The organism is Priestia megaterium, assembly GCF_009497655.1.
In the GTDB taxonomy this organism is placed as follows: Bacteria; Bacillota; Bacilli; order Bacillales; family Bacillaceae_H; genus Priestia; species Priestia zanthoxyli.
This window is the reverse complement of record NZ_CP023317.1, coordinates 2,028,703-2,086,373: the sequence shown is the minus strand read 5'-3', so window position 1 is coordinate 2,086,373 and position 57,671 is coordinate 2,028,703. Positions and strand designations below refer to the sequence as shown.

Genomic DNA, 57,671 nt, shown 5'->3' with positions numbered 1-57,671 from the left:
TTGCCTCAGGTGAAATAGGATTGCCGTGGCAGCTAAATGCGCTGATTGTAAGTCCGCGGTCTTTTATCTGCTTCATATATGCTTCTCTTTTCCCCTCATCTTCAAGCAGCTCATCTAGCGGACAATGGCTGTTTCCCGGATAGCCTCCCGTTCCGATTTCAACAGCATGAAGACCTGCTGATTTTACTTTATCTAACATCTCTTCAAAAGAAAGATCCGCAAATAAGACCGTGAATACTCCAAGTTTCATTTTAATTTCCCCCTGTGCGATATATTTCATCAATAATAGCTGAGACTTGAAGCGCTTCTTGTGGCTTTACTACTAATTCAGCATTTCCTTTACACGCTTCAACGAAATTTTTAGCCTGACTTAAGCTGTAATCATCTTCTCCATCTATCCAAGGTGACGTACTGTTCATGAGCATACCGTTTTTGGACGTGTATAGTTCAAACGGAAACACGCTTAAACCGCCCTCTACCCCTGATATGCTTACGTGCTCTTCATCATCTTCGATATTAGCAGCCCAAGAAGTTTCTAAAAGAAGCGACGCTCCATTTTCAAATTTAATATAGGCCGTTACATGATCATCCACACCGAATGTTTCATGATCAAATGCTCCCCATTGATTTAATTGGTTAGGCGTTTTACTCAGGTCATTATATGTACTTCCCAGTACTTCAGTATGCTTTGGGTTTCCCATTAGCCAAAGCGTTAAATCAAGCAAATGGCAACCGTAATCAATTAAGCTGCCTCCTCCTTGAAGATCTTTGTTCGTAAATACTCCCCAACCGGGAACCTTACGGCGACGCATTGCTCTGACACGTGCAACTAATGGACGCCCTACCTCTGTCATCATTTTTTTCGCAGCCTGCGCTTCTTTCATGAATCGGTAGTGATACGCAATCGCTAACTGCTTACCTGATTCTCTAGCAGCAGCAAGCATTTCTTCACCTTGCTCTTTAGACATCGCCATCGGCTTTTCACATAGAACGTGAACGCCTGCTTTTAGCGCTTCTACTGCAAACTCGGCGTGAAATTTATTAGGTGTACAAATACATACAGCATCCACTTCTTTAAACATATCTTTGTAATCAACAAATACGTGAGGGATATTATGTTCATTGGCTACCTCTGTGGCTCTTTCACTATTAATATCGCTAAGCCCCCAAATCACACATTCATCACCCAGTTGTTTGAATGCCGGGATATGCCTGCTTACAGCAATCCCTCCTGCTCCGATTATGCCAATTCTCACGTTTTTCACCTCTTACACGCGCGTAATTTGTTTCGTTTGACTTGATTTTAAAGCTGCTAAAATAACAGCAAGTGATTTTAATCCTTCTTCACCAGGAACCGGAGATTCTTTATCTTCTGCAACTGCATCTACAAATTGTTCAATGACGTGAGAATTACTTTGTCCGCCTTCATCGTTCGACTGGATTTTTCCTAATTCATAGTTCACCACTTCACCCGTTGCATATTGTGCAACTAATGAATACGTCGGATCGTCCTCTAAACGAAGAATCCCTTTCTCGCCGTAAACAATCGTGGAGTTATCTTCTTTTCCATTGTAAGCCCAGCTTGCCGCAAGCGTCCCGATAATCCCGCTTTCCGTTTTTAATACGCACACAGCATTGTCGTCTACATTTGCAAAGTCTTTTGCATTGCTTTCAACGAATGCACCGACTTCTACAATTTCTTCATTTAATATGTAGCGGAGCATATCGGTTTTATGAACGCCTAAATCCCCCATAGCACCAATAAACGCTTCGTCTTTTTTGAAGAACCAGCTTTCTTTTCCGTCCACGCTCCAGCCTTCAGGACCACCGTGGCCAAAAGCCGTACGGAAACTATAAATTTTACCGATTTCCCCTTTTTCAATAAGTTCACGAGCTTTTTGATGAGAAGCTACAAAGCGCTGATTATGTCCGATCATTAGTTTTTTACCGTTTGTTTTTGCTGCTTCAATCATCGCTTTTGCTTCTTCTTCTGATGTTGCCATCGGCTTTTCACACAGAACATGAACTCCGCTGTTTAACGCTGCAACCGAAATAGGCGCATGAAGATAATTGGGCGTACATACGCTCACTGCTTCCACTGTACCGCTTGCTAAAAGTTCTTCATAGTTTGCGTACGCTTTTACACCGTACTGCTGTGCTACGCTGTTTGCACGTTCTGTGTTTATATCGCAAACGGCTACTAATTCTACTTGTTCATTCATCTTATATTCTGGTAAGTGACGGTGTTGCGCAATGCTTCCGCACCCAATAACGCCAATTTTTACTTTTGCCATCTTTCCTATCCCCTTTGCTTAAGCATTATTAATTAGTTTTTAACTGCGATTGATTCAAGCGGTTGCGCATTGCCGTAAACAGGACGTTTTCTCTCTGCCGGTTTCGCCCATTTAATAGCATTCATAATGACACGCTGAATGTCTTTGTTATGGTATGTTGGATATGTTTCATGTCCAGGTCTGAAATAAAATACTTTTCCGTTTCCGCGTTTGTACGTGCAGCCGCTTCTGAAAATTTCTCCGCCTTCAAACCAGCTCGTGAAAATCAGTTCATCAGGTGCTGGAATATCAAAGTGCTCTCCGTACATTTCTTCACGCTCAAGCTCGATAAATTCACCAATACCTTCCACAATCGGATGGCTCGGTTCTACTACCCACAAGCGCTCTTTTTCATCTGCTTCACGCCATTTTAAGTCGCAGCTTGTGCCCATTAACGTTTTAAAGATCTTGGAAAAGTGACCTGAGTGTAAGACAATAAGCCCCATACCGTCTAGCACGCGCTGCTTTACTTTCTCAACGATGTCATCTTTTACTTCGTCATGCGCTAAGTGACCCCACCATACTAAAACATCCGTTTGATTTAATACTTCTTCAGTCAACCCGTGTTCTACTTCGTCTAATGTTGCTGTGTGCGTACGAAATCCTCCTTCTTCTAAGAAAGAAGCGATGGCACCGTGAATGCCTTCAGAGTAAATTTCTCTTACAACCGGATTTTTCTGTTCATGACGATTTTCGTTCCATACTGTAACATTAATCATTTTCATATCCCCTTTTTTTGTGAATGCTAACTTATATCCCCTTTTTTTATCAATGCTAAACTTTGGTTAACCGGTTAACTTACTGTGGTTCACTCGCGCTTAGCAGTCGAATCTCGAATAACAAGTTCAACCGATAATTTTACATGCTGCAGCGTGCTGAAACGGTGTTCGATTGCTTGAATAACAGACGTCGCGGCGACGACTCCTTTGTTAAATACATCTTGACGAATGGTTGTTAGACTTGGAGATGCATAGCTGCTAAACGTGATGTCGTCAAACCCTACGATTGAATAGTCCTGCGGAATTCTTTTCCCCTTTTCTTGCAGTGCTTTCATAATTCCAAGCGCCAGCGTATCAGAGGATGCAAAAACCGCCCGAATATCCTTATGATCTTGCAGCAGCTTGTTTCCTAAATTGTAACCGTTATCAAATGAGCTTTCGTTCACTTCAAAAACAAACGTCTTTGATGGTGTAATGCCCGCTTCTTTTAATGCTTTCTCGTAGCCTATATACCTCTTTTTATCCACTGGACTATTGACGAGGTGATGAGCAACAAAGGCAATTTCTTTATGCCCCAAACTCACTAAATGTGTTGTAGCGAGATATCCTCCATACTCATCGTCTACCGAAATATGATGATAATCACGTTCGCACTTTTCATATGTATCTACTAACACAATCGGATTCGATAACGCTTTCATTTTTTCATATAATCGATGCGGGAAGGCTCCTAAAAACAGAAGACCATCAATATTTCTCGTTCGAATCCATTTTAAGCAATCAGCTGGGCTACTCACTCCAGATATGACTAGATCGTAACCATGCTTACGGATTACATATTCAATTCCACTAATCATTTCACTGTAATAATGGTTATCTTTAAATATAGTAGAAAGTGAATCATCTGTAAGCGGGAACATCACGCCAATCATATTTGACTTTTGTTTCGAAAGACTAACGGCGGTTAAATTTGGTTCGTAGTTTAATTCTTTTACCGCTGTTAAAATTCGCTCTTTTGTTTCATCGGATACTTTGTTAATTCCGTTTAAGACGTAAGATACTGAAGCTGCAGACACCCCTGCATGCTTTGCTACATCACGAATCGTTATCTTTTCTCCCATAAAATCTCTCCAGTTAAACGGTTAACTATTTACTCGTTCATTATAATTCACTCCTTTATTATCAGTCAACGTATTTTTCAAATTATCTGTTAACTATTATAATATCTTCCTAGATTGGTATGTTTTAAGCAGTGACAAGATGTATTGACACCTGTTAATCTTTGAAACGTACATATAAAGTTCGGTGCACAGCACGCACCGATCCGTGATAAAAGGGGCGTTCAAAAGGATTTCAGGAGGTACTTACTTTATGTTTAAGAAACTAGCAATTATTGGAGCACTAGCCGTTCCTATGTTCGGCATGAGTCACGGGGCAAATGCCGCTGAAACAACCCATCGCGTAAAAGCCGGAGAGACTCTTTACAAGATTGGCGCTGAATACGGCGTTACGGTTAAACAGTTAAAAGAAGCGAATCACAAATCTACCGACTCTATTAATGCAAATGAAACATTAACAATCCCTAACTCTATTAGCGAAAGCGATAAAGAATTGTTAGCTCGCCTTGTACAAGCTGAAGCAAAAGGTGAACCTTACGCTGGCAAAGTGGCTGTAGCAACAGTCGTTTTAAACCGCGTGGATAGCGATTCTTTCCCAAACTCTATTCATGATGTCATTTATCAAGGTACACAGTTTACACCTGTACAAAACGGTGAAATTAATAAAGCAGCGGATGCTGAAGCAAAAAAAGCTGTAAATGAAGCACTAGCGTTTAGAGGTCAAGGAAAAGGCTCGTTATTCTTCTTTAACCCAGATAAAACAAGCGATCAATGGCTTCGTCAAAAACAGGTTACGATTACAATCGGAAATCACGTTTTTGCAAAATAAACAAAAAAAAGCACTCAGATGAGTGCTTTTTTTAATATGCAACAAGTAAGCTTAACAGAACAGCTATAATAATAATAGGTAATACGTATTTAACTAGAAAGAACCATGCGTTGAATAATTTAGCGCCTTTTGTACTTCCTGAAATAAACTCTTCATACACGGCTTCTTTTTTCATTTTAAATGTCACAAAAATCGCAATGGCTAAACTTCCAAGAGGCAGCATTAAATTGCTCACAAAAAAGTCAGCTACGTCAAATATACTTCTGCCAAAAAGTGAGACATGTTTTAGTACACCAAACGAAAGCGCTGATGGGATACCTACTACAAACACAAGAATCCCTGCTAAAGAAGCATAGCGAGTTCGTTTTGTCTGATCGTCTTTGGTTAAAGCAGCTACGATAATTTCCAGCAGTGAAAAAGCAGACGTAAGCGTAGCAAATAGAAATAAAATTAAAAACAGTGCTAAAAAGACGGTGCCAAACGGCATTTTCTCAAATACTGTTGGCAAGACCACAAACAAAAGTCCAGGTCCTTCGGTTGGCTTTAATCCGAATGAAAAAACAGCTGGAAAAATAGCCAAGCCTGCAAGCAGCGAAACAAACAAGTTCAAAATAGCAATGGTGCCCGCTGAACGCGTCAAGCTTACTTTTTTCCCTAAATAAGAGCTATATGTCACCATGCAGGATAATCCTACGCAAAGCGAGAAAAACGACTGACCGAGCGCATAGAGAACAGATGACCCTGTAATGGCTGAAAAATCCGGTTTTAAAAAGAACTTTACTCCGTCCATAGCTCCGTCTAATGTTAAAGAGCGAACCACAATGATAATAAAACAGATAAATAACAACGGCATCATGTATTTATTAGCACGCTCTATGCCTTTTTGTACGCCTTTTGAAATAACAAACACTGTAATTAATAAAAACAGCGCCTGTGCACCTAATACCACATAAGGTTGGCTAATGACGGCATTGAACAACGGACCGTACTCTTTTCCGCTTAGCATACCGGTTACGCTCATAATCGTATATAAAATCACCCAGCCGCCAACGACGCTGTAAAAGGAAAGCAAAACGACACAGCTGAGTACTCCCAGCCTGCCAATCCATACCCAAGCGGACTTTGGAGCAATTGCTTTATAAGCACTAATCGCTTCTTTTCCCGTATGTCTTCCAATGATAAATTCTGCCAACAGAAGCGGCAATCCAATAAAAATTGTAAATAAAATAAACAACGCAAAAAATGCTCCACCGCCACTGGTTCCGGTTACGTATGGAAATTTCCATATCGCTCCTAGACCAATTGCTGCCCCAGCAGATGCTAAAATAAAACCGAGGCGTGAAGACCACTGATTTCCTTTACTCATATAATGTTACTCTCTCCTCTTCTAAACTCAAAACTCACCTGATTAGTACTGTACCATAAATGCAGAAGAAAATCATTCCCGTTTTACTTTTTTCTATAAAACGATATCTATATAGAATAGAAAAAATGAAGAAGCAGCTGCCTCTTCATTTTGAGTTTGATGTTTCTATTCAAAAATTATTCTCTGTACGATGATTCGTCTCCACGGTAGGCTTCTTGATTTGATATTTCTTCAATATGCATATGCCCTTCTCTCTCTAAACGAAGAACCGTACGCTCTGCATCTTCATAACTCTCGCACGTCACTTGTTTATATTCCATATCGTCTTTATCTGTGTAAGCCACTAAATATGTTTCCATTTTAACTCCTCCTATATAAACTATATGTAACGTATGTTGCCTTTTTCGTTTATTTCTAAACATATAGGCTCCAAACATAAAGCCTAGCATACTATAATAGCGGAACTTCAATTTAAAAAGTTGAATTTTTCATTATGCACCGATGCAACATGGAGGTTACGCTTATGACATTTATTTTATCATTCGTACCAATTGTTGTTCCTTTTGGTATTTTAATTAGCTTAATTGCTTTTACAGCTGCTTTTTTACAATCAAAAGAGCATCATAAAAAGCTCTAGCTTACAAAAGCTAGAGCTTCTTTTTAAAAACGTCTATAGCGTTTAATCAGTCCCACAATAATAGCAATTGCTAATAAAACAATCGAGATGATAACAGTAATGACAATTGGCTGATTTCCACTTTGTTTCACCGCAATGGCAATATAAGCCCAAATAAAAACAAGCGGATAAACAGCGTCTCGGTTTTTTAATGTAAACATAATGCCCAGCGCAGCCCCTACCAGCAGCATAATAATCGTCCATGCTAATTCATTTAGGCCAAGCAAGTGCTGTATTCCATTTGCTTGAAATACGACAAATACATTAACAATAGTCGCAACAGAAATCCATCCAAGATAAAGCGAAATCGGCAGACGCATAAACCATGTCGTCATCCGAGAATGCTGAATAATGGAATATACAATCATTAATGTGCCTAAAATAAAGAGCATAACTAAAAGGGATAACTTATAGTAATCGTTTTGGAAAATAAAGATCCACGCACTATTTAACAAACAGTTTAGAAAAAACCAAATGCCGATACGTGCATATATTTCCTTTTGATCTTCTCTTGCAAAAAATTGGCGTATAACCCAAATGGTTAATAACAAATAAATAACGCCCCAGATAGCAAAGGCATAACCGGCTGGTGTAAACAACGTAGGAACTTGCGCAGAAGCCTCTGCCGTTGTTTTGCCTCCTATTGGAATCGCATTTGCTAAATAATTCACAAGAAGTGTAATAGCCAAGCCTACTGTATTTAATACAGCATACAAACGAAATTTTGCCATTTTGTTCTCTCCTTTCTTCTATTTATATGGGAATGTTTCGGAGACGAAAACGGCTCTTCCCTTCATTAATACCTCTTCTTCCCTAAAAATATGCATTTTTAAACAAAAATGATTAAAAATAGCTTCAAGAAGCTACCTCTTTAAGAGATAAAAACCGTTAGGGAACAATTTTCCGTAACGCTTTCTATTTTTCAGAATATATGGTAAGTTAAACATAGACTAATAGGAAGTCCACTAGGGGTGCCGACCGGCTGAGACAAGTTTTCTTGATCCCTTTGAACCTGATCTGGCTCATACCAGCGTAGGAAAGTGGCAATGTTCAGTTTTGTACTGTCATTTGCCACTCCGTTTATAAACGGAGTGTTTTTTATTTCCTTTATGTGCTTGTTTGTGACTTCCTCATATTAAAGGAGGATTTTGATGTCATTTTCATCTCAATTAAGACAAGAAGCAAACTATATTTACGAAGCCATTTTTAACCACCCTTTTATTAAAGGAATTGCTGAAGGAGACGTGCCAAAAGAGGCGCTTATTCACTACGTTTCTCAAGACTACGAATACTTAACAGCATTTGTCCGCATTTACGGCGCTGCTTTAACAAAATGCCGCACGCGTACCGAAATGGAAGCCTTTAATGCCGGCATTTCTACGGTATTACATAGTGAAGTACACCCTCATAATAATTTTTGTGAAGTAGCAGGCGTACGCTATGAAGACCTCCACACTGAGGCTCTTTCACCAACGGCCAGCCACTACATTAACCATATGACAAGCGTTGCGCATACAGGCAGCTTAGCGGAAATCATTGCCGTGCTTCTTCCATGTCCGTGGACGTACGTTGAAATTGGCCAGCGCATTACAGAACAAGTAAATCCATCTCCTTCTCATCCTTTTTATGAATGGATTCAGTTTTATAATAATGAAGAAATGAATGGCACAACACAATGGTTTTGTAACAAGCTTGATGAACTCGCCGAACAAGCGACTGAAGAAGAACGTAATCGTATGAAAGATCACTTTATCAAAAGCTGTGAGCTGGAGTATTTATTTTGGGAAATGGCGTATACACAAGAAAAATGGCCGCTTTCTCAGCTTTCACTTTCAAAATAACGAAAAAGCCTCCTATCAGGAGGCTTTTTATTTCAATAATTTTTTAATCATTTTCAAGTTTTGTTTCTCTGAAGGATAGCGGAATGACAAATCAAACTTGGTTGTTTGAGACAGCATGCTTTTAAAATGAGAAAATGTCTGAAAGCTGTCTTTTCCATGATATTGGCCCGTACCGCTTTCTCCAACTCCGCCAAAGGGTAAATATGGCGTAGCGATATGCATAAGCGTATCATTTATACAGCCTCCTCCAAATGAAAGACGCTCCGTTATGACATTTTGTACATTTGCACTTTCCGTAAACAAGTAAAGAGCTAACGGCTTAGCTTTTTCTTGAACTTTATGAATAACTTCGTCTAGCGTTTCGTATTCAATCATAGGAAGAATAGGCCCAAAAATTTCTTCTTGCATAACGTCTGATGTCCAGCTTACTTCACTTAACACCGTAGGTTCTATTGTGAGCGTACTTTTATTATACCCGCCTCCAACTATAGCGTTTCCGTCTTTTAAAAACTCAACTAGCCGAATAAAATGGCGCTCACTGACAATACGGCCGTAGCGCTCACTTTCAAGCGGATTACTACCGTAAAATTGATAAATCGCTTCGCGAAGTTTCTCCACTAGCTGCGCTTTTACCTTTTTATGCACGAGCAAATAATCGGGAGCAACGCACGTTTGGCCTGCATTCATTCCTTTGCCAAACATAATTCGCTTCGCTGCAAGATCTAGGTTTGCATCTTCATGTACAATGCACGGACTTTTTCCTCCTAGCTCCAGCGTGACGGGAATAAGCTGCTTTCCTGCTTCTTGCATAATAATTTTCCCTACATTTACACTTCCCGTAAAGAAAATATAATCGAGGGGCTGTTTTAAAAGCATGCTCGTCGTGTCTACAGCGCCTTCAATCACCGTCACAAATGCGGGATCAAAAGCCTCAGCTAGTAATTCTTGTATAACCCGAGATACGCTAGGCGTTAATTCAGAAGGCTTTATAATCGCCGTGTTTCCAGCGGCAATCGCTCCTACTAAAGGAGACAGCGCTAATTGAAACGGATAATTCCACGGAGCAATAATTAACGCGACTCCATACGGTTCAGGCACAATTTTCCCTTTAGAGCCCACGTGTGTTAAAGCGGTTTTTACTTTTTTAGGCTTCATCCATTTTGCTAAATGCTTAAGCGTAAACCGAATTTCCTCTAGTAAAATCCCAATTTCCGACGTGTACGCCTCTACTTCAGATTTATTCAAGTCTTGTTTTAAAGCATCTATAATTCTCTGCTCGTTTTGTTTTACTGCGTCTCTGAGCTTATTCAGCGCTTGAATGCGGCTGCTGATGCTCTTTGTCTTTTGTGCATAGAAATACTGCTTTTGTGTAGAGACAATATGTTCAATGACCGTTTCATCTGTGATATAGAATTGCTCGTGGTTCATCTCTTTCATCTCCCTATAAACATTCAGCTTCAACTGTAGCAAGCAAGCTTTTTAATAGCTCAACTGCCTTGTTTAAAGCCAATGAATAATATCTCTGCGTTCCTTTTTGCTCAATTTGCACAAGCTTTTGATCACGTAAAATTTTTAAATGATGAGAAATTGCCGGTCGTGATAAAGTAGACTCGTTTGCAATTTCATTAACGGTTAAAGGCTCTTTTTCCGCGAGCAGCAAAATAATATCTTGTCTTGCTGAATCACTTAGAGCCTGAAAAATAGGAATGCTGGCACGAAATAACTCCACTGCTTTTTCACTCATAAATATTCTCCTTTATTTAATTTCTTGTGTTCTGCGGACAACGGATGAAAGCCACTTTCTTGGTACAAAGCGCGGGATGAAGGTGGCGAGACGAAACTGTACTCCTGGTACGATAACCGTCTGCCCTTTCATAAATTTTTTATAGCCCGCTTTAGCAACTGCTTCTACATCCATTGCACCGCTTTGAAAAAGCTTGGAATTGCTCAGCTGAGCCCGGTCGCTAAAACCCGTTTTAGTTGGACCCGGGCATAGAGCACTTACCGTTACATTGGTACCTCTTAATTCATTTTCAAGGGCCTCTGTGAAAGATAATACGTACGCTTTTGTTGCGTAATACACTGTCATAAGCGGACCCGGCATAAATGCAGCAACGGACGCAATGTTTAAAATTTTCCCGTGATTTCTTTTGACCATATCGGGTAAAAATAATTTTGTTAAATGAGTTAATGCTCGGATATTTAAGTCAATCATGTTTAACTCTTCATCTAAAGCTGTTTCAATAAATTTACCGTATAGTCCAAAACCTGCATTGTTCACTAAATAATCAACGTGCATTTCTTTATTTTTAAGTTCTTCATACAGTGACTGTATCTCTTCTTCTCTTGATAAATCCTTTACAACCGTTATTACGTCAATATTATAAGTAGATTTTAAATTCTCTCTAATCGCTGTTAGTTTATCAGCACTTCTGGCAACTAAAATTAAAGAATGGCCATCCTTTGCGAATTGATAAGCTAACTCTTTACCTATTCCTCCGGACGCACCGGTGATGAGCGCATAATGCTGTGACATAGTGTTCACTCCTTATGTTTATATGTTCAAGAACTTAAACATTTAAACTTATCTTATAGGATTCATTTTTTCCCGTCAACTGTTTTCTATACTCTCCTTTTCTTTTATGTTTTCCATTTTTGCCATTTGCGCATTTCTGTACATTTTTTTACAAAATATGCGTTTTCTTTACATAGAAGGCTAATGTCGTCTAGTTTTGACAACCTTTGTCACCTAGCAGGAAAACAAGTGAAGATATGGTGAATACAACATACAACAAATAATCCATTACATAGTTGGATGAAAATAGATAAGGGAGGAAATGAAAAATGATGGAGACGTATACAATTAAAAAAGTAAGTGATCAATTAGAGGTAGAAAAGAAAACGTTAAAACAATGGGAAAAATTATTGGGCAGCTATTTAACAATTGAACGAGTAGATGGGGCCCGTGTCTATACAGAGGAACAAATTGAATTATTTAATGATATTAAACAGCTGTTTGATGAACAATGTACGTTAGATGAAGTCAAAGAATATGTTCAGCTGCTAATAAAGGAACAAGAAGAGCAGGAGCATTTAGTGATGGAATCAGAGGCAGCGGTTTCAAAAGAAGAAGAACCAGCAAAGTTGAAAACTGCTAAAAAAGAAAACGTCATTGATTTTCAAGAACACTCCAATAAACAAATGAAGCAAGAAAAGAAAAAAGCTGCTGAAAAGCAGGAAAGCATTTCAGAGAATAAGCAAGAGAAGACCCCTCCTATACCTGAAGCACGATTAGCTACTGAAGAAGAAAAGCAGGCTATTTCTGCTTCTATTGAAGAACCAAAACCAAACGACCTTGTCGTGAATGAAAAAGAGCTGCTTCAAGGGGAACTAGTAGAAGCTGTTCGCCGCTATGAAGATGTGTTTGAAGTACTTGATACGTTTAAAGCTGATTTGTTAAAAGAAATGCGAGAAGGAATGCGAAATGAAGTTCGGGAAGAAATTGTCGGAGAAGTAAAAAAAGAGCTTGAAAAAAGTGCTACTCAAACTGTAGAAATGGTGGAGTCGGTCGGGGCATATATCTCTGAGTCTTCAGAACGCAGCGCAAGAGATGTAGAAAATATGTCTAAAAAAATTATCCGTTCTAACGAAAAATCGTTTGATGAAGTCACTTCTTTGATTGAAGATTATTCAACAATTGCGGAAGAAAAAACAGAGGATATGCGCCTGTTCATGAAAGATGTCATGGAGAATGCGGATGAATCCTCTAAAGAAATGCAGTATTTATTAGACCGATTCTCAAGCAATTCTACCGTTGCAATGAATCAAGTAAAATTTATGGTTGAAAAATTAAATAATTCTTCAACTAATACGACAGAAGAGCTTCGTGATTTAATTGATTCGATGAATGAAGAACGAGTCTATTATTTGAAAGAAATGGAGAAAGAGCGTAAGCTTCATCGTCAAAGCGTAGCTGAACGCGAAGAAATGTTTAGTGATTTTGTCCAAACCTTTAGACAAACCGCCGCTGCTGATATGAAGCGAAAACGGAAGTGGTGGAAGCTGTTTCTCTCCTGAAAACACCGGCCCTATGGTAATAGGGCCGGTGTTTTTTGATGGTATAAGCACTAGTAGTTTGTCCGGACGAAACGTTAAGGTAACCTATGCTGATGAGACGTTATACTTTGAAAAACATGATAGCCGCTTACCGATACGCCTATAGTTCCCGCTCCCGGAAACACTGTATCTCCGCATAACCACAGCCCTTGTAAGCCAGATCGATGCGAAATGCTGTTGAACAAGGCATGATCTAACGTTTGCGGAAAGCCTCCCACTCCGCCGTTTGGGCGAGAAGTGAACCTTTCCCATGCTTTAGGAGCTCCTGAAATTTGATGCTCTGCTTCTTCAATGTTAGGAATGATAGTTTTAATTCCTGCTATCATTTTTTTCTCAAGAACTTGTTTTTGAACATCATAGGTTTCCTTGTTACTCCACTTGCTAAGCTCAATGTGAGTAGATGCTGTAATTGTACGTTTGCCTTCCGGCGCACGAAAACGATCGTCAGGATGAGACACGGAGATAAATAAATGATTTCCTTCCGTCATCTCGCCTTGTTCGGATTGAAGCACTTGCTGAAACAACTCTACCTTCTGCGGAAGATCTCTTTCATCAATCGCAACATACATCGAAAACGTTCCCCACTGCGGAAGCTCGCTTTTTTCTTTGGCCCTCTTATGGATATGTTGGTAATCTTCATCATGCAGTAAAGACTTTAAGCTTTGAATTGGCGCGTTGCATACAACGTCTGAAGCGCGGTAGCGGTTACCTCTATGATCATGCACGATCCACTCGTCGTTATCACGCTCTATCTTTACTACTTTCCTTCCTAGAGTCGTTTTTCCTCCGTTGGCTTTAATAGATTTTTGCAGGGCTTCTGCGACTTTGTATAAGCCACCGTTCACATAGAAAGCTCCTTCGTGATAAATATCCAACGCTAGACATCCGATAAGCATTGAACAGTTCTCACTCGTTGTCTGCATGCTGTCTATTAATTGACCATCAATAAAATGAATAAAGTCCGTTTCGTCTAGCAACCTGTGTTTTTTTAGTAAATGACTAAACGATCGATGAAAATAAGGTAATAACTTCACAGACCCAAGATTTAACGAACTTACCAGCCTACTCCACTCACCGATTGTGAGAGGAGGAAGAACCGGCAGCGGCCGCATGAGCTTGCGAATTTCTTTTGCAACTCTAAAAATACTTTCATAGAAGCTCCTAATATTCTTCGCTTTATGAGGAAATTGTTTTTGAAGATACGAAATATGCTGATACCGGTCTTGATAATAAATTAGTGTACGATGTGGAAGATGAACTTTCATGATTTTCTCAAGAGAAATCTTTTCAATTTCTAGGCCCAGGTATGTGCTGATTCGCTCATGGATCCCTCCGCGCTCAAATCCCATTCCAAGCGTCGCTCCGACAGGAAATGTATAGAGATGGCGCTGGAATTTCCCGGCACAGCCTCCCCACTCTCGAGAAGCTTCTAAAACCGTCACTTCATAGCCATGTTTAGCTAAAAGCGCTCCCGCTGTTAACCCACCTATTCCTCCACCTATTACAACAACTTGCTTATGCATGTTTTCACCTTCTTTAACTCTTTCTTCTATTGTGCAAAAAAAAGAAGCTCACCGCAATTTAGAAGCGGCTCGTTACAGCAATAAAAAAGCTGTGAATGATCTCACAGCTTTTTGGCTTATTTCGTAATCACTCCACAAACAATTCGATCTCCTGAGTTTCCTGAAGGATCTGTTGTGTAATCGTCTACTTTATCATGTATCACTAATGCCGACCCATCCATATCTATAAGAGAATTCGGCTTTCCTTCTTGCAACGTCACAAGAGAAGCAAAAATTTCGGTATCTACTTTTCCATTTGGCGCAACTTCTAAGTTGGGCAAGTCACCCGCATGCGGGCCTTTTGTATTTTTAAAGCCGTGTTCACGTTTAAAAGGATTAAAATGGACCCCTGCTGTTTTGAAATCCGGCACCTCACATTTTCCTATTTCATGAATATGAAATCCATGTCTCCCGGGTGAAAGACCTTGAGCAGTTAATTTAATTTGCACACCGTTCTTTGCTTCTGTCAGCGTAGCCTCTCCTACTTTTTTGCCTGACGTATTCGTTAAATCTACTTTAACAGGTCCTACCGATACCTCGCTCGTTTCTTTCGCTTCCTCGGTTTTCAGGTGGTTTTCATGAGCGTTATTTTGCTCTTTTACCATGCTGCATGCTCCTAACAATAACAGAACAAAGACTACGCATCCGTTCATTATCAACTTTTGCATCCGTGATTCCTCCTTTTGCTTATTTATCACCATCCTTTCACTATTTTCCTTTTTTTAGACATCAAAAATAAGATTGAGACATACGTTCACCTTACCAAAGAAAAAATCCGAACGAGTTGGATTCTTAATGAAGAACCTCAATTCATCGTTCGGATTTTCCTTCAACTAAAATACTTTGTTTTAACGTCTTACTTTTGTTTAAAGTTGTATTCTTTTTCCGTTCCGTTTGAAAAACGAACTTCTAATTCAAACGACTGAAAATCTTTTTTTAGGCCAAACGCATCGATTACTTCCTTTTTTACATCTTCATCGGGGGTGCGCTGATCAAAATTTAACTTTTTAAATGTTGAAGATAATTTATTAAACGCTTTGTCTCCGTTCAAGTGCTCATCGTTAATATTATCATCCACTTTGGCTTCTATCTCATCGTTTTCATTTTCATAGTCGGCTTCATAATCATTATTAAGCCCCTTGTAGTCTACTTCTAAATCAAATTTTGAAAAGTTAAAAGATGTGTTTTCACTTTGATTATCATAGCTCATCGGCGTTCCGCCATTTGTCACGCCTTGTTTATTTTGAGCTTCTCTTGCGGGTGCCGCATCATCATTGTGGCATGCTGAAAGTACGCTCATACCTATAAGGGAAAAGAATATGAAAAAGGGTCTTTTCTTCACTGTGTTTCCTCCTTTGACTTCACTCTTCCTTCCCTTTATGTCCACAAATTCAATTTATATACGCCTTCACTAGAAAACTCCGCTCTCTAAAAAGAAAGCGGGGTTTTTCGTCTTGTTTATTTTACATTAGAATAAGAAATACTGTACATGCTGTTAAAATACGTATTATAAAGAGCTTGAACAGCACGGTCTAAAGCGTCTGCTTTCACACCAAACATCATGCTTACCTCAGAAGAACCTTGGTTAATCATTTCAAGATTCACTTCAGCACGAGCAAAAGCTTCTGTAGCTTTCGCAGCAATTCCTACTGTGCTATTCATTCCCTCTCCTACTACCATAACCATAGCAAGATCACGTTCAATAAAGATTTCATCTACTTCAAGTTCTTTTTCAATTCGAGCAAATACGCGTTTTTCCACATCTGGCGTAAGCTGATGCTCGCGCATGATGACAGAGATATTATCAATTCCTGAAGGAGTATGTTCGTATGAAATACCTTCATCTTCTAAAATTTCAAGCAATCTTCTGCCAAAACCAATTTCACGGTTTAATAAGTATTTGCTCACATGAATATTGCAAAAACCTTTGTCCCCAGCGATTCCAACTACTGGCGTATCGCCGTGAGGGCGCTCAGCTACAATGAATGTACCTTTTGCTTCAGGATTATTTGTATTCTTTACACATACAGGAATGCCTAGTTTATAAACCGGCTCTAGCGCTTCATCATGGAAGACAGAAAAACCTGCATAGGATAGTTCACGCATTTCTCTGTATGTGACTTCTTTCATTTCATGAGGCTTTTCCACAAGTCTTGGATCTACGCTGTAAATAGCATCTACGTCAGTAAAGTTTTCATACAAGTCAGCTTTTACTCCTGCTGCTACAATTGAACCTGTAATATCTGACCCACCGCGCGAGAACGTAACCATGTTCCCTTCTTCAGAGTAGCCAAAAAATCCTGGAATCACCAAAATGCCCGAACGCTCTCTTAGCTGCGGCAGTTTTTCATAAGACAGTGGAAGCACTCTTGCTCTTCCTGGTTCATCAGAAACAAAAATACCTGCTTCTTTTGGATTTACATAATGAGCTTCAAACCCTAAATGGTTTAAATAAGCAGCCATTACCTTTGCGTTATTATCTTCTCCACTTGCTTTGAGACAATCTAATAAGCGAAACGGATCGTTTTTATGTAAATCAATAAGTGATTGTAAATTCGCAATAATATCAGTAATAATCGTTTCTGGCATAGACAAGTCAACCACGATTTCACGATAGCGATCGATTACTTGCCCAAACTCATCGACGTAATCTTCTCCAAGCTGTATTTTGGCAGAAAGTGCGATTAACAAATCTGTCATTTTTGTATCTTCTCCGTATCGCTTGCCCGGAGCTGATACAACTACCAGCTTTCTCTCTTTATCAGACGTTACAATATGCGCAACCTGTTTAAATTTCTCTGCGCTTGCAACTGAACTCCCGCCAAACTTCGCAACCTTCATGTTTGAGACACTTCCTTACTTTGTTTTTAATATTCGATTATTGTACCATATTTTATCAAGTAGAAAAGCTTATCTATCTAACTTTTCTAAAAATTAAAGGAATACTACCGTAATTGTACTCTCATAAAGAACAAATGTCTACCAGAAAAACACAAAAAGACTGATTTTACATGATGTAAAATCAGTCTTTATTTGTTATTCTGCTTTTGGTTTTTTTAATACACCTACAAGGACCGCTGTCACAATGGCACCAATTAAAATTGCTAGTGCATATAAAAGAGGATTTCCTTGTACAATTCCGATAACGAATACACCGCCGTGTGGTGCTGGTAAACCGATGTGGAACATCATTGTTAAAGCACCTGCTACTGCAGCACCGATAACCGATGCGGGAATAACACGGCCTGGGTCAGCTGCTGCGAATGGAATCGCACCTTCTGTGATAAATGAAAGACCCATTACATAACACGTTTTACCTGTTTCACGCTCTTGGCGAGTAAATTTGTTTTTGAACAAAGTTGTCGCAATAGCCATACCTAGTGGCGGAACCATACCGCCTGCCATAATCGCTGCGTGTGGAGCATAGTTTCCAGCATCAATCATTGCGATACCAAATGTAAAGGCTGCCTTATTAATAGGACCACCCATATCAATAGCCATCATACCGCCTAAGATAATACCTAATAATACTAAGTTACCCGTGCCAAATCCACTTAACCAGTGCGTTAACCCTTTGTTAATTGCACTAACTGGCTCATTTACAACATAAAGCATAATCAATCCTGAGATAAAAATCCCAAATAGCGGATAAAGAAGAACTGGCTTAATTCCATCAAGAGCTTGCGGCAGGACGCTGAACAATTTCTTTAACCCCACTACTACATAACCCGCTAAGAAACCAGCGATTAAACCACCTAAGAAACCGCCTCCGCCAGAAGCTGCTAAAAGACCTGCAACCATACCAGGAGCTAAACCAGGACGATCAGCAATACTCATCGCAATGAACCCTGCTAGTACCGGTACTAGTAAAAAGAATGCATTATCTCCGCCAATTGTTTTTAGCGCCGCTGCAAACGCATTGTACGTTGGATCTTTCGGTTCTGCTGAGTGAATACCAAACATAAATGAAATGGCGATTAAGATCCCGCCCCCTACAACAAACGGAAGCATTGCTGATACACCGCTCATTAGGTGTTTGTAAAACCCTGTACGCTCTGATCCTTTACTTTCTCCGCCTTCTTTGCTGCCACCGCCGCCGCTGTATACAGGAGCGTCTCCTTTTAACGCGCGGTTAATTAATTCTTCGGGCTTACGAATTCCTTCAGCTACTGGAACTTGAATAACTTTTTTACCTGCAAAACGTTCCATTTCTACTTGCTTGTCCGCTGCAACAATAATAGCGGTAGCGTTTTCAATTTCTTCCTTCGTCAACGCGTTTTTAACACCGCTGGAACCATTTGTTTCAACTTTGAGCGTCACGTTCATGTCTTTCGCTTTTGCTTTTAGGCTATCCGCTGCCATATACGTGTGGGCAATTCCTGTTGGACAAGCCGTTACAGCAAGCACTAATTGATCTGAAGCTGTATCCACTTCTTCTTCCGGCGCTTCATTTTCAGTTTCTTTATCATCAATTGCTTTAATGACTTCATCAATTGATGATGCTGTTAGCAACGTTTTTCGGAACGATTCGTCCATTAATAACGTAGACAAACGAGATAATGTTTCTAAGTGAGCATTATTCGCGCCTTCACTCGCTGCAATCATGAAGAATAAATGTGCAGGCTGTCCGTCTAATGATTCATAATCAATACCTTCTGTTGAGCGTCCAAATGCAATGGCCGGTGTTTTTACCGAGCTTGTTTTTGCATGCGGAATGGCAATGCCTTCCCCAATTCCCGTTGTACTTTGAGATTCACGATTTAAAATTGCTTCTTTATAGCCAGCTCGGTCGCTTAAGCGACCAGCTTCGTCTAATTTTCCAACTAACTCATCAATAACATCAGCTTTTGACGTGCTTTTTAAATCAAGAATGATTGTATCTTTTTTTAATAGTTCTGTAATTCTCATTCTCGGTTCCCCCTACTCTACCTTTGTGATTGACACTTGTTCACGAAGCGTCTTTACATCTTCTGCTGTACATAATTCAAGTGAGAATGCTGTGGCACTTCCTGAAGCAACTCCTGTTTGAAAGGCTTCTAATAAATCCCCTTGCTTTACATAAGAAGCAATAAATCCAGCTACAAGTGAATCGCCAGCTCCAACAGAATTTTTCACTGTTCCTTTAGGGACTGTGGCACTGTAGACACCGCTTTCGTTAATAAGAAGTGCTCCATCGCCTGCCATGGATACAACGACGTTTTGCGCTCCTTGTTCCACAAGCTTTTTACCGTATACTAGCGCATCTTCTGCACTGTTTACTTCTACATCAAACAATTCTGCAAGTTCATGATGATTTGGTTTGATAAAAAACGGCTTGTGAGACACGACGTCTAGCAAGGTTTTTCCACTTGCATCTACTACTACTTTTACTCCGTTCGCTGCTGCTAGTTCCGTTAACGTTTCATACACAGAACTTGGAAGCGTTTTCGGTATACTTCCTGCTAATACGAAGATATCGCCTTCAGTCATTTGCTTTACTTGAGTCAATAAAGACTGAAGCGCTTCGTCTGTAATAGCAGGCCCTTGACCGTTAATTTCTGTTTCTTTTTCCGTTTTTAACTTTACGTTAATGCGGGTATCTCCATCAACTCTTGTAAAAGCTGTTTCAATATTCTCCGCTTTTAAGTAGTCTTCGATATAGGTTCCTGTAAAGCCGGCTACAAAACCGAGAGCTTTATTATCAACATCTAATCGCTTTAAAACGCGAGAGACGTTAATGCCTTTCCCTCCTGGAAACTTGGCTTCATTCGTTGTGCGGTTAAGTCCGCCTTCTTCGAATGCTGAAACATGTACTACGTAATCAACGGATGGGTTCAACGTACATGTATAAATCATGATTTCACAACCTTTATGTCTGTTTTGTTTGCATACTGTATAAGTACATCACTAGGTACGTCATTTGTTATAATTTTTGCTTCATGTAAATCGGCTATTTTCGCAAAGCTTGTTTCAAAAAACTTAGTAGAATCTGATAAAATATAAGATTCTCTAGAAAGCTTCATTGCCGTTTGCTTGATCAATGCTTCTTCTGGATCAGGAGTTGTATATCCATATTGATGATGAATCCCATTCGCTCCCATAAAGCACTTATCAAAACGATACTGCTCAAGACTTAAAAGAGCTCCATTGCCAATTAAAGCGCCCGTTTTATGTTTAACAGATCCTCCAATTAAATAGAGGGTGATACCTTGTTCTAGCATCGGGTTTAAATGCATTAAACCATTTGTCACGACAACTACATCTTTTTGCTTCAAAAAAGGAATCATTTCATACGTTGTAGTTCCTGCATCTAAAAAAATACAGTCACCTTCATTTATAATGGAAGCCGCATACTCTGCAATGTTTCGTTTATCTTGAATATTTTTAGCAGATTTTTCGATAACGCTCAGTTCGATTCGTTTACTGCGAATAAGCGAAGCGCCACCGTGAACACGTTTGAGCATTTGCTCTTCTTCTAGTTGACTTAAGTCTCTTCTAATTGTGGATTCCGAAGCGCCTGTAACTTCGATAAACTCTTGCACTTTTACAAGTTCTTTCTCTTTTAAAAGTTTTAAGATTAGTTGATGTCTCTCCGGCGTTAACATGTTCTAGCTCCTTTTTCAAAAAAGCGTTTTCATTTATTTCATGTACTTACTTTATCACGGTTTACATTCAAAATCAATCATAAAAAATCAAAAACATTCATTTTTTTAATTACAAAATAAAGTTTTTTGAACGAACAATTAGATTTGCATTTGTTTTGATAATAGTTTATACAAAAGGAAATAAGCTGGTAATTCAAGAATTTGTCTACTTTTCTCATTATATGTAAAGGTTTTCTTGCAACTAATTAGCTATGACTGTTTTTGACTATTTCTTGACCGATTTAATTTCTCTTGACTGAATTATGTTTAGCTTGTCCTGTTTTAATGAGAGCCTATACATCAAAAAAGTTGTCCACCTTTTTGGACAACTCAAAGTGACCCATCATTTAAATAAAAACAGAAGCATATATAATATAGAAGCAAGGGCAGAAGAAATAGCCAAACTTGAGATAAAACGAACGAGTCTTTTCTTAATGAACTGCGTTAATTCAATTTCTCTTACTTGAGTTTTTTCATTTTGCATACAATATCCCTTCTTTAATCAAAATTTCCTAGTAGCTAAAAGTGACTACTCGCAGAATATGCTTTTATGTATTGTATGCAAGCGTTAAAAAAAAGATACAAATTCAACAAAAAAGCTACTCTTAGCTAGAGTAGCTTTCATCTTTCCATACATCTGCTTCAATTACTGCATCCGCTCGAATCGAATATGTATAACAAGGCCCTGTCACCATCAGCGTATTCGACTGCAGAGAAACTTTATCGATTGTCACTCGTTCATATCTTTGAATATGTCCTGCTTCATAGACGTGAAGGGTTACTGGATGATGCTCCGAGTAACTGTTCATAATGACCTTTTCAATATGCTCAATCTTTTCTTTTTTCAACCCTAAAGACTGCTTATGCGCCTCGGGACTGTACATTTTCTTCATTTTCTCTAAATGCTCAGGCATTACTAACTTCGCATACTGTTTTAATTCATCTTGATACACGTTCATTCTCCCCCTTGACTCTTGCTTCTATTTTACCGAACGAACATTCTCATTGCAAAACTTTTTAATCAAAATAAAAGCAAACAATTTATTTTTTCATACTCCATAAAAACTGTCAAAAGATTTTATGTTGATAGCAGAAATTGATTTTTTAAAAAATAATAATATCCCATCTTTAATTCAGCCTCTAGAGTTGGTATAATACATTGTCATGACTGTGTTTTCGGAGTTTTTGATGATTGGAGGTAACGTTCATGATCAATAAAATAAAAGAAATTATCCTCATTATTCTAGGAAGCCTCATTTTCGCACTGGCCATTAATTATTTTGCTATTCCAAATGAATTAGCAGAAGGCGGCGTAACCGGTGTAACAATGATTACCTATTATGTACTAGGCTGGTCTCCTGGTATCACAAACTTTATATTAAACGGTTTGCTGGTACTGATCGGATACAAATTGCTTCACAAACGTGTGATTGCTTACACAATTATATGTATTATTTTCACATCTCTATTCCTACATATAACTGAAGGACTGGGAAATCCTCTTGACGATACGCTACTTGGGGCTATTTTTGCTGGTATTTTAGCCGGTGTAGGACTCGGGCTTGTGTTTAGAGGTGGCGGAACTTCCGGAGGCTCGGCAGTTATCGCCCGCTTAGCTAATCAATATCTAGACTGGAATATTAGCAAAACGATGCTAGCAATTGATTTATTAGTTGTAGCAAGCGCCTATTTTGTCATCGGTGGAGAAAAGACGATGTACACGGTTATTTCTCTTTATATCGGAACAAAGGTGCTTGATTATATTATTGAAGGACTTAACCCCCGCAAAGCAATCACTATTATTTCACACCGTTCAGCTGAAGTAGCCGAACAAGTTAACAAAAAGATGCAGCGAGGCGTCACTGTCTTTTCTGCTCATGGAAGCTATACAAAAGAAGCAAAAGACGTATTGTACGTAGTTGTGAACAAACAAGAACTATTAGAGTTAAAGCGCATTATTCATAAAGTCGATGAACAGGCTTTTGTGGTTGTCCACGATGTGCGAGACGTCTTTGGAGTAGGTTTTACTATTCCAAAAGCCAGCTAAAAACCCGCTGTAAAAAAGCGGGTTTTTTCTATTATATATGTTTGCGCTGAAAATACAGTAAACCTGCTACTCCAAAAAGCAGAAAGCTGCTTATAACAACCACTAAGAAATTCTGTGTAGTCAGCATCAACCCCCATGATGCTTTTCCGGTTACACCTAACATTCCATACATTGGCTGAGTCCATGGGTACCAGGGGCCAAATCGTTCAGAATTAGCAACGAATAAATTCGGTAGTGTTAAAATGACGTTGACTGTCAAAGATGCTCCAAAGCTAGAACATGCCATTGACACAGCTAGCATAAACGCAAGAATGGGCAACACCGCAACCCATCCGCCTAGCATATTTCCAGCTATCATCTTTAATGGCACAGCGCTCGGATAGTCTTTTAACATGCTAACTCCTAATAAAACAACAAATACAAGCACTTGAAGAATTCCCATGAAAGCTGCTGCTGTAATCAATTTTGCTCCGTATACCGATGTCCTTGTCACAGGAAGAGATAATAATTGCTTCCATCCTCCCGCTTCGTGTTCATACCGACAGATGAAGGATGTTACTAACCCGCCAATTAACGGATAAAACACCAATCCGTGAACATTGGCAATCAAGGCATCTGCCATTGCCCATTTCGTTCTCCCGCTTGGCATTGCCTGATCACCTACAAAAAGGATAATAGCGATTAGAATAGGACTCACAAAAAGGTACGTCCAGGCTTTTGTTTTAAACAATTTAAACGATTCTATCCTACATAATTGCAAAAACATTTAGGCCACATCCTTTTTGATAAAGTGCAAGGCGCCTGCAGCATATAGGAAAATACCGATAATTACACCTGCTATTATGTACATATTCCGATAGTCAGAAAACGCTAGCATTGGCCATTGCCAGAAAAACCAGCTCGGCAATTCTCTCATACCACTCATCGTCACACTCATCACAATACCTAGTGCAAGAGAGCGGCCTTGATTTTTAAAAAGCATAGATAACCATATTTGAATAGCTACAAATGGAATGGCAGAAAAAAACGGATAAAAGGTATACACGAAAAGATTTTTCCAAGAAGACGGAAAACCAAATCCTAACCACCAGCCTAACCCAATTATACCGATTAATAGAACAGCAGAAGCGATAAGTAGCATAAACATAACTACTAAAAATTTTGCTGTATAAACACTCAGTCTGCTCACAGGTAAGCTCAGCAGCTGCTTCCATGAGCTTCTATGATATTCAATATGCGCTACATTTGAAGCAAGAATCGTTCCTCCCAGTAAAAAAGCTATTGGAAGCGTGATGTTTAGTTCATGCAAAAGACCTTCCCACACATTCGGATTTTGCTGAATTAAATATTCATATCGAACGCTATAATCAACTAGAGTTAAGCCAATTACACCCGCTGGACCTAAAAATAGTAAAAACCAGAGCCATTTTCTTTTTAACTTTATACACTCAGCCTGCAGTATTTTTGTGAACATATCTATTCTCCTCGCTTGTCAGCTTTAAAAAGATATCTTCTAATGATTTCGATTTTTCTTCAACTCGGTAGATTGAGACATTTTCTTGCACAAGCTGATAAACAAGATGTGCCACTTGCTCATGATCAATATAATCTAAAAGAAGACTATGTTTATCGATAGTAGGTACAAACCCGTTTGCTAATAGTATTGTTTTAGCCTTTTCTATCTCTCCTGTTGTAAATGCCACTTGATGCTTAGCTTTTTTGCGAAGCGATTCAATCGAGCCATTAAATAGCATCTTTCCTTTTGTAATAATACCTACTTGAGTCGCTAAATGGTCGATTTCATAGAGTAAATGACTTGAAATCAATACGGTAACTCCGTTTTCCCCTGGCATTTCTTTAATTAATGAACGAATTTCTTGAATTCCTGCAGGATCCAGTCCGTTGGTTGGTTCGTCTAAGATTAATAAACGAGGATTTCCGAGGAGTGCAGAAGCAATACCAAGCCGCTGTTTCATTCCAAGAGAAAAGCCTTTGACTGGGCGATTTGCTTCTTTTGTTAATTTTACAATATTTAGTACTTCATCCACTCTGTTTTTAGATACACCTAGTATTTTACGAAGTACCTCTAAATTTTCTCTTGCAGTTAAATGCGCATAATAGGAAGGGCTCTCTACAAGTGAACCTATCTTTTTTAAGGCGTGAATATGCTGCCTGTGATTTTTTATTCTTTCTCCAAACAGCTCAATTTCCCCGCTCGTTGGCTTCATTAGCCCGAGCAACATTCGGATTGTTGTCGTCTTCCCTGCTCCATTAGGCCCTAGAAACCCGTAGATTTCTCCTTCTTTAATGGATAAATTCACTTCATTTACAGCTTCTGCTCCTTTAAATACTTTTATCAGCTGAGTCGTTTTAACAATTTCCACTTTTATCACCTCTCCTTTACTATAAACAGCCAAAGTTAAGAGGACGGAAAAGAAAGGTTAAAATTCGTTTAAAAAAGCGAGTGAATTAACCACTCGCTTTGTACACAATTTGAATATCCGTTCCATGTTTTGTAGAATGAATTGACCACGTTAACTCCATTTCTTTAATCATCGCATCCACAATCGCTAGACCTACACCGTTTTGCTTCGTATGGCTATTCTTTTTAAAGCCTGACCCTTTATCAGAAATGGTGAGAGAAGATAAATCATGCTCTTGAACAAGACGAAAGCTAATAAAGTTACCTTCTTTGGCATGACGGATGACATTTTGACATAAATTATCTATTATTCTTTCTAACCACTGAACATCTCCGCGCCAATATATGGACTGAGAAGGCAGTTGAATATCCACTTCCATATTCTCTTCTTCAAATAATGGATACCATTGCGCAATGCTTTTTCTAAGAAATCGAGCCATATCAACTTCCTCTTCCCGATATGGATATTTTCCATTTAACAGCAGCGTATAGGAAAATAAATTATCTATTAAATCACTAACAAATTCTACTTTTGTATCAATTACCTCAAGAGATTGTTGAATGTTCAAGGCCATTTCTTCGTTTTTTAGCTGATAAATATGCGTTCGAACAGTCGTGAGCGGTGTTCGTAAGTCATGCGATAGACTCATAATTAAGTCTTGCCGCAGCTGTTCTTCTTGCTTCTCTCGATACCGGCTTTCATGAAGCTGTTTAACCATTTGATTAAAGGATTGTTCTAGCTGACCAATTTCATCCGTGGACTCAGATACAACAGGTAAAGGAATTCCTCGCTCGCCTTTGTTGTTCATAGCAGCTTGTAACACTCGCAGCCTTTTTCGAATTCGAAGAAAAAAGAACAGAGAAAGTACAATAAAAGAAAGCACGATAATAAAAACAAATCCTAAATAAATATTATAGTAGGCTGGGTCTAGCCTTTGAATAGGAGGCTCAACGGCTTTTTCTGGCACTTCAATGACCATAAAACCTTGCTTTTTATCTGTTCCAATAAAGGTAATAACCGTATACGGATTGTTTCCGTATCGTTTTTTTATAAATTCAGCCGTATAAGACGATGACCATTGCTTCGGAAGGGCTGCATGATAAGGAAGCGGAAGCTGTGTTTGTCCATCTTCGTTTACCCAGAACATTGAAGCTTCAGGGTATTTTTCTTTTAATAATTTTAGCTTTTGATTAATTGTTTTCTCATTTGCTCCTTCTAGCTTTCGGGCTTCTTCATTCCACATTTGTTCGTAGTAGCTTTTTCCTTTATACTCTTCATTTAATAATCCTTGAATATGCATAAAAGGGACGGTGATCAGCCATGAGCCTGCAAAGAATGATACCGGTATAATTAGTACAGCTGAAAGCATAATTAAGATATACTTCGTGATAAGAGACTGTGTAACGTTCATTGCTTCACCCTGTACCCAATCCCTCGTATTGTTTCAATAATTTCAGGCTTAGCTGCATTTTTCTCCAATTTTTCTCGTAAATAGCGAATATGTACCATTAATGTTTTATCTCCTTCTATATAACGCTCTTTCCATACTCCTTCATAAATTTGTTCTTTTGTTAAAATTTGATTTAAATGCTGAAGGAAATAAGTAAAAATATGAAATTGCTTACCTGTTAAACTAATTTCTTCACTTGTCTCTCTGTTCATCACGCGATAGTCTATCATCGAAATATGCAAATGTTTTACAATAAGCTCTTCTTTCTTTCTTGAAAATCTTCTTAACAATACTTCGAGCCTTGCAAGCAGCTCTTCTGGATGAAACGGCTTTGTGACATAGTCATCGGCAAACTCTAGCCCCATGATCTTATCTTCTAGGGCTGTACGAGCTGAAAGCATTAAAATCGGGACATCAGGTGCTAGTTTTTTAAGCTTTTTTCCCACTGTAAATCCATCTAACCCAGGCAGCATTACATCTAGAATGACAATATCCGTTTGTTTAATAAACTGACTGGCGATATCTCCTGATTGTAACCAAGTAACTTCATAGTTTTGCTTTTTAAGCTCATTTTGAATCATTAATCCAATTTCTTCATTGTCTTCAATGTATAAAACGTGATTCATGCGCACACCCCCTTTACTTCTTTTTCCATTTTACCGAATTCTTGTTAACGATAAAAGCCTAAAAAACTAAAAGGCGATGCCTTTTAGCTTTTTTCTTTACACATCCATTTAATTAACAAACCGCAATGCGTTAATCCTCCTCCAAACCCATAGAGAATAAGAAGGTCATTATCCCGTACTTTTCCTGTCATTATTCCTTCGTTCAAGGCAAGTGGAATAGAAGCTGAAGATGTATTTCCGCAGTATTGTACACTCGTTAACGTTTTATCCATTGAAACACCTGTTTTAGCACAAATAGCTTCAATCATCCGAAGGTTTGCACTGTGCGGAATAAACCAATTTACATCAGAAAGAGAAATGGAAGTACCCTTTAACAATGCTTCTACTCCTTTTGGAATCGTTCGGACAGCAAAGCGGTATACTTCACGCCCATTTTGAACTAAATTTCCGCTCGCGTTAATTTCTTTTCCTGAAAGAGTATCAGATAAATTAGAACGATATAAATTCACCCCTCCGCTTCCGTCCGTTCCGTAGTGACATCCTAAGAAACTTGGATTATGCTCATCGTATTCTACAAGCATAGCTCCCGCTCCGTCACCGAACAGCACGCAGGTGGCCCGGTCCGTATAATCTGTAATTTTCGACATGACTTCAGCACCAATAACTAAAATCTTTTTATGCAATCCGGACGTCACTAAGCCGTTCGCCACGTGAAGTCCATATGTAAAACCGGCGCATGCGGCACTTAAATCAAATGCAGCAGCTTGATCAATATGAAAGTAATCTTGAACCTGACATGCTACGCTAGGAAAAAAGTGATCCGGTGTTGTTGTCGAAACAATAATTGCATCTACATCTTCTATTTCTACAGCATATCGGTTGAGCAAATTTTCAACTGCTCGAATGGCAAGCGTAGACGTGTATTCGCCTTCACCAGCAATTCGCCGTTCTTTCATTCCCGTGCGCTGTACAATCCATTCGTCACTTGTATCAACCATTTCTTTTAAATGGTCGTTCGTTAATTTTTGCTTTGGTGTATATATCCCCATTCCTGTGATTCTAGCTTTTGATTGCATCATTTCTCCACCTCAAATCAGTTTATACTTAATTATAACACCTACTTTTAATATCTGGTACTAATTTATTAATAGATAAAAAGCGCAAAGGTATACCCTTCACGCTTTTTATCAAATAGAATAATCTTCTGGAATAAATACTTTTAGCTGCTTAGGCTTTACATACACCTGCTCTCCTACTTGAAGGCTGAGTGTTTTATAATGCTCTTTGCTTAATTCAGCTTCTAAAAATTCTTCTGCATCTTCTCTTTTTAATTCAATTTGCACGATAGGTCCTATCACATGAATATGGCTAACGGTTGCAGAAACGGCATCTGCGCTTGTTTTTACTTTTTCAAGGTGAATATCATGAGGTCGCACATATCCAACAGCTGCTTCTTCATTTCTTCCGCTAAATTCTGGAACATCCATTTCAAAGCTTCCTTGTTTTAGCCTGCCTTTATGAATGCGACCCTTAAATAAATTGACGTTTCCTAAAAAATCGTACACAAATGGACTGTTAGGATGATCATATACTTCCTCAGGACTTCCAATCTGCTCAATTTTCCCGTTGTTCATTACAACAATACGATCAGCTACATCTAAAGCTTCTTCTTGATCATGCGTAACGAATATACTCGTAATATGAAAGTCATTATGCAATTTACGCAGCCATCTGCGTAAATCTTTACGAACTTTCGCATCCAAAGCGCCAAAAGGTTCATCTAATAGCAGTACTTTCGGTTCCACTGCTAACGCTCGAGCAAGCGCTACTCGCTGGCGCTGCCCTCCCGATAATTGAGAAGGATAGCGATTTGCAAGCGGCTCTAGTTTCACAAGCTGCAGCAGCTCGGTTACTTTCTTGTTAATGTCCATTTTAGAAGGTCTTGTTTTTTTAGGTCGTACTTTTAAACCATACGCAACGTTATCAAACACAGTCATATGCCTGAACAAAGCATAGTGTTGAAAAACAAACCCTACATTCCGCTCTTTTGGATTTACGTGCGTAATTTCCTTTCCATCAAATAAAATAGCTCCTTGGTCAAGATGTTCAAGACCGGCAATGATGCGAAGCAAAGATGTTTTTCCAGAACCGGACGGACCGAGTAAAGCTACTAATTCACCCGTTTGAATATCAATGTTAATAGAATCCAGCGCTTTAAAATCACCAAAGTTCTTTGATACGTGCTTAATATGGATACTCATCTCATAAGCTCCTTCCTTTTTAAATATGTTTGGCTTTCCACTCAATAATGTTTTTTATAATTAATGTAAATATAGCTAAAACTGACATTAAAGATGCTACCGCAAACGCTGCTGCAAATTGATATTCATTGTAGAGAATTTCAATATGAAGAGGCATCGTATTTGTCATTCCTCGAATGTGCCCCGACACAACGGAAACAGCTCCAAACTCTCCAATCGCCCTCGCATTACATAAAATGATTCCATATAATAAGCCCCATTTAATATTAGGTAATGTCACTAGAAAAAAAGTTTTGAAACCGCTGGCTCCTAACGTTAACGATGCCTCTTCTTCGGCTGACCCTTGAGCTTGCATGAGTGGAATCAATTCTTTGGCAACAAACGGAAGCGTTACAAAAAGGGTAGCTAATATAATACCGGGAATAGCAAAGACAATTTTGATGTCGTGATTAAACAGCCATTCTCCGAACAACCCTTGTGCACCAAATAATAAAATAAAAATCAATCCAGCAATAACAGGCGAAACGGCAAATGGTAAATCAATAAGCGTAATTAAAATATTCTTTCCTTTAAAATCAAACTTCGTAATTAACCATGCAGCTACCACGCCAAAAACGGCATTTAACGGAACGGTAATCAGCACGACGATTAACGTTAGTTTAATAGCAGCCAGGGCATCTGGATTTGTAATCGCAGCGAGATATGTTTCCCACCCTTTTTGAAAGGCTGTTATAAAAATCGTGATAAGCGGAAGCACTAAGAATAGAGCTAAAAAAGCCAGTGCAATAAATGTAAGCAGCCATCCGACGACTTTGGGCTCTTTTAAACTAGAATGAGTGATTTCAACAGTCGTTTTTGCGTGCTGCATTGGAACATGTCCTGCCAATGTCATCCCTCCTTAACTATGTATAAATTTACGATTTGTCCACCATTGAATAATATTAATAAGTAATAACAGAAAAAATGATACAACGAGCATGACTGATGCAATAGCAGTAGCTCCCGCATAATCGTACTGCTCGAGTTTTGTCATAATAATAAGCGGCGTAATTTCAGTTTTCATCGGCATATTTCCAGCAATAAAAACAACGGACCCGTATTCTCCAAGCGCTCTTGCGAACGAAAGAGAAAAACCTGTTAAAATAGCGGGCACCAGCTCTGGAAAAATAACTTTTCTGAACGTTTGCATTCGGCTGGCTCCTAAACTAGCAGATGCTTCTTCAATCTCTGCATTAAAGTTTTGCAATACTGGCTGCACCATTCGGACAACAAACGGCAGACCAATAAACGTAAGAGCGATAATAATTCCGATAGGCGTAAATGCGATTTTAAACGTAAATAATTGACCAATCCATCCTTTCGGAACGTAAAGAGTGGTCAAGGCAATGCCGGCAACAGCCGTTGGCAAGGCAAACGGCAAATCCACAAGTCCGTCAATAAACCTCTTTCCAGGAAAATGATACCTCACTAATACCCACGCAATAATGGTTCCAAAAATAACATTAATGATGCCGGCTGCAAATGCTGCTCCAAAACTTAATTTATACGACGCTACTACTCTAGGTTCTGTAACAGTTTTAATAAAGTCGCTCCATCCCATAGATGCCGTATTTAAAAAAATCATAGCTAACGGAAAAAGCACAAGGATACTTGCATAAAACATCGTAAAACCTAAAGAAAGCCCAAATCCAGGTAAGATGCTTTTCTTTTTTTTCTGTCGTTGTAACACGCTCACGTCTTACACCTCTCTCTGCTTTCAAGATACATGTACACAGAAGATACGAATCACCATTCGTATCTTCCTCGTTCTACTTTTTTAATGAATCATATTACTTTGGCTGATAAATCTGATCGAATGTTCCCCCATCATTAAAATGCGTTTCTTGAGCTTTTTTCCAGCCGCCAAAATCTTTAATAGTGACTAGGTTAAGCGAAGGGAATTGATCTTTGTGTTTCTCTAATACTTTTTTATTTCGAGGACGATAGTAGTTTTCCGCTGCGATTTCCTGACCTTTTTCTGTATATAGGTATTTTAAGTATGCTTTTGCTACCTTTGTCGTGCCTTTCTTTTTAGCTACTTTATCTACTACAGCAACAGGTGGCTCTGCTAAAATACTTAATGACGGTGTTACAATTTCAAATTTATCTTTTCCTAGCTCATTTAACGATAAGTAAGCTTCGTTTTCCCATGCAATTAACACGTCTCCAATGCCTCGCTCTACAAAGGTAGTGGTAGCTCCGCGTGCGCCTGAGTCTAACACTTCGACATTTCCATAAAGCTTACTCATGAAGTCTTCAATCTTTTTGTTATCGCCGTTATATTTATCCTTCGCATATGCCCATGCAGCTAAATAATTCCAGCGCGCGCCTCCAGAAGTTTTTGGATTTGGCGTAATAACAGATGTACCTTTTTTCGTTAAATCATCCCAATCTTTAATTCCTTTTGGATTTCCTTTACGAACTAAAAAAACAATCGTTGATGTGTATGGTGTAGAATTATGAGCCAATTCTTTCTCCCAGTCTTTGTTTAATAATTGACGAGTTTGAGCGATTTCATCAATATCGTAAGCAAGCGCCAGCGTTACTACATCCGCTTCTAAACCGTCAATAACTGCTCGGCCTTGCTTACCAGAGCCACCGTGTGATTGCTGAATAGTGACGTCTTGCCCTGTTTTATCTTTCCAATAAGACGCAAAGCTCTTATTGAACTCCTGATAAAGCTCACGTGTAGGATCATATGAAACGTTTAAAAGTTCTACTGGTTTTTTTGAATCGTTTTTACTCGCAGAACTATCTTTCCCTGCTGTTTCAGTAGATTTTCCATTGCCGCAACCTGCTAGCACCACGAGCAGTGCTGTCAGCACCATTAAAAACTGAACTGCTTTTTTCTTCATGTTTTACTCCCCTTTTTATAAAAAAATACAAAAAGGCCGCTATCTCTTAAAAAAGAGAAGCAGCCTTCAGTTAGTCTGATCAGCGTATATGCTCTTAAATTATTCTTATTAAATTTATTCGTAAGAATAAAAAGAAGATACTTTCTGAAAAGACAATTTATTCTTGTTTTTATAATAAACACACTTTACCCATTAGTCAACTAGGTTTTGAATCTTTTTTACACTTATTTTAGTTCTTTTTACGTATTTTCCTTACTTACTGCGTGCCTGATACTCTTTTTCTAAGTCAGAGAGTGTGAGTTCAAAAAGATGATGATTTTCTTTTTTATAAATCCCTTTTTTCAGTAACTCTTCAATGAGGTATTGTTTTCTTTGGCGCACCGCTGCTCGTAATAAATTTTCCATCTTTTCTCCTCCTATTATATTAATTTAAGAATAAAAAAAAGACTCCTAACACAGGTCAGAAGCCTTCGGTAATCCGATCAGCACAGGAATGAAACTGTCAGATCTTCATAATTTTAAAACGTATAAAGCTGCTGCTTTAGCAGCTTTACACTTTTCATCGTCATACTCATACAACCTATAACTCAATTTTAATTCGAAAAATTCTAAATCTTCAACCGAAAAGAAAGTCAATTCTTCTTCGAATGCGCACGTTTTCTATATTTAATACAGTACTTGCTTGCCCCGCCGTCAAGCGTTCGCTATCTAGACAGGCCCTTCAGTTTCTCTAAATACGTATTGAAATAGGCTTATTTGTGGCTTGCTACTTTGCTTTTAGCTAAAAAGCGGTTTTTTTCCGTGCTGTCCACTTGAGTAATTTGTCCGTCGTGAAGAGTAATTAGTACAGACCCATAGTTGATTTCAGTTAGTAATTTAACAATATAATCTAATTTTTCTTGTGTAATTGAAGCCATTTTATCATTCTCCTATCCATAGATAAATTTATATTTTAGTTGCAGTTGAATAAACAAAGCGAACAACATCTATAAGTACTTGTATAATGTGCAGAAGATAAATACATCGTAATCCTCCCCATATGTTCAGTTGAAGATTGAGATTTTAATGACCACAACCAATGTACAGAAAAGGCCCACACCAGTAGCGAACAAGTATGAGCCTTCGGTTGACCGATCAGCTTCTTTAGCATCCCAATTTTTTCAAAAGATTTATACTATCTATATTATTTACACTTTACCTATATGTCAAGTAGGGATTAAAAAAATAAATAGATATTATTAATTTTTTTTATATCTTTGACCTAATAAAAAAGACTCATCTGCATGAACTTACACAGACGAGTATTTTTTATTCCTATTTTTTTGGATAGGCAAAGTTACCGTAAAGATGCTTCCTTGTTCTTTTTTGCTTTCAACACGTATTGCGCCCTCATGCAGTCGCACAATTTTTTTTGTAATAGCTAGACCGAGGCCGCTTCCTTTTAACGTTCTGGATTTATCTACTTTATAAAAGCTTTCAAAAATATATTTTTGATCTTCTTCGATAATACCAATTCCATTATCCTTTATTTTCACGTCTATTTCTTCGTTTTTTTGATGAATGGATATTTTCACAAATCCATTTTCAGGCGTATATTTAACAGCATTTGTTACTAAATTTAGCCAAACTTGCTCTAACAAATCTTTATCTGCTTCTATTTGAACATTGGATAAATCAAGGTCAATTTCTATATTCTTTTTTATCCACTGAGGTTCTAAAGCCATGACCACATGCCTGATTTGTTCATCTAACCGGTATTGCTGCAGCATTAGCGTTTGATGTTCAGAGTCAAGAGAAGCAAGCTTTAACAAATTGGAACTAAGCTGAGATAGTCTTGTACTTTCTTTTTCGATAATCGTTAAATATTGTATCTTTTTATCTTCACTGACGATATCATCTTTAAGTGCCGCTGAAAAACCGCGAATAGAGGTCAGCGGTGATTGAATTTCATGGGAAACGCTAGCAATAAACTCTTGCCTCATCGTTTCTATTTTGTTTAATTCTTTAGTCATTTGATTAAAGTTTTTAGTTAACAGACCAATTTCATCATTCGCTGCGTGCTCGACTTGCACATTGTATTCGCCTTGTCCGACAACTTTCATCGCTGTACTGAGACGCTTAATCGGTTTAATAATAATCGTTGAAACATATGCAAACAATACAATACCTACTAATAAAATCGTAATAAGCTGGATATTTTGAACATCTTGAATAACTGAAAATTGCCGCTGTGGATGAGACTGAATAAATAGAGCATACGACCGTCCATTTTCTTTAAAAGGGAGACCCACTACGTTTGGCTGTGGACGATCACCTTTTTCCTCGTTTAAATTAGAATAACGCTTCCCACCTAATACTTGATCTACTTCTTTCGGTGTAATTGGAATAGGCGGCCCCGGCTGTCCTAATACTTTCTCTTTATGCTGATCATCAATAATAATAAACGAAAAATGAATGAATGATGAATTAGATAAAAACCTTGCAGCTTTATCGGAGTCTTCTGCTCCGTACAAATCGATAAAATCTTCTCCCATCTTCACCATATCCTGACCTAATCGCATTTCGAGCTTCTGCTTGCTAAGAAATGTCGTGACAACAACGGTAATCACAACGCTCAATAAAATTGTAATGATGAACGATAGAACCAGCTTTACATAAATTGATTTCACGTTAACACCCTTCTGCTCTATAGCCTAGTCCGCGAATTGTTTTGATTTCCATACCGACGTTTTTCATATGATTAAGCCTCTCTCGCAGACGTTTTATGTGAACGTCTACCGTGCGCTCATCACCTTCATAATCATATCCCCAAATTAATTGAATAAGCTGATCACGAGTAAAAATCTTTCCTGGAGAACTAACTAATGTGAACAGTAATTCAAACTCTTTTAACGGCAGCTGTTCGCTTGTTTCTCCTGCACTCATCTCTAATTTGGTACGGTCCAATTTTATATTCCCCATATAAATTACATTGTTAGCTTCTACTCGGTACCTGCGTAAAAGGGCCTTTACACGAGCAACCATTTCCTGAGGATCAAAAGGCTTCACGACATAGTCGTCTGTTCCGATATCAAATCCTTTTAGTTTATCATGCGATTCGCCTCTAGCTGTTACCATCAAAACCGGTATATCAAAATACTCCTTAATTTCCTTTGTTAGTTCCCATCCGTCTTTAAATGGCATCATGATATCAACGACCGCTAGATCAATTCGAAACTCTTCCATTTTCGCCCACGCTTCTTCACCATCTGCTGCTTTTATAATTTTAAATCCTTGATTTTCTAAATATAATGATATCAGCTCTCGAATGTGTTGATCATCATCTGCAACTAATATTTGAATCATACATGTCTCTCCCTATTCCTAAGTTTGTCCAGCTTTTACGCACAGTAAGCTCTCTGTTTATACCAAACAGAGAGCCACATAAGATCATACAATGATTTTATACTTCAAATATGAACTGAATATGAACAAACTGATTAACTCTTATTAGCTGAAGTTGTTTGCTCGTTCTTTTTCTACAATTCCTTCCAAATACGATAAAAACGTTTGACGTAAATCTTTACGCTTTAACCCCACTTCTACCATTGCTTTCATATAGCCTACCTTATCTCCAATGTCAAAGCGCTGCCCTTCAAGTTCAAGAGCAAACAATCGCTCTTTTTCACATACGACGCGCAGTGCATCTGTTAATTGTAATTCATTTCCTACCCCTCTTTCAATCGTTTTTAGATAAGAAAAAATAGAAGGGTTTAAAATGTAGCGGCCCATAACGGCAATCGTTGACGGAGCTTGTTCTATTGATGGTTTTTCAATCAAGTCATTCACTTCATGAATGCTGCCAGATTTATTTCTCGGCTGAATAATGCCGTATTTTGATACTTCTTCCACATCCACTTTTTGAACTCCAATAACTGATTGATTAGTCGTTTCATACGCTTGAATCATCTGTTTGAGCGCAGGTTCTTCAGAAGTCATAATATCGTCTCCAAGAAGAACGGCAAACGGCTCATCTCCAATAAATTGCTCAGCACAAAGAATAGCATGACCAAGTCCTAACGGCTCTTTTTGACGAATATAGTGAATACTGGCCATTGATGAAATCGTTTGTACTTCTTTTAACATTTCGAACTTGTGCTTTTCTTCAAGCATTTGCTCTAGTTCAATTGATTTATCAAAATGGTCTTCAATTGATTTTTTATTTCGACCTGTAATAAAAATAATACTTTCAATACCTGATTTCACAGCTTCTTCTACAATGTATTGTACAGCAGGCTTATCGACAATTGGCAGCATTTCTTTGGGCTGCGCTTTTGTCGCTGGCAAAAATCGAGTTCCTAAACCGCCTACTGGAATAACTGCTTTTTTTATCGTCATATATGAATCCCTCTTTCTTTTTTAGTAGTAAATACAAATAATTTGGTGCCAATAAAATTGATACCGACACTTACGATTGTAATTAAAAGTTTACTGATTAGCAGTGGTATACCCCATTTATTATATAGAACAGTCAACAGAAAAGATGTTAGGGATAAAGTGATTAAATTCACGATCACGAATGAAATCACTTCACGCTTACTGCTTTTTTCTTTTTTCTCAAACGTCCATTTACGATTCATGACATAACTGTTTAAAATGCCCGCACTGTATGAAATCCACTGCGCTAGTATGTAGTTCACACCGATTGTTGTTAAAAGTGCGTATACTGCAAAATCAATCAGTGTATTTACCACTCCTACTAACGCAAATTTAATCAAGGGTATCCATTTGTTAGTCACGAAGTGATACTTCCTTGCGTGTTTCAAGCTGATACTTTTCACGGACGATATAGAGTGGACGATTTTTTGTTTCATCGTAGATGCGGCCAATATATTCTCCGATCATACCAAGAATGATTAAAATGATGCCGCTAAAGAATAGCTGAATGACAATTAATGACGACCACCCTGTGATGGTGCTGTCTGTAAATAACTTCAAATACAGCACCACTAAAAGATAAATAAAACCAACACCTGATAGCGTTACACCAGCATAGCTAGCTAGCTTCAGCGGTTTATAGGAGAAAGACGTAATGCCATCCATTGAAAGCTTCAGCATCTTTTTCAAAGGATATTTTGACTCCCCGGCCAAACGCTCGTCTCGCTCATATTCTACTGCTATTTGCTTAAAGCCAACCCAGCTTACTAATCCGCGAACAAAGCGATTTTTTTCTTGAATGCTATTCATTTGATTGCACACTTTACGATCTAGCAAACGAAAATCCCCTGTATCGAGCGGAATATCAATATCGGTCATCGCACGTAAGAAACGATAAAACATAGCCGCTGTTTGCTTTTTAAAATATGTTTCTCCTTTTCGCTTTGTACGCTTAGCGTATACAACGTCAAATCCTTGCTTCCATTTTTCAATCATCTCTAAAATTAATTCGGGCGGGTCTTGCAAATCAGCATCAATCACAACGACCGCCTCTCCTCGTGCATAATCCATACCAGCTGTAATAGCAATTTGATGACCAAAGTTACGGGCAAAATCTAATAAAACAACCGCTGGGTCTTGCTCACTGTACTCTTTAATAATTTCTGCCGTTCGGTCTCTACTGCCGTCGTTCACGAAAAGAAGCTCGTAAGCTTCTTTCGTTGAACGCATCACTTCTGTTAGACGGCGATAGGTTTCATGAATCACTTCTTCTTCGTTGTAGACAGGAACAACAATAGAATATTTAATAATTGAACTCATGTTCATGTCCTCCTTATTTAAGCGTTATTTCGTATAATGTTCCGTTTCCAGATGGTCCTTGCTGAGAACTTGATGAAGTAGACTGCCATTTGGAAGAAGGGATCTCCTTACTATTTTCTTTAATCCACGTGATAACGTCAGATTGGCCTCCCTTACCCATTCCAGACAGGTAGAAATATTTCACTTCACCTTTTTTAATCATAGATTTTAATTTACTCACCGTTAGAATTGGATCTGAACCGCTAAATCCTCCCATTGCCATGACTGGCTTGCCCGTTTTGATAATGTAAGGCGCAGCTGAAGTTGAATCCGTTGTGGCAAATAAATATTTTTCGCCTGTATTATTTTTTGTTAAATAGTTTAGTAGCTTTGTGTTTACTTCTGCGTTCATCCCTCCACTTTTTCGTTTTGAAGATGATAATTTGCTTGAAGAGCTACTTGGCATTTGCATTTGACCGCCGTTCGATGAACCGCTTGGCGGCTGCATTTGATTGTTTGAAGATGAATTGCTGTCAGAGCTTCCTGGAGGCTGCATGCCGTTAAAGCCAGACTGTTTGCTATTTGTAGCTGTGCTTGGAGGTCCTCCCATACCGCTTGAAGAATCAGGACCTGCTGCTGGAAGCATGCTATTTCCACCATAAATAATTGGTGTCATCGCCCAGTACGCCGGCATTGCAAGCAAGACAACCATTGCTGCTACTCCTAAATAATTCGTTACAGAATTTTTACGCTCTTTACGAATAGCTAAAACAAGAGCTAGAATGACGCCCAGTGCCCCTACACCTGCAATTGGCGCTACGCCGATTGAGCTGACATAAGGAGACATGATATATACTTGAAGCGCTGCTGTTGTTAAAATACCACTCGGCAGCAGCCATGATTTCCAGCCATTATGCTGTTTGTACATACTCCATAAAGCTACTGCTCCCGCTCCTGCAAATGCTGCGATTGGAGGTGCCAGCATAATTAAATAATACTGATGGAAAAATCCTGCGATACTAAAGAAAACAGCTACCGGCAGCAGCCAAGCTAACCAAAATAAACTTTCTTTTTGTTTTGCCGTGTAAGGTCCTTTAAATTTCACTCCAGCAAATAGACCCACGATTGAAAAGATTACAAATGGCAATAACCAGCTGATTTGATCTGATAACCCTTTTTGGAACAGTCGGAATGGACCAGGGTTCCCCGTGTTGAACATTCCGTTTTGATTTCCTCCATCTGGAGCCTGCATCTTTTGAGAAGAGCTGCTCTTGCTTTGATTTGAGCTTTGTGAAGACTCAGCATTTGAATTACTCGTTTGTTTTGTTTCACTGCTTGCTGTTTGCTGCTGAGCTTGAGCAGGCTGTTTATGACTGCTTCCCGTCACGCTTGTATTTCCAGTTAAACGATTGATACCGTTATATCCAAAAGCAAGCTCTAGAACTGAATTTGTTTGACTGCTTCCCATATAAGGACGCTTATCAGCCGAAGTTGAATCTACTACAACTGCCCATGAGACAGAAACAGCAAGCATCAGTGCAGTTGCTGTTGTTAAAAAAGCAATTTTCTTTTTCCACGTAATTTTGGTTGCCACTACATAGAAAACATAGAATGCTGGTAAAACCATGTATGCTTGAAGCATTTTCATGTTAAATGCAACACCAATCATCGCAAAAGCCGCTAACACCCAGCCAAATTTAGCTGTACGCACAGCACGAAACAACATCCACGTTGCTACTAATAATGTAAACACAAGCATACTATCAATATTATTTGTTCGGCTTACCGCGGGCACAATCGGCGTCAGAGCCATCGCAAGAGCAGCAAACCTCCCAGCCCATACGCCAAACGTACGTTTCACGAGTACGTATAGTAAAAGAACTGAACCGATGCCTGCTAATGCTTGCGGTAAAATGACGCTCCACCCGTGAAATCCAAATATTTTGGCGCTAATTGTCTGAATCCAAAACACAACCGGCGGCTTATCAATGGTTACATAGCCTCCTGGATCAAAAGATGCGTAAAAGAAATTATGAAAACTTTGAAGCATACTTTTGACAGCTGCCGTGTAATAAGCGTTGGCGTATTCATCTGTCCAAATTTTAAATAAGTTCAAAAACGCTGCAATTAAAACAATTGGAACTAAAAATAAGTCTATTCTTTTTTTGTTTGAAGTCCGTTCTTCTTTCACTTCACTGTTCATGTGTTTCATTTCACTCCTTCGTAATTTCTGACTTTAGTCTAACAAGCTTATGTGAACTGATTATGAACAGTGAAAATAATGTTTTTATTTTTTAAAAAGCTATTTGACCTCTTACGCTCAGCAATGAAATATTTTACAATTAAAGAATCAAGTACATGAAATGAAAAGGGTCTTTCTTGGATGCTGCAGCTTCTATGAAACATTCTTATCAACACTTCATCCACTTCTTGCTGAGAAAGGAGACAACTTTATGATTCAAGTAAAAGATATATACGGAAATTTACCCACACTAGAAACAGAAAGACTCCGCTTGCGGAAAGTTACCAAAAAAGATGTGCGTGACATGTTTGAATATGCCTCAAATGAAAAGGTAAGCAGATATGTAAATTGGGAAAAGCACCGAAAGCTTCAAGATACAAAAGAGTTTGTTTCCTTCGTTTTAAAGCAGTACAGCAACCAATCCATTTCTCCTTGGGCTATGGAAATCAAAGCCCTGAAAAAATGTATTGGCACCATTGACTTTGTCACTTGGAACCCTACTCATCGCATTGCGGAAATTGGCTATGCGATTTCTGAAGCATATTGGAATAAGGGATTTGTTACGGAAGCAGCTGAAAAAGTAATTGCGTTTGGATTTGAAGAAATGGATTTAGTGCGCATTCAGGCGAGGTGCTTTGTTGAAAATGCCGCTTCTGAGAAAGTGATGAAAAAAATCGGTATGTCTTATGAAGGAACAATTCGAAAAGCCATGTTTATTAAAGGAGCTCATCAAGACTTAAAGTTATATTCAATCTTGCGAGAAGAATACACGCGTAACGCGTAGAAAATGTATAGAATACTTTCCATAACACAGGCTAACTTGAACACTAACTCTTCCTTTTGAGGTGAACAATGTTGGAGCAAGCAATTCAGCATTTAGACTTATCTGCACACGGTTTGTGGTTTCCGATTACCGTTAGTTTATGCTTATTTATTCTTGCCCTTGTTTTATTTAAACGGCTGGTTTTTTATCTATTCAATAGCGGTATACTTCCTCGTTTATGCTTTTGTGCTGCCATGGCATATCGCATTTATTAAGTAAAAAAGCGGATGTTGATTAACATCCGCTTTTTTACTATGCACTTACTTTCTACATGCTGAAATCCATATTTATGGCCGGTCATTTTATGCGCCGCGATGACACATGCGTGCGGCTATGCTCTTCAGGACGTGTAAACCCAATTTTTAAAAGCGCCGCTTCTAAATTTGCTTCTGTTTTAATTTGATTAAAATCAATTCCTAGTTTCACTACCGTTTGGGCAATTTCCGGTCGTATCCCCGTTATAATAGCTTCCACTCCCACCAATTTAAGCGATCGATGAATTTTAAAAAGATTGTCTGCTACCATTGTATCAATAATCACGACACCTGAAATATCTAAAATAAGATAAGATAATTGAAGGCTTGTCCCTTTTTTCAAGCAGGTTTCCATAATAACTTGTGAGCGGTGGGTATCAATTTCTCCAATAATCGGCATAATAGCAATCCCTTTTGTGACAGGTACGAGTGGAACTGAAAGTTCTTCTAGTGACGTATAAGCTAAATTCATCATATATCGATTATGCTCGTCATAAATTTGACCAAAAACACATGTTACCGTATCTAAAAGTGGATCAATTCGTTCACTGACATGCAGCATGGTAATTGCCGCAAACTGATGCTCCTCTAGTTCTCTTGTAAATACATCCCAAATAACGCTGCGATAGATTGGAAGGATACCTAGTGCTTTTTCTAAAGGAATATTTTTTTCCACTGCATATTTACCCGTATCAAGTGCCCATTCTTTAACAAGTTTAAGTACAGCCTCCTGTTCTTCAAATAGAGATCTCCCAAAGTATTCCATAATTGACACTCGCCACTTCAGAATTTTCTTTTCTTTCAATTCCTCTAGACTTAGTGTATGTGTAGCATCTAAACGTTCGGCTAATTTTTCTGACAAGCTATATTTATGTTCAAGAATCTTTTTTCCTATATACACGAGCTCCTCTTTCATAAAATACGTTCAGCTCCTCTTTTCTGCTATTTTTACTGCGTATACAACCTTGACTAAGCCTACTTATCCATCCGAAAATTGACTAGCCTTCCTAAAAATAACAAAAAAGCGGTTATTTTATGAATTTTCTTTCTTTTTATTATAGTACCAGAGTAAGAGCCGCACAACTTAAAATTTGCTTCGGAAAAAATTTATGCTTTTATATAAAAAGCGAGATGGGGGCATAACGAAATCAACAGTTAGAAGCCAGTACATACATTAAATCTACGTTTACGATGAGCATAAAAAAACACGAACTATCCATCACCTTTCAATAGATCGTTCGTGTTCAACTTTAACTAACATACTTTTGTCTCAGCCTCGTTTTTTATATTCACTTTCTTTTATCTCGCCTTACACTTGGAATAGCCAGACAACAATTGGCCCAAAAACGGATCCTAATACAGCGCTTAACGTCATTGATACTGAACTCATCGATACCGTTAGCTCACCGTATTCAAATGCTTTAGAAGTTCCTAGCGCATGAGAAGCACTGCCTAATGCAATTCCTTTTCCTAAAGAACTCTTGATCCGAATCCATTTTAAAAGTAGCGGTCCAAGGATTACTCCAGAAAAACCTGCGATCATAACAAATACCACGGTCATCGATGGAACGCCCCCTAGCCCTGTGGCGATCTGAATCGCTACAGGAGTAGTAATAGACTTAGGAATAATGGATAAAATCAGGCTTCGATCAACGCCAAATACTTCAGCAAACACAAGTCCGCTGATCATGCCTGCGAATAACCCTACAAATACCCCTCCAATAATAGGAACGCTGTATTTTACTAGCATCTCACGCTGTTTATAGAGTGGATACGCTAATGCAACAACCGCTGGTCCTAGAAGTGAATTAATCCATTTGCCTCCAATCATATACTCATCATAGGAAACATGAAAAGCAAGCAAAAGAAGAATAACGAATATGGTTGTAGTTAAAACAGGAATAAGAATCGGATAGGAGAACCGCACGTATACTTTTGCCATGACTAGATACAAAGCAACTGTAGCTACGATTATAAAGACCGCGATAAAGAATTCTTGCACTGTTGTTTCTCCTTTCGTTTGTTCGCTTTCTTTTCCAAAAGTTGGCTGGCAGTCCCTGCAGCGGCCATCGTAACAATCGTACTAAGCACAATAATTAAAAATAAAACCGCTCCGCTGCTTGAAAGAAGCGAAGGATAATTCATCACACCTGCCATAGCTGGTATGAATAATAGCGGTAAAAAAGATAACAAGAAACTTGCTCCGTCTTCAATTATTTTGATGGGAACAACTTTGCACGTTAAGCAAATGAGCATTAAAATTAAGCCTATAATACTGCCTGGAATAGGTAGATGAAGCATATGGTGAACAGCTTCGCCAATCATAGAAAAAGCATAAAGAATCGCAATTTGTAAAATGATTCGTATCACTTTCATTATAGGTCACTGTCCTATAAATAAAGAACAGCTGCCCTCCTCTCTTTATTTTGTCATGTTGTCTAACATTTAACTATATAAACACCTTTACTTTACCTACTTTTACTTGTACTATACAACTATATATACATTTGTATTATACAAGTATATATTTCTTTGTCAATGAATGATTTTGTAAGGGGCGATTATAATGCAAGAAAAGAATTCAATTGAATTGATTGAATATGAACTTACTACCTTTATTAGACGAGCGGTCTATCTTGATAATTCCGAAAATAAAATAGGAAACCTAGAAAGATCAGCTTATTTATTGCTGCGGCAATTAGATGAATTTGGACCAGCTCGTGTAAAAGAACTGGCAGAAGCATTTAAACTCGACATTTCAACTCTTTCTAGACAGGCTGCTGCTTTAGAAAATAAAAAGCTTATTTCTCGCTCCTCTGATCCTTCGGATGGACGAGTCAGCCTATTTGACATCACAACACACGGGAAACAAATGCTGCAAACTGATAAGCAAATGCGCCTTGAACGCTATCATAGTATGTTAAAAAAATGGTCAAGTGAAGAAAAGGAGCTATTTGGCAAACTATTAATGCGGATGAATGACGCATTTATCGATTAAATAGAAATTCATGAAAATTAGGCTACTGCTGCAAGGTGTTTGTCCCTTTCTCTTTTCTCTTTTTTGCATTTAATGTAAAGAGACTATTGAAAAGGATGTATGATTATGTCTGTTCCGAATAAACGGAAAGCCACGCCCTGCCTCTTCCCCGGCTATAAATGGTGTGGCCCCGGATGCAGTGGTCCGGGATGTCCTGTAAATGATGTAGACTGCTGCTGTAAATACCATGATTTATGCTATGAAGATTACGGATCATGCCGCTCATGTGATGAGCAATTTCTTGAGTGTCTTTGCTCCAAAGCAAATCCTTACAGTTTAAAAGGAAGACAGGCATACGCTATGTATACCTATATGCGGCTGAAGTTAGCTTTAAAACAATATGACTAAGCAGAAAAGAGGTGAATTAAAAAATTCATCTCTTTTTTATGCCATTTTATCCGTATGAATCCAAAAGCGTTGAACAATAGCCCCGTCCTCTTCTATATAATCCTCGTCTTGTATACCACCGTTTGCCAGAATAGTTCGACGAGAAGCAGTGTTCCAATCATCACACACAACTAATGCCCGTTGAACTCCCAGCTTTTTAATCTCTTGAAGAGATAACCTCAGTAGCAGCTTGGCATATCCTTTTTGTCTTTCACTTGGCCGAATACCATACCCTATATGTCCTCCGCTGTTTCGAAGTATTTCACTTAGCTCATGGCGGATATTAACTACGCCTATTACTCTTTCGTGATGCATTAGCCAGTAGGTGGAATCGGGTACAAATCCTTTTTTTAATCCGATCCCTTTTTCTGCATCTAATAACTCTTGAACCATTTTTTCAAAGTAAGCAGGATCTTTAGCAATGACCCACGGAATCATTTTTTCTCCGCTTGCTTTCCATTCATGATAAAAGCTCATATAAGCCTTTTTATAAGCTGCATCTGGTTTAATTAAAACAGCGGCTTCCACGTACCTTCCTCCTTTTTGTTTATTATGTTTATACTACCTAATTCTCCCAATAAATAAAAGAGGATAATTTACGTGATGTGATCGTTGTATGAGCTTATTTATAAAGTATGTAACAAAAAGTACTCAATGAATGTTCATTGAGTACTTTTTTTCTACTGCCGGTTGTTTAAATAAACTCCTTAAAAAACCTCGTTACTTTTGCAAGGGTATACAGTAAGGTACGCTTCATAACAGGCTCTTCTTTCTTTTGGATTTCAGGAGGTTTAACCCAGCGCTTGTGATTGGCAATAAGAATACTTTTATCCATTTTGTTTTCCATCGCCATCGTCAACTCTTTTGCAAATTTTTGACTATCGATAATGACCATTGATTCGTTATTCAAAAATGTAGAACGGGAATCTAAATTAAAAGAGCCTACGGCGCTAAGTCTTTGATCATAAATCACAGACTTTGCATGGATCGAATAAGGTCCTTGGTATTCGTAAAGCTTTACACCTGTCTTCATAATCGTATCACGCATACTAATATATCCGGAAAAAGCCAACACATTGGGCGTAGATGTAACTGAATTTGTGAGTAGCGTCCATTGAACGTCTGGCTTCTTTTTCATGGCTGTATACTTTCTCATCGCATTGGTGGGCACCACATAAGGACTTTGAATAAGAACAGAGCGGTTAGCTTCTTCTGCTAGGTTAATAAACGTTTTCCACATAAAAGGTCGTTTATTAAAGCGTTCAATTGGATTATGAATAAAAGAAACACGCTTTGTAGAAACGGTGGAAGCATTCCAATTAATCTTGGGGGTCGCAAACGTTTCTCCTACTTGCTTAGCTTTATCATATTGCTGCAGCAGCAAAGCTTTCATCCTCTTCCCCTGATCAACCTGGTACTGTGTGAGATGATGAAAAGCTTTTTTAGTGTAGGGATGAGCCCATAATTCATTTATATAATTTTGCATTTGAGTGATGACGCTATCTTGTTTATGTTTACTGTTTGTAATAAAGACATCACGATCATAGACGAAGTGTGGAGGAGGCTTTTTAGCCAAATATTTGTCCCCTATATTCCGTCCCCCTATTATGCCTAGCTGTCCGTCTACAACCATTATTTTGTCATGCATACGATTTTGCCACGCCCAAGGTTTAAACAATTGAAACGGTTCGTAATACTTCACTTCAATATTAGGATGTGAAGCTAATGCATAGAGCACGCCCCTTCGGTTTCCCCGTAAGCCGTTAGCTATCCCATCCAAAAGAACGCGAGTATGGACGCCTCGATCAGCTGCTTTAAAAAGAGCGGCCATAATTAAATCAGTTGACTCTCCTTTTCCTATTGAGTAATAAGCAATATCAATCGATTTCTCAGCTTGTTGAATCATTTGAATACGAACTCTTCCTGCCTCATAACCATCTTCAAGAAGTCTCACTCGGTCCGTAGACTCACTGTGACCAAAAAAGCTAGCCGGTTTAATTGAGGTCGTTTCCTCTCCTATTTTTAAAGGTACATAAAAGAGAACCACCGCCGTTATAACCACATACAGAATATATAAAGATAAAATAATAAGTAATCCTTTGAATGCTATTTTTATCATCGCAACTCCAGCTTTTTGTCTTTTTCTGTTATCGTTCACAAATAATGATCATTACATGCAAGAAACTGCTTCCTTGATTACTTTGCGCTTTGTTCTTTTGACACATTTATTTTTTCTGATTCACTATTTGTATAGTATGCTAGTACATATCATAGAAAAAAGGATGATGGTGATGGAGGAATATTCTTTTCGTTTTCATATTACAGATTCTTACCCTTTGCAAAATGAAAACGATAAAATAGAAGCTGTTGTACGCACCAAAATCAAGCATGCGGAGCGAGGATGCTTGTACGAGGGTTATCTTCGCGTTCATATCACTAAAATCGGAGTGTTTCCTGTAGCAAAAGATATTGCTGAAGCGATTGGCGTTCGTTCGCTTCGTCAGCAGTTAGCGGCCGAATTAAAAAGATACGTACGGCCGCACCGCAATTTTTTATAACTTTATCCAAACATTTGTCCAAGTGGACTTTCATCTGCAATAATATCTTGAATAGCATAGATAGAAATTGGAAAGTAAGGAATTCCATATGCGTAAGGAGCCAGGTCATACAGCTGATAAAATAGTACAAGTGATTTATCGGCGATATAAAAATCCTGATCTGGTTTAATTCCTTTATATTCTCCAAGAACCATAATATCGCGCTCTTTTATTTGCGCTCCTACTATTTTAGAAAGAACACTTACGTAATTACTGTCTTTTTTAAACAAATCTTTTAGTTGATACGTTTTTCCAGTCAGCACATTAAACGTTAACGGAACTACCACGGTCAATCCGTGCGCTCCCCCGGAATAAGCAAAATTGACAAGCGTTAAGCTGAGCACATTTCGCTCGTTTGTTTTCAACTCATAATAACCCGTTTCTTCTGTATCCGGATTTTCTTCATATCCCTGCTGACGAATTAATTCATTCGTACGCTGCAAGATCTTACTGTTAATGCTGTGCTGAACAGCTGGATTAGTCAAATGAACAGCTGGATAGTAAACGTTTAACTTTTTCTTCACTATTTGTTGAGAATATACCGTTGCAGGTAACGTAACCATCGCTTCCTCCTCTTTCTATACAGAATGTTACATTCTATTCTTTTAGCTTTCATTCCATTACTGAAGCAAAAAAATCCCGTGCATATACGCACGGGATTTTTAACTTTCTATTATTTTACGTTGTTAATTGTTTTAGCAGCGTCTACCGTATTTTTTAATAGCATTGTGATGGTCATCGGACCAACGCCTCCTGGTACTGGTGTGATATAACCTGCAACTTCTAAAGCCGCTTCGTAATCAACATCACCAACGAGTTTACCATTTTCCATTGTGTTACCTACATCAATTACAATGGCACCCGGCTTAATATCATCTGCTTTGATAAGTCTAGGTTGTCCTACAGCTGACACAAGAATATCAGCTTGTTTTGTTAAAGCAGATAAATCTTTTGTGCGAGAGTGAGCAATTGTTACCGTTGCACTTTCTTGAAGTAACAGCATGGATACTGGTTTACCAACAATATTGCTTCGTCCAATTACTACCGCATGTTTACCTGAAATTTCTTCACCTGAACGTTTAATTAACTCAACGATACCGTGTGGTGTACATGGTAAATAGCACTCATCGCCAATGACCATATTCCCTACGCTTACTGGGTGGAAGCCATCTACATCTTTTTTAGGAGATACAGCATTTAATACTGCTTTTTCATCAATATGTTTTGGTAATGGAAGTTGAATAAGAATACCATGAACAGATGGATTTCCATTCAAGTGATGGATTTCGTTTAAAAGCTCTTCTTCCGTAATCGTTACGTCACGTTTGATAATTTCAGACGCAACACCGATTTCTTCACAAGCCTTTGCTTTTGCTTTTACATATGATTGGGAAGCAGGATTTTCTCCTACTAAAATTACGGTTAAACCAGGAACGATACCTTTTGTTTTTAATTGAGCTACCTCTTCTTTTAATGCGGCGCGCAGTTCTTGCGCTACTTCTTTTCCTTTAATTACTTTCGCTGTCATGATGTTTTTTGCTCCTTTCAACTGTAGCCATTTAATAAATGTACGAATTATAGTTATTAATCTAACACAAAAGTTCGGTTTTGTTCAATGTTTTTATTATTTTTATTTTAAATAGATAAAAATAAATAACAAATAACGTATATTCCATTCTTATCGCACTATAATATTTTGTATTCATAGAAGCTGTTTTTATTCAAATGTTGCTTTTCTAAATTAAAAACCGCGCCTTCGGCACGGTTTTCGACGATTTATTTTTTTGTTGATATGCTTTTCTTTGTAGTCAACGGCAGCACGTCTTCCTCTGTTTTTAGATCCTTTACATGCATTTCCTTGAGAGGCACACTTATTTTCTTATTTTTCGGAGGTTCTTCAAAATTCTCCACCCAATCACATAGCAGTTCAAATCCTTGATACACATAAGGAAGGAGAGGCTGAAGCTTTCGATCTGGATCAATTTGATGATTCCATACTAAGCTATCAATATGGTTTCCATTTTCAATTACGTAGTGACGATGAAGGTGCTGCTTACCAGAATCTTTTACCAGTTGTTCATAAGGATAAGCATGAATATCCGGAAAAATAAGAGCATCTAACGACCCTGTAATGCTTATCAACGGAACGGAAATATCACCTGTATTTTCAATTTCACGAACTTTTTGCTTAACATCTTGTGGTCTTTCTTGATAATCATACTTTTTAAAAATAGAATCTAACGAACGATCTCTAACTCCGTTTTCAAAAAGCGTCAAGTATTTTTGCCACGGAATGCTTCCAGGTGCTTGACTGTCAAACTCATCTCTATATATATTAAGCGTTAAAAACCAATAATACTGGTCATGATATGGCCATAAAAACTCAGATCCTTTTGGCAACCCTGCTTGATACAACCGGTGCAAAGCTTCTTTTTGCGATTCACCTACCGTATACAGTGCTTCTTCGGCATGATTTACAACAGGTGTTAGGGAAGTGATCAAGTTATCGTGATCAGCTCGCCACATAACCCCTTCCCATTCAACCCCTCCATTAAAAAGCTGAGGCTCTCCATTTTTCCCATCGTTTTCTAAAGCATAGCGAACAACATAACCCCCATTAGAAATACCTAAAGCATACGTTTTTATATCAAAATATTCTGTCAATTCTTTCTGGAGTTTGTGACGATAATTTTCAAACAAAAATCTCTGAGCAATTTTTGTCACTTCTCGGTATTGAATATGCCATTTTCTAATGGAGTCTTCTTCTTTGACTAGAGCGTTTTTTGCTTTAGCAAATGGATCATCTCTCACTTCTTCTCCCTGTGTTCCTTTATCAGAAGCAGCAAACGCAAACCCTTTTGCCAACACATAGTCGCTGAACAGTAAATCCGTTGATTTCTCATCTCTGGTAGCTGGAACTCCCGACATAACTAACTTTCCATTCCAGTCATCAGGAATTCGAATGAGAAATTTACCACCATCAACTTCACCTTCTACTTGAACGCCCGTTATTTCTTCAGGCTGATACATGTAATACCATCCATTTTTTTCTTCTTTTGTTCCCCAATAGATAGGAGCCAGCCCAATGTTCCCATAGGCAGTCGCTGCTTGAAATTGAAGAGGGTTTTTAGTCGTTAACCAGTTTCCATACTTACCGTCAAACGTTGTGATATTCAAGTGATAACCTCCATTCACATTTGCTTTTGAAGACAATCTTCGGGGACTGTACACGCATAATTTTAGTTAAATATTACCATTCATTTCTCAAAAAGTACATCAAAACGCCTTTGTTGCAGAAAGAAAGTAGACATTTATCACATCTGAGCCCATAGCGCCGTATAATATTGAAATTTATTCAAAAAAAGGAGTGTCAATGACTATGAGTTCGTTTAATTCTTCAAAACTCTCTACGACTCTCATTCCCCCTGCTACTTCCTCCTATCCGGTTTCTGGAAGAAAATATACTCTTACTCATTCTGATACAACCGGTCAGCTTTTTTTAAGCATCGGATGCTCATATAACAACAAGGCGATAGATAAAAATATGCGTGATGAAGTACTAGCTGCTCTTCACGTAACAGACCGACAAGCAGTTATTCAAGGCGAAGTTTTTGTTAGCGGAGGTGAGTTCAGCCGCGAGCAAGCACAGCTTCGTTATCACATTTTCCGCCGGGAGCTTCCGCTTGCTTTAGAAGCAATATTTTACGGAGACCAAGTGTTTTTTCAACATTATCCAGACTTGCTAAATACACCGATTTACATTTATTTTGTATCGACTTATCAAGAATTTAGAGGGTGGTCCTATTATCAAACCCCTAAATTTTATTTAAAACAAACATGCAGCAGCTAGCACGCTAGTGCATAAACTAATGGAAAATGAACGAGGAAGGTGTGAATGTCTCATGTACAGTCAATGGGTTTACCCCTATATGCCGCGCTACTACCATCCAGTGGTTCCTACTACGAATGAAAATTATTTAGAACCTTATAGATACAATGAAGACTTATTTTCTTATATCCTGCATGAAGAAGAAGTTAGATCTACACGCGATGTAGACAGAGTGATGAAAATTTTAAAACGCCAGTATCAGTCCATCTACAGAGATGCTCAACGAGGTGGGATGGATAGCAAACTAACAGAATACTTATTTCGTTCCATTGTAAGATTTGTTGATGATAACTATAACAATTACAGCGGATCTATTAACGAACGCGTCGAAAAAGCCGCGCGACAGCTAAAAAAACGTGATCCCTGGATATTTGAACTTTTTAACTTATACAGCGTTTCCCCTGTTTCACAAGTTCGAATTACTAACACGATTTTAACCGTTTCATTTGAAAATTTACGTAGAGGAAATGAAGTGCCAAATCCTAGATAAACAAAAAACCGCCACAATTGTGACGGTTTTTTGTTATGGTAATACAGTTGCTCCCATTAGATGGCTATCAACTTGTTTAGCTACTTCACGACCTTCATGAATAGCCCATACGATTAAACTTTGCCCACGACGAGCATCACCAGCAGCAAAAACACCTTCAACATTTGTTTTGTAATTTCCATACGCTGCATCTACGCGACGATTTTTCGTTTCAACACCAAACGCTGATAGGACCGGATGCTCTGGACCTTCAAACCCAATCGCAATAAAGACAAGCTGAGCTGGCCATACTTTTTCTGTTCCTGGAATTTCGGTAAAGATGTACTGTCCATTTTCACCTTTTACTTTTTCCATTTGAACCGTATGAAGTTCTTTCAGATTGCCTTGCTCATCTGCCACGATTTTTTTCGTTTGAATTGAATATTCACGTGGATCGTCCCCAAATTTCGCCTGTGCTTCTTCATAAGCATATTCAAGATTAAATACATGTGGATATTCAGGCCACATATTATCTGCCGTACGCTCAGCAGGAAGCTGAGGATGTTTACCAAACTGAACAACGCTGCGGCATTTTTGACGAAGAGCAGTAGCTACACAGTCAGCTCCCGTGTCTCCGCCTCCAATAACAATAACGTCTTTTCCTTCAGCATCAATAAATTGACCATCTTTGAAGTTAGAATCTAAAAGGCTTTTTGTTGAAGTTGTTAAGTAGTCCATTGCAAAGTGAACTCCTTTTGCTTCACGGCCTTCTAATACTAGATCTCTTTGCTTCTGAGCTCCTGTACACAAAATGACAGCATCATATTGTTCTTTTAACTCTTCAGCAGTAATGTCTTTTCCAACTTCCGTATTCGTTACAAAATCAATACCTTCTTGTGTCAATAAGCGAACACGTCTTTCCACTACTTCTTTATCTAGCTTCATATTCGGAATTCCATATGTTAATAAACCACCGGCACGATCTGCTCTTTCATATACCGTTACTGAATGACCCGCTTGATTCAGCTGATCTGCGCTCGCTAAGCCTGCTGGCCCAGAGCCAATAACAGCAATTTTTTTGCCTGTTCTTTTCTCCGGAATACGCGGAGTAATCCACCCATTCTCAAAGCCTTTATCAATAATAGCGCGTTCGATATTCTTGATCGAAACCGCTGGATCTGAAATAGCAAGCGTACAGGAACCTTCACACGGAGCAGGACAAACGCGTCCTGTAAACTCCGGGAAGTTGTTCGTTTTCATTAAACGCTCTAAAGCTTCTTTCCAGCGTCCTTTATAAACTAAATCATTCCACTCTGGAATTAAGTTATAGATTGGACATCCAGAAGTAAAAGCATTAATATCCATTCCCATGTGGCAAAAAGGTGTGCCACAATCCATACATCGTGCTCCTTGACGGCTTAGCGCTTCATCAGATAAAGGAGCAGCATACTCTTTCCAATCACCTAAACGTTTTAACGGGTCACGTTCCTTCCCTTTTTCACGTTTGATTTCCATAAATCCTGTTGGTTTTCCCATCGTACTCTCCCCTTTCTTACTGAGCTACCGCTTCTTGTTGTTTTGCCGATGCTTTCTTTTCTTGTTTTGCATTTTCCTCAAATGCACTCATAGCTGCTTCTTCTTCCGTTAACCCAGCTGCTTTTTGCTCTTCAATGCGATTCATCATGCGTTTATAATCATTCGGAATCACTTTTACAAATTTCGAAAGCGATTCTTCCCAATTTTCTAATACAAATGCTGCTTTATGACTGTCAGTATATTTTAGGTGATTTGCAATCATCTCTTTTACTTCTTCTGCTTCTTCTCCTTTTAAGCTCTCAAACCCAATCATGTCTTTATTACAAAGGTTTTTGAATGCTTCTTGATCATCAGCAAATACGTAAGCAATACCGCCAGACATTCCCGCACCGAAGTTTTTACCTACATCACCTAATACGACAACGCGTCCGCCAGTCATATATTCACAGCCATGATCGCCAATTCCTTCAACCACTACGTTCACACCGCTGTTACGAACCGCAAAACGTTCTCCTGCTAGCCCGCTAACATAAGCTTCACCGCTTGTTGCACCGTAAAATGCCACGTTCCCGACGATAACATTTTCACCTGACACAGCTGTTGTTTCCTTAGGTGGAGCAACGATGATTTTACCTCCTGATAACCCTTTTCCGATATAATCATTTGCATCTCCAGTTAGATACATAGACATTCCTTTTGGAACAAATGCACCAAAACTTTGTCCTGCAGAGCCAGTGAATCGAAGAGTAATCGTATCTTCTGGCAGACCTTTCTCACCGTAACGTTTTGTAACTTCACTTCCTACAATTGTTCCAGCTACACGGTTAATATTAGAAATTGGCAGTTCTAACTCGACTTGATACTTATGCTCGATTGCTTGCTGTACCGCTGGCAAGATTTTTTGCATATCAAGAGATTCGTCAATTTTATGGTTTTGAGGTGTTTTAAAAGTACGTACACCTTCAGCTTGATATAAAAGAGTTGTTAAGTCTAAGTGCTGCGCCTTCCAGTGATTTTTTGCACGTTCGCTAACGCTTAATACGTCTGTACGTCCAACCATTTCATCTACTGTTTTAAATCCAAGTTCAGCCATAATTTCGCGTACTTCTTGTGCGACAAATTTCATATAGTTAACGATGTGATCCGCTTCTCCTAGGAACTTTTTACGAAGCTCTGGGTTTTGCGTCGCCACTCCAACTGGACATGTATCTAAGTGACACGCACGCATCATGATACAGCCTAAAACAATTAAAGGCGCCGTAGCAAAACCAAACTCTTCTGCTCCTAAAAGTGCTGCCATGACTACATCTTTACCCGTCATTAATTTACCGTCTGTTTCAAGCACTACCTTTTCGCGAAGACCGTTTAACATAAGCGTTTGATGAGCTTCCGCTAAGCCCAGTTCCCACGGTAGTCCCGTATGTTTAATACTTGTTTTTGGAGATGCTCCCGTACCTCCGTCGTAGCCGCTAATAACGATAACGTCCGCTACTCCTTTTGCTACTCCGGCAGCAATCGTTCCTACTCCTGCTTTTGAAACGAGTTTGACGCTGATTCGTGCATCACGGTTTATATTTTTTAAGTCATGAATAAGCTGTGCTAAATCTTCAATCGAGTAAATATCGTGGTGTGGAGGAGGTGAAATTAAGCCTACTCCTGGCGTTGATCCACGCACATCTGCTACCCATGGATATACTTTGTTTCCTGGAAGCTGACCGCCTTCTCCGGGTTTTGCACCTTGTGCCATTTTAATTTGAAGCTCATCCGCATTCACAAGGTAATGACTTTTCACTCCAAAACGGCCAGAAGCAATCTGTTTAATCGCACTGCGGCGATTATCTCCATTTTCATCCACAGTGTAGCGGCTAGGGTGCTCGCCACCTTCTCCACTGTTACTGCGTGCGCCTAAACGGTTCATCGCAATCGCTAATGTTTCATGAGCTTCTTGACTTAAAGATCCAAACGACATAGCACCTGATTTAAAACGTTTTACAATCGAATCAACTGATTCCACTTCATCAATGGAGATAGATGAACGCGTTCCATTAAACGAGAATAGGTTGCGCAAGAAACCGATGCGTTCTTCATTAGCCGATTCAGAGAATTTTTTAAATAAGCTGTAATCTCCCTTACGGCAAGCCCACTGCAGCGTGTGAATTGTTTTTGGATTAAACGCATGATGCTCGCCCGTGTGTCTCCACTGGAAGTCGCTTCCTGACTCTAACGTTTGCTCAATTGTTTCAACATAAGCATTGTCGTGACGCGTTTTCGCTTCTTTTGCAATAACATCTAAACCGATACCGCCAAGTTGCGAGGCAGTACCTGTAAAATATTGCTCGATAACCTCTGCACTGATTCCAACTGCTTCAAAAATTTGTGCGCCCCGATAACTTTGCACCGTTGAAATGCCCATTTTAGACATTACTTTTACAACACCTTCAGTAACGGCTTTTACATATTTCTCAACAGCATAGTCATACGATACGTTCAACGTACCTGCGTTAATTTCATTTTGATATGTTGCAAAAGTAAGATATGGATTGATTGCGTCTGCTCCGTAACCAATCAGTGCTGCAAAATGGTGCACTTCGCGCGCTTCTCCTGTTTCCACTACAATGCTCGCCTTTGTACGGTTTCCTTTTCGCACTAGGTGCTGGTGCAGCCCGCTAACCGCTAATAAAGCTGGAATGGCTACAGAGTGAGCTCCCGCTTCACGGTCTGTCAGAACAAGGATGCTAGCTCCTGCGTTAATTGCCGCTTCAGCTTCAGCAAATACGCGATCAAGATCTGCTTTTAAATCATTTGTGAACACCGCAGAAATAACAGCACTTTTGAAATCTGGATGAATGGCAGACTTCAGCTGATGAGTTTGATCGTTTGTTAAAACCGGCGTCTCAAGCTGAATTCGATGAATATTTTCTTTGGTTGGATGCAGTAAATTCCCTTCTGCACCAAGCAACGTCATTGTTGATGTAACCAACTGTTCACGAATAGCGTCAATCGGTGGGTTCGTTACTTGAGCAAACAGCTGCTTAAAGTAATTGAACAGCGATTGAGGACGATCAGACAACACGGCTAATGGAGTATCATTACCCATTGAACCAAGCGGATCTTTTCCTTCTGTAATAACTGGAACTAAATATTTATGAATATCTTCATACGTGTAGCCAAATGACTTCTGGCGAATGACCAAATCATCGAAGTATTCAGATTTTTCTTCCTGCACTTCTGGCAACGTTACCAGCTGTTCATCTAACCATTCTTGATAAGGCTCAGCCTGTGCCATTTCAGATTTAATTTCTTCATCTGAAATAATTCGGCCTTCTTCTAAATCGATTAGAAGCATTTTACCTGGGCTTAAACGATCTTTATATAACACATTTTCATCTTCAACATCAATGACGCCTACTTCTGATGAAAGTATGATGTAATCATCTTTTGTAACATAATAGCGAGCTGGACGTAAACCGTTACGGTCTAAAATAGCACCGATTTGCTTTCCATCCGTAAACGAAATAGCAGTCGGACCATCCCATGGCTCCATTAATGCGCTATGATACTCATAGAAAGCACGTTTTTCTTTTGACATGTGCGGATTCTCAGACCAAGGCTCTGGAATAAGCATCATCGCTGCATGGGCTGGCTTGCGGCCGGCCAATACAAAGAACTCTAGCGCATTATCTAACATGGATGAGTCGCTTCCTTCAGCATCTAAAATTGGAAGAACCTTCGGCAAATCCTTACCAAATGCGTCCGAAACAAACTGCTGTTCACGCGCTCTCATCCAGTTTTGATTACCGCGAAGCGTATTGATTTCACCGTTGTGAATTAAATAACG

Annotated in this window: 58 protein-coding genes and 1 riboswitch (2 of these 59 only partly in view); of the genes, 10 read left to right on the top strand and 48 right to left on the bottom strand. The window is 38.8% G+C overall.

Annotated features, from left to right (window positions below):
- The 5 genes from CEQ83_RS10460 to CEQ83_RS10440 all read right to left on the bottom strand — a co-directional run.
- On the bottom strand, window positions 1–250 hold the beginning of the coding sequence (locus CEQ83_RS10460) for a sugar phosphate isomerase/epimerase family protein (RefSeq protein ID WP_028413514.1). The gene continues 719 nt to the left of window position 1, outside the view; only the first 250 of its 969 coding nucleotides appear in the window; its start codon is at window positions 248–250; the stop codon falls past the left edge of the window.
- Between the two features lies 1 nt (window position 251).
- On the bottom strand, window positions 252–1,256 hold the full coding sequence (locus CEQ83_RS10455; protein WP_033578852.1) for a Gfo/Idh/MocA family protein: 1,005 nt from the start codon (window positions 1,254–1,256) through the stop codon (window positions 252–254).
- Between the two features lie 12 nt (window positions 1,257–1,268).
- Window positions 1,269–2,294 carry a Gfo/Idh/MocA family protein gene (locus CEQ83_RS10450; RefSeq protein ID WP_028413516.1) on the bottom strand — a complete coding sequence of 342 codons (1,026 nt, stop codon included), beginning with the start codon at window positions 2,292–2,294 and terminating at the stop codon, window positions 1,269–1,271.
- Window positions 2,295–2,326: 32 nt separating this feature from the next.
- The gene (locus CEQ83_RS10445) at window positions 2,327–3,052 is read right to left on the bottom strand and encodes a ThuA domain-containing protein (RefSeq protein WP_028413517.1); all 726 of its coding nucleotides are present in this window, start codon (window positions 3,050–3,052) and stop codon (window positions 2,327–2,329) included.
- A gap of 89 nt (window positions 3,053–3,141) precedes the next feature.
- Complete coding sequence (locus CEQ83_RS10440; protein ID WP_028413518.1) at window positions 3,142–4,173, bottom strand: LacI family DNA-binding transcriptional regulator; 1,032 nt, start codon at window positions 4,171–4,173, stop codon at window positions 3,142–3,144.
- 250 nt (window positions 4,174–4,423) lie between these two features.
- Between CEQ83_RS10440 and CEQ83_RS10435 the strand changes: the two genes are divergently transcribed.
- Window positions 4,424–4,999: a cell wall hydrolase gene (locus CEQ83_RS10435; RefSeq protein WP_028408694.1), complete on the top strand. Its 576-nt coding sequence runs from the start codon at window positions 4,424–4,426 to the stop codon at window positions 4,997–4,999.
- A gap of 31 nt (window positions 5,000–5,030) precedes the next feature.
- Here CEQ83_RS10435 and CEQ83_RS10430 read toward each other — a convergent pair whose 3' ends face one another.
- From CEQ83_RS10430 to CEQ83_RS10420, 3 genes are all read right to left on the bottom strand, one after another.
- Window positions 5,031–6,365 carry a sodium-dependent transporter gene (locus CEQ83_RS10430; RefSeq protein WP_028413519.1) on the bottom strand — a complete coding sequence of 445 codons (1,335 nt, stop codon included), beginning with the start codon at window positions 6,363–6,365 and terminating at the stop codon, window positions 5,031–5,033.
- Window positions 6,366–6,541: 176 nt separating this feature from the next.
- Window positions 6,542–6,724, bottom strand: coding sequence for a hypothetical protein (locus tag CEQ83_RS10425; protein ID WP_013056847.1), 183 nt, complete (start codon window positions 6,722–6,724; stop codon window positions 6,542–6,544).
- 301 nt (window positions 6,725–7,025) lie between these two features.
- On the bottom strand, window positions 7,026–7,772 hold the full coding sequence (locus CEQ83_RS10420; RefSeq protein WP_028413520.1) for a TspO/MBR family protein: 747 nt from the start codon (window positions 7,770–7,772) through the stop codon (window positions 7,026–7,028).
- Window positions 7,773–7,998: 226 nt separating this feature from the next.
- Window positions 7,999–8,097: riboswitch (TPP riboswitch) on the top strand.
- A gap of 95 nt (window positions 8,098–8,192) precedes the next feature.
- Here CEQ83_RS10420 and tenA point away from each other — a divergent pair.
- On the top strand, window positions 8,193–8,882 hold the full coding sequence (gene tenA / locus CEQ83_RS10415; RefSeq protein ID WP_028413521.1) for a thiaminase II: 690 nt from the start codon (window positions 8,193–8,195) through the stop codon (window positions 8,880–8,882).
- Window positions 8,883–8,909: 27 nt separating this feature from the next.
- On the opposite strand, the gene CEQ83_RS10410 is transcribed toward tenA, so the two are convergent.
- From CEQ83_RS10410 to CEQ83_RS10400, 3 genes are read right to left on the bottom strand one after another with little or no spacing between them, the layout of a single operon-like run.
- Entirely contained in the window at window positions 8,910–10,310 is a 1,401-nt protein-coding gene (locus tag CEQ83_RS10410; protein ID WP_051418570.1) for an aldehyde dehydrogenase, read from the bottom strand.
- Window positions 10,311–10,323: 13 nt separating this feature from the next.
- Window positions 10,324–10,626 carry an ArsR/SmtB family transcription factor gene (locus tag CEQ83_RS10405; protein ID WP_028413523.1) on the bottom strand — a complete coding sequence of 101 codons (303 nt, stop codon included), beginning with the start codon at window positions 10,624–10,626 and terminating at the stop codon, window positions 10,324–10,326.
- 12 nt (window positions 10,627–10,638) lie between these two features.
- A complete protein-coding gene (locus tag CEQ83_RS10400; protein WP_028413524.1) occupies window positions 10,639–11,418 on the bottom strand; it encodes an SDR family NAD(P)-dependent oxidoreductase in 780 nt (259 codons plus the stop codon).
- A 308-nt stretch (window positions 11,419–11,726) separates the two neighbouring features.
- Between CEQ83_RS10400 and CEQ83_RS10395 the strand changes: the two genes are divergently transcribed.
- Window positions 11,727–12,959: a helix-turn-helix domain-containing protein gene (locus CEQ83_RS10395; RefSeq protein WP_028413525.1), complete on the top strand. Its 1,233-nt coding sequence runs from the start codon at window positions 11,727–11,729 to the stop codon at window positions 12,957–12,959.
- A gap of 74 nt (window positions 12,960–13,033) precedes the next feature.
- Here the strand turns inward: CEQ83_RS10395 and CEQ83_RS10390 are convergent, their stop codons facing one another.
- From CEQ83_RS10390 to CEQ83_RS10355, 9 genes are all read right to left on the bottom strand, one after another.
- Complete coding sequence (locus CEQ83_RS10390; RefSeq protein ID WP_034265717.1) at window positions 13,034–14,521, bottom strand: FAD-dependent oxidoreductase; 1,488 nt, start codon at window positions 14,519–14,521, stop codon at window positions 13,034–13,036.
- Between the two features lie 116 nt (window positions 14,522–14,637).
- The gene (locus CEQ83_RS10385; RefSeq protein ID WP_155017226.1) at window positions 14,638–15,228 is read right to left on the bottom strand and encodes a superoxide dismutase family protein; all 591 of its coding nucleotides are present in this window, start codon (window positions 15,226–15,228) and stop codon (window positions 14,638–14,640) included.
- A 188-nt stretch (window positions 15,229–15,416) separates the two neighbouring features.
- Window positions 15,417–15,902 carry a YusW family protein gene (locus CEQ83_RS10380; RefSeq protein ID WP_028413528.1) on the bottom strand — a complete coding sequence of 162 codons (486 nt, stop codon included), beginning with the start codon at window positions 15,900–15,902 and terminating at the stop codon, window positions 15,417–15,419.
- A 116-nt stretch (window positions 15,903–16,018) separates the two neighbouring features.
- Window positions 16,019–17,401 carry an aspartate kinase gene (locus tag CEQ83_RS10375; protein WP_028413529.1) on the bottom strand — a complete coding sequence of 461 codons (1,383 nt, stop codon included), beginning with the start codon at window positions 17,399–17,401 and terminating at the stop codon, window positions 16,019–16,021.
- Between the two features lie 195 nt (window positions 17,402–17,596).
- A complete protein-coding gene (locus CEQ83_RS10370; protein WP_028413530.1) occupies window positions 17,597–19,468 on the bottom strand; it encodes a PTS fructose transporter subunit IIABC in 1,872 nt (623 codons plus the stop codon).
- Between the two features lie 12 nt (window positions 19,469–19,480).
- Window positions 19,481–20,395, bottom strand: a complete 915-nt coding sequence (gene pfkB / locus CEQ83_RS10365) for a 1-phosphofructokinase (RefSeq protein WP_028413531.1) — start codon at window positions 20,393–20,395, stop codon at window positions 19,481–19,483.
- The gene (locus CEQ83_RS10360) at window positions 20,392–21,144 is read right to left on the bottom strand and encodes a DeoR/GlpR family DNA-binding transcription regulator (protein WP_028413532.1); all 753 of its coding nucleotides are present in this window, start codon (window positions 21,142–21,144) and stop codon (window positions 20,392–20,394) included. Before CEQ83_RS10360 ends, pfkB begins: the two co-directional genes overlap by 4 nt.
- Before the next feature lie 382 nt (window positions 21,145–21,526).
- A complete protein-coding gene (locus tag CEQ83_RS27045; protein ID WP_013056833.1) occupies window positions 21,527–21,667 on the bottom strand; it encodes a hypothetical protein in 141 nt (46 codons plus the stop codon).
- 121 nt (window positions 21,668–21,788) lie between these two features.
- Window positions 21,789–22,142, bottom strand: a complete 354-nt coding sequence (locus CEQ83_RS10355; RefSeq protein WP_028413533.1) for a YolD-like family protein — start codon at window positions 22,140–22,142, stop codon at window positions 21,789–21,791.
- A 248-nt stretch (window positions 22,143–22,390) separates the two neighbouring features.
- Here CEQ83_RS10355 and CEQ83_RS10350 point away from each other — a divergent pair, with 248 nt between their 5' ends.
- Window positions 22,391–23,230: a YitT family protein gene (locus CEQ83_RS10350; RefSeq protein ID WP_028413534.1), complete on the top strand. Its 840-nt coding sequence runs from the start codon at window positions 22,391–22,393 to the stop codon at window positions 23,228–23,230.
- 31 nt (window positions 23,231–23,261) lie between these two features.
- On the opposite strand, the gene CEQ83_RS10345 is transcribed toward CEQ83_RS10350, so the two are convergent.
- The 18 genes from CEQ83_RS10345 to CEQ83_RS10260 form a co-directional block, all read right to left on the bottom strand.
- Window positions 23,262–23,996 carry an ABC transporter permease gene (locus CEQ83_RS10345; protein ID WP_028413535.1) on the bottom strand — a complete coding sequence of 245 codons (735 nt, stop codon included), beginning with the start codon at window positions 23,994–23,996 and terminating at the stop codon, window positions 23,262–23,264.
- Entirely contained in the window at window positions 23,997–24,704 is a 708-nt protein-coding gene (locus CEQ83_RS10340) for an ABC transporter permease (protein WP_028413536.1), read from the bottom strand.
- Window positions 24,679–25,614 carry an ABC transporter ATP-binding protein gene (locus CEQ83_RS10335; protein WP_028413537.1) on the bottom strand — a complete coding sequence of 312 codons (936 nt, stop codon included), beginning with the start codon at window positions 25,612–25,614 and terminating at the stop codon, window positions 24,679–24,681. Before CEQ83_RS10335 ends, CEQ83_RS10340 begins: the two co-directional genes overlap by 26 nt.
- Window positions 25,615–25,699: 85 nt before the next feature.
- Entirely contained in the window at window positions 25,700–27,064 is a 1,365-nt protein-coding gene (locus tag CEQ83_RS10330) for a HAMP domain-containing sensor histidine kinase (RefSeq protein WP_155017225.1), read from the bottom strand.
- Window positions 27,061–27,729: a response regulator transcription factor gene (locus CEQ83_RS10325; protein WP_028413539.1), complete on the bottom strand. Its 669-nt coding sequence runs from the start codon at window positions 27,727–27,729 to the stop codon at window positions 27,061–27,063. The genes CEQ83_RS10330 and CEQ83_RS10325 overlap by 4 nt, the downstream gene beginning before the upstream one ends.
- Before the next feature lie 83 nt (window positions 27,730–27,812).
- The gene (locus CEQ83_RS10320; protein WP_034327787.1) at window positions 27,813–28,808 is read right to left on the bottom strand and encodes a ketoacyl-ACP synthase III; all 996 of its coding nucleotides are present in this window, start codon (window positions 28,806–28,808) and stop codon (window positions 27,813–27,815) included.
- Window positions 28,809–28,916: 108 nt separating this feature from the next.
- Window positions 28,917–29,990, bottom strand: a complete 1,074-nt coding sequence (locus CEQ83_RS10315) for a sulfate/molybdate ABC transporter ATP-binding protein (RefSeq protein ID WP_028413541.1) — start codon at window positions 29,988–29,990, stop codon at window positions 28,917–28,919.
- A gap of 19 nt (window positions 29,991–30,009) precedes the next feature.
- On the bottom strand, window positions 30,010–30,876 hold the full coding sequence (gene cysW / locus CEQ83_RS10310; RefSeq protein ID WP_155017224.1) for a sulfate ABC transporter permease subunit CysW: 867 nt from the start codon (window positions 30,874–30,876) through the stop codon (window positions 30,010–30,012).
- 12 nt (window positions 30,877–30,888) lie between these two features.
- A complete protein-coding gene (gene cysT, locus CEQ83_RS10305; protein WP_098112548.1) occupies window positions 30,889–31,725 on the bottom strand; it encodes a sulfate ABC transporter permease subunit CysT in 837 nt (278 codons plus the stop codon).
- Between the two features lie 94 nt (window positions 31,726–31,819).
- On the bottom strand, window positions 31,820–32,884 hold the full coding sequence (locus CEQ83_RS10300) for a sulfate ABC transporter substrate-binding protein (RefSeq protein ID WP_098112547.1): 1,065 nt from the start codon (window positions 32,882–32,884) through the stop codon (window positions 31,820–31,822).
- Between the two features lie 252 nt (window positions 32,885–33,136).
- Window positions 33,137–33,289 carry a Fur-regulated basic protein FbpA gene (locus CEQ83_RS10295; RefSeq protein WP_013056825.1) on the bottom strand — a complete coding sequence of 51 codons (153 nt, stop codon included), beginning with the start codon at window positions 33,287–33,289 and terminating at the stop codon, window positions 33,137–33,139.
- A gap of 347 nt (window positions 33,290–33,636) precedes the next feature.
- On the bottom strand, window positions 33,637–33,801 hold the full coding sequence (locus CEQ83_RS10290) for a YezD family protein (protein ID WP_013056824.1): 165 nt from the start codon (window positions 33,799–33,801) through the stop codon (window positions 33,637–33,639).
- A gap of 372 nt (window positions 33,802–34,173) precedes the next feature.
- Window positions 34,174–35,553, bottom strand: coding sequence for a sensor histidine kinase (locus tag CEQ83_RS10285; RefSeq protein WP_155017223.1), 1,380 nt, complete (start codon window positions 35,551–35,553; stop codon window positions 34,174–34,176).
- Between the two features lies 1 nt (window position 35,554).
- On the bottom strand, window positions 35,555–36,229 hold the full coding sequence (locus CEQ83_RS10280) for a response regulator transcription factor (RefSeq protein WP_013056822.1): 675 nt from the start codon (window positions 36,227–36,229) through the stop codon (window positions 35,555–35,557).
- A 144-nt stretch (window positions 36,230–36,373) separates the two neighbouring features.
- Window positions 36,374–37,261, bottom strand: coding sequence for a UTP--glucose-1-phosphate uridylyltransferase GalU (gene galU / locus CEQ83_RS10275; protein ID WP_028413546.1), 888 nt, complete (start codon window positions 37,259–37,261; stop codon window positions 36,374–36,376).
- Window positions 37,258–37,662 carry a GtrA family protein gene (locus tag CEQ83_RS10270; RefSeq protein ID WP_071275019.1) on the bottom strand — a complete coding sequence of 135 codons (405 nt, stop codon included), beginning with the start codon at window positions 37,660–37,662 and terminating at the stop codon, window positions 37,258–37,260. The genes galU and CEQ83_RS10270 overlap by 4 nt, the downstream gene beginning before the upstream one ends.
- Complete coding sequence (locus CEQ83_RS10265; RefSeq protein WP_033578836.1) at window positions 37,655–38,620, bottom strand: glycosyltransferase family 2 protein; 966 nt, start codon at window positions 38,618–38,620, stop codon at window positions 37,655–37,657. Before CEQ83_RS10265 ends, CEQ83_RS10270 begins: the two co-directional genes overlap by 8 nt.
- A gap of 13 nt (window positions 38,621–38,633) precedes the next feature.
- Window positions 38,634–40,811, bottom strand: coding sequence for a glycosyltransferase family 39 protein (locus CEQ83_RS10260; RefSeq protein ID WP_155017222.1), 2,178 nt, complete (start codon window positions 40,809–40,811; stop codon window positions 38,634–38,636).
- Window positions 40,812–41,052: 241 nt separating this feature from the next.
- Here CEQ83_RS10260 and CEQ83_RS10255 point away from each other — a divergent pair, with 241 nt between their 5' ends.
- Window positions 41,053–41,625 (top strand): GNAT family N-acetyltransferase, encoded by a 573-nt coding sequence (locus CEQ83_RS10255; RefSeq protein ID WP_014460341.1) that lies wholly within the window; start codon window positions 41,053–41,055, stop codon window positions 41,623–41,625.
- 336 nt (window positions 41,626–41,961) lie between these two features.
- On the opposite strand, the gene CEQ83_RS10245 is transcribed toward CEQ83_RS10255, so the two are convergent.
- The 3 genes from CEQ83_RS10245 to CEQ83_RS10235 form a co-directional block, all read right to left on the bottom strand.
- Window positions 41,962–42,834: an STAS domain-containing protein gene (locus CEQ83_RS10245; RefSeq protein ID WP_028413551.1), complete on the bottom strand. Its 873-nt coding sequence runs from the start codon at window positions 42,832–42,834 to the stop codon at window positions 41,962–41,964.
- A 393-nt stretch (window positions 42,835–43,227) separates the two neighbouring features.
- Window positions 43,228–43,920 (bottom strand): LrgB family protein, encoded by a 693-nt coding sequence (locus CEQ83_RS10240; RefSeq protein ID WP_028413552.1) that lies wholly within the window; start codon window positions 43,918–43,920, stop codon window positions 43,228–43,230.
- A complete protein-coding gene (locus CEQ83_RS10235) occupies window positions 43,890–44,294 on the bottom strand; it encodes a CidA/LrgA family holin-like protein (RefSeq protein ID WP_033578834.1) in 405 nt (134 codons plus the stop codon). Before CEQ83_RS10235 ends, CEQ83_RS10240 begins: the two co-directional genes overlap by 31 nt.
- A gap of 190 nt (window positions 44,295–44,484) precedes the next feature.
- Between CEQ83_RS10235 and CEQ83_RS10230 the strand changes: the two genes are divergently transcribed.
- Window positions 44,485–44,916 carry a MarR family winged helix-turn-helix transcriptional regulator gene (locus CEQ83_RS10230; protein WP_048021189.1) on the top strand — a complete coding sequence of 144 codons (432 nt, stop codon included), beginning with the start codon at window positions 44,485–44,487 and terminating at the stop codon, window positions 44,914–44,916.
- Between the two features lie 99 nt (window positions 44,917–45,015).
- Entirely contained in the window at window positions 45,016–45,303 is a 288-nt protein-coding gene (locus CEQ83_RS27415; protein WP_306460855.1) for a phospholipase, read from the top strand.
- Between the two features lie 36 nt (window positions 45,304–45,339).
- On the opposite strand, the gene CEQ83_RS10225 is transcribed toward CEQ83_RS27415, so the two are convergent.
- Window positions 45,340–45,819: a GNAT family N-acetyltransferase gene (locus tag CEQ83_RS10225; RefSeq protein ID WP_048021498.1), complete on the bottom strand. Its 480-nt coding sequence runs from the start codon at window positions 45,817–45,819 to the stop codon at window positions 45,340–45,342.
- A gap of 217 nt (window positions 45,820–46,036) precedes the next feature.
- Window positions 46,037–47,461 (bottom strand): phospholipase D-like domain-containing protein, encoded by a 1,425-nt coding sequence (locus CEQ83_RS10220; RefSeq protein ID WP_028413556.1) that lies wholly within the window; start codon window positions 47,459–47,461, stop codon window positions 46,037–46,039.
- Window positions 47,462–47,633: 172 nt separating this feature from the next.
- On the opposite strand from CEQ83_RS10220, the gene CEQ83_RS10215 reads away from it, so the two are divergent.
- Entirely contained in the window at window positions 47,634–47,900 is a 267-nt protein-coding gene (locus tag CEQ83_RS10215; RefSeq protein ID WP_028413557.1) for a hypothetical protein, read from the top strand.
- A gap of 2 nt (window positions 47,901–47,902) precedes the next feature.
- On the opposite strand, the gene CEQ83_RS10210 is transcribed toward CEQ83_RS10215, so the two are convergent.
- The 3 genes from CEQ83_RS10210 to CEQ83_RS10200 all read right to left on the bottom strand — a co-directional run bounded on the left by CEQ83_RS10210 (window position 47,903) and on the right by CEQ83_RS10200 (window position 51,116).
- Window positions 47,903–48,502: a DUF3298 and DUF4163 domain-containing protein gene (locus CEQ83_RS10210; protein WP_028413558.1), complete on the bottom strand. Its 600-nt coding sequence runs from the start codon at window positions 48,500–48,502 to the stop codon at window positions 47,903–47,905.
- A 110-nt stretch (window positions 48,503–48,612) separates the two neighbouring features.
- Window positions 48,613–49,467, bottom strand: coding sequence for a bifunctional methylenetetrahydrofolate dehydrogenase/methenyltetrahydrofolate cyclohydrolase FolD (folD, locus tag CEQ83_RS10205; RefSeq protein WP_028408722.1), 855 nt, complete (start codon window positions 49,465–49,467; stop codon window positions 48,613–48,615).
- A gap of 248 nt (window positions 49,468–49,715) precedes the next feature.
- Window positions 49,716–51,116, bottom strand: a complete 1,401-nt coding sequence (locus CEQ83_RS10200; protein WP_155017221.1) for a tannase/feruloyl esterase family alpha/beta hydrolase — start codon at window positions 51,114–51,116, stop codon at window positions 49,716–49,718.
- A 202-nt stretch (window positions 51,117–51,318) separates the two neighbouring features.
- Here CEQ83_RS10200 and CEQ83_RS10195 point away from each other — a divergent pair, with 202 nt between their 5' ends.
- Window positions 51,319–51,789 (top strand): staygreen family protein, encoded by a 471-nt coding sequence (locus tag CEQ83_RS10195; RefSeq protein ID WP_155017220.1) that lies wholly within the window; start codon window positions 51,319–51,321, stop codon window positions 51,787–51,789.
- 52 nt (window positions 51,790–51,841) lie between these two features.
- Window positions 51,842–52,318 (top strand): hypothetical protein, encoded by a 477-nt coding sequence (locus CEQ83_RS10190; RefSeq protein WP_155017219.1) that lies wholly within the window; start codon window positions 51,842–51,844, stop codon window positions 52,316–52,318.
- A 33-nt stretch (window positions 52,319–52,351) separates the two neighbouring features.
- Here the strand turns inward: CEQ83_RS10190 and gltD are convergent, their stop codons facing one another.
- Both gltD and gltB read right to left on the bottom strand, forming a co-directional pair.
- Window positions 52,352–53,833 carry a glutamate synthase small subunit gene (gltD, locus tag CEQ83_RS10185; RefSeq protein ID WP_013082931.1) on the bottom strand — a complete coding sequence of 494 codons (1,482 nt, stop codon included), beginning with the start codon at window positions 53,831–53,833 and terminating at the stop codon, window positions 52,352–52,354.
- Window positions 53,834–53,849: 16 nt separating this feature from the next.
- Window positions 53,850–57,671 carry the 3' portion of a glutamate synthase large subunit gene (gene gltB, locus CEQ83_RS10180; protein ID WP_033578830.1) on the bottom strand. 732 nt of this gene lie beyond the right edge of the window, so only the last 3,822 of its 4,554 coding nucleotides appear in the window; the start codon falls outside the window, past its right edge; the stop codon is at window positions 53,850–53,852.

Excerpts from the sequence above, each read along its gene's own strand:
- CEQ83_RS10450 (WP_028413516.1), bottom strand. The coding sequence starts at position 2,294 with ATGGCAAAAGTAAAAATTGGCGTTATTGGGTGCGGAAGCATTGCGCAA.
- CEQ83_RS10445 (WP_028413517.1), bottom strand. The coding sequence starts at position 3,052 with ATGATTAATGTTACAGTATGGAACGAAAATCGTCATGAACAGAAAAAT.
- CEQ83_RS10440 (WP_028413518.1), bottom strand. The coding sequence starts at position 4,173 with ATGGGAGAAAAGATAACGATTCGTGATGTAGCAAAGCATGCAGGGGTG.
- CEQ83_RS10435 (WP_028408694.1), top strand. The coding sequence starts at position 4,424 with ATGTTTAAGAAACTAGCAATTATTGGAGCACTAGCCGTTCCTATGTTC.
- CEQ83_RS10430 (WP_028413519.1), bottom strand. The coding sequence starts at position 6,365 with ATGAGTAAAGGAAATCAGTGGTCTTCACGCCTCGGTTTTATTTTAGCA.
- CEQ83_RS10425 (WP_013056847.1), bottom strand. The coding sequence starts at position 6,724 with ATGGAAACATATTTAGTGGCTTACACAGATAAAGACGATATGGAATAT.
- CEQ83_RS10420 (WP_028413520.1), bottom strand. The coding sequence starts at position 7,772 with ATGGCAAAATTTCGTTTGTATGCTGTATTAAATACAGTAGGCTTGGCT.
- tenA (WP_028413521.1), top strand. The coding sequence starts at position 8,193 with ATGTCATTTTCATCTCAATTAAGACAAGAAGCAAACTATATTTACGAA.
- CEQ83_RS10410 (WP_051418570.1), bottom strand. The coding sequence starts at position 10,310 with ATGAACCACGAGCAATTCTATATCACAGATGAAACGGTCATTGAACAT.
- CEQ83_RS10405 (WP_028413523.1), bottom strand. The coding sequence starts at position 10,626 with ATGAGTGAAAAAGCAGTGGAGTTATTTCGTGCCAGCATTCCTATTTTT.
- CEQ83_RS10400 (WP_028413524.1), bottom strand. The coding sequence starts at position 11,418 with ATGTCACAGCATTATGCGCTCATCACCGGTGCGTCCGGAGGAATAGGT.
- CEQ83_RS10395 (WP_028413525.1), top strand. The coding sequence starts at position 11,727 with ATGATGGAGACGTATACAATTAAAAAAGTAAGTGATCAATTAGAGGTA.
- CEQ83_RS10390 (WP_034265717.1), bottom strand. The coding sequence starts at position 14,521 with ATGCATAAGCAAGTTGTTGTAATAGGTGGAGGAATAGGTGGGTTAACA.
- CEQ83_RS10385 (WP_155017226.1), bottom strand. The coding sequence starts at position 15,228 with ATGCAAAAGTTGATAATGAACGGATGCGTAGTCTTTGTTCTGTTATTG.
- CEQ83_RS10375 (WP_028413529.1), bottom strand. The coding sequence starts at position 17,401 with ATGAAGGTTGCGAAGTTTGGCGGGAGTTCAGTTGCAAGCGCAGAGAAA.
- CEQ83_RS10370 (WP_028413530.1), bottom strand. The coding sequence starts at position 19,468 with ATGAGAATTACAGAACTATTAAAAAAAGATACAATCATTCTTGATTTA.
- pfkB (WP_028413531.1), bottom strand. The coding sequence starts at position 20,395 with ATGATTTATACATGTACGTTGAACCCATCCGTTGATTACGTAGTACAT.
- CEQ83_RS10360 (WP_028413532.1), bottom strand. The coding sequence starts at position 21,144 with ATGTTAACGCCGGAGAGACATCAACTAATCTTAAAACTTTTAAAAGAG.
- CEQ83_RS27045 (WP_013056833.1), bottom strand. The coding sequence starts at position 21,667 with ATGCAAAATGAAAAAACTCAAGTAAGAGAAATTGAATTAACGCAGTTC.
- CEQ83_RS10355 (WP_028413533.1), bottom strand. The coding sequence starts at position 22,142 with ATGAACGTGTATCAAGATGAATTAAAACAGTATGCGAAGTTAGTAATG.
- CEQ83_RS10350 (WP_028413534.1), top strand. The coding sequence starts at position 22,391 with ATGATCAATAAAATAAAAGAAATTATCCTCATTATTCTAGGAAGCCTC.
- CEQ83_RS10345 (WP_028413535.1), bottom strand. The coding sequence starts at position 23,996 with ATGTTTTTGCAATTATGTAGGATAGAATCGTTTAAATTGTTTAAAACA.
- CEQ83_RS10340 (WP_028413536.1), bottom strand. The coding sequence starts at position 24,704 with ATGTTCACAAAAATACTGCAGGCTGAGTGTATAAAGTTAAAAAGAAAA.
- CEQ83_RS10330 (WP_155017225.1), bottom strand. The coding sequence starts at position 27,064 with ATGAACGTTACACAGTCTCTTATCACGAAGTATATCTTAATTATGCTT.
- CEQ83_RS10325 (WP_028413539.1), bottom strand. The coding sequence starts at position 27,729 with ATGAATCACGTTTTATACATTGAAGACAATGAAGAAATTGGATTAATG.
- CEQ83_RS10320 (WP_034327787.1), bottom strand. The coding sequence starts at position 28,808 with ATGATGCAATCAAAAGCTAGAATCACAGGAATGGGGATATATACACCA.
- CEQ83_RS10315 (WP_028413541.1), bottom strand. The coding sequence starts at position 29,990 with ATGAGTATCCATATTAAGCACGTATCAAAGAACTTTGGTGATTTTAAA.
- CEQ83_RS10300 (WP_098112547.1), bottom strand. The coding sequence starts at position 32,884 with ATGAAGAAAAAAGCAGTTCAGTTTTTAATGGTGCTGACAGCACTGCTC.
- CEQ83_RS10295 (WP_013056825.1), bottom strand. The coding sequence starts at position 33,289 with ATGGAAAATTTATTACGAGCAGCGGTGCGCCAAAGAAAACAATACCTC.
- CEQ83_RS10290 (WP_013056824.1), bottom strand. The coding sequence starts at position 33,801 with ATGGCTTCAATTACACAAGAAAAATTAGATTATATTGTTAAATTACTA.
- CEQ83_RS10280 (WP_013056822.1), bottom strand. The coding sequence starts at position 36,229 with ATGATTCAAATATTAGTTGCAGATGATGATCAACACATTCGAGAGCTG.
- galU (WP_028413546.1), bottom strand. The coding sequence starts at position 37,261 with ATGACGATAAAAAAAGCAGTTATTCCAGTAGGCGGTTTAGGAACTCGA.
- CEQ83_RS10265 (WP_033578836.1), bottom strand. The coding sequence starts at position 38,620 with ATGAGTTCAATTATTAAATATTCTATTGTTGTTCCTGTCTACAACGAA.
- CEQ83_RS10260 (WP_155017222.1), bottom strand. The coding sequence starts at position 40,811 with ATGAAACACATGAACAGTGAAGTGAAAGAAGAACGGACTTCAAACAAA.
- CEQ83_RS10255 (WP_014460341.1), top strand. The coding sequence starts at position 41,053 with ATGATTCAAGTAAAAGATATATACGGAAATTTACCCACACTAGAAACA.
- CEQ83_RS10245 (WP_028413551.1), bottom strand. The coding sequence starts at position 42,834 with ATGAAAGAGGAGCTCGTGTATATAGGAAAAAAGATTCTTGAACATAAA.
- CEQ83_RS10235 (WP_033578834.1), bottom strand. The coding sequence starts at position 44,294 with ATGAAAGTGATACGAATCATTTTACAAATTGCGATTCTTTATGCTTTT.
- CEQ83_RS10230 (WP_048021189.1), top strand. The coding sequence starts at position 44,485 with ATGCAAGAAAAGAATTCAATTGAATTGATTGAATATGAACTTACTACC.
- CEQ83_RS27415 (WP_306460855.1), top strand. The coding sequence starts at position 45,016 with ATGATTATGTCTGTTCCGAATAAACGGAAAGCCACGCCCTGCCTCTTC.
- CEQ83_RS10225 (WP_048021498.1), bottom strand. The coding sequence starts at position 45,819 with ATGAGCTTTTATCATGAATGGAAAGCAAGCGGAGAAAAAATGATTCCG.
- CEQ83_RS10220 (WP_028413556.1), bottom strand. The coding sequence starts at position 47,461 with ATGATAAAAATAGCATTCAAAGGATTACTTATTATTTTATCTTTATAT.
- CEQ83_RS10215 (WP_028413557.1), top strand. The coding sequence starts at position 47,634 with ATGGAGGAATATTCTTTTCGTTTTCATATTACAGATTCTTACCCTTTG.
- CEQ83_RS10210 (WP_028413558.1), bottom strand. The coding sequence starts at position 48,502 with ATGGTTACGTTACCTGCAACGGTATATTCTCAACAAATAGTGAAGAAA.
- folD (WP_028408722.1), bottom strand. The coding sequence starts at position 49,467 with ATGACAGCGAAAGTAATTAAAGGAAAAGAAGTAGCGCAAGAACTGCGC.
- CEQ83_RS10195 (WP_155017220.1), top strand. The coding sequence starts at position 51,319 with ATGAGTTCGTTTAATTCTTCAAAACTCTCTACGACTCTCATTCCCCCT.
- CEQ83_RS10190 (WP_155017219.1), top strand. The coding sequence starts at position 51,842 with ATGTACAGTCAATGGGTTTACCCCTATATGCCGCGCTACTACCATCCA.
- gltD (WP_013082931.1), bottom strand. The coding sequence starts at position 53,833 with ATGGGAAAACCAACAGGATTTATGGAAATCAAACGTGAAAAAGGGAAG.